A 57,671-nucleotide genomic window follows, 5' to 3' on the forward strand; every position below is an offset into this window, starting at 1 on the left:
TCGGTTCATTGAACGACGAGCCATGCGTCGCGTCGCCGCTGTACAAACAGCACTTCAATTTGGAAACAGGCGTATGTCTTGAAGAGCCTCAACATCAGTTAGCCACATACCCTGTGCGCCTTAACGACAACGAGGTTCAAGTTCAGTTGCCTGAGCCCGTCGCGGCTTAATGACTCAATTAGCATTTCATCAACGGATGCTTTGCATCAGACGATGAGAATAGATAACCAGAATGAGTCGATCTGAAATAATTGGAACTGTGAAACAACAGCAGTTATGAAAAACAGTGGCTCATTCAAAAACTTCGCCTATCAGGATTAATTACTATGGATAGTACAGCCTTTTCGTTATTTTCTTTTAAAGGAAAAATGAAGGTGTTACACCTCAGTTGGATGGCATTTTTTATCACATTTATCGTGTGGTTTAACTTTGCTCCCTTGTTATCAATGGTCAAAGAAACACTTGGTTTGACCAATGAAGAAATCAAAACCCTGCTTATACTCAATGTCGCGTTAACCATTCCTGCGCGAGTATTAATCGGGATGCTTACCGACAAATACGGCCCGAAAATAGTCTACTCAGCCTTGCTCGCGGTCTGCTCTATTCCTTGTTTCATGTTTGCATTTGCCGATTCCTTTATCCAAGCGGCTATTGCTCGTTTCCTAATTGGCTTTATTGGCGCTGGTTTCGTTATCGGTATCCGACTCGTTTCTGAATGGTTTCCTCACGATGAACTAGGAACAGCAGAAGGCATCTACGGTGGCTGGGGCAACTTTGGCTCTGCGGCCGCTGCATTTAGCCTTCCTACTCTAGCACTCGTATTCGGTGGCGATGAAGGGTGGCGTTACGCTGTCGGCATTACTGGGTTAATGAGCTTAGCTTTCTCTTTTATTTTCTACGCCAATGTAGAAGACACACCAAAAGGCGCAACCTATTTCAGGCCTAAGCACTTAACGGCAATGGAAGTCACCAGTAAGGGCGATTTCTATTTCCTGCTTATTATGAAGATTCCAATGTACGCTGCGCTTGCGTTACTTGGATGGAAATTATCGCCTTCAGGTATCGGCATGCTGTCCGACTTTACTATCACTTGTCTCTACCTATCGTTAGTACTTTTATACGCCTACGAAGTCAGCCAAGTGTGGAAAGTAAATAAGAATATCTTCACCAAACCAGTGCCTGAGATTCATCGCTATAAATTCAAGCAGGTTGCTGTGCTCAATATTTTGTATTTTGCTACTTTTGGATCTGAGCTTGCTGTGATCTCAATGCTACCGCTGTTCTTTTCTGAGACGTTTGAATTGACTCCAGTAATGGCCGGTATGGTTGCATCTGCATACGCCTTCATGAACTTGATGTCTCGCCCTGGTGGCGGCTGGATCTCTGATAGGTGTGGTCGTAAGCCAACGCTGCTAATTCTGACCGCGGGTCTCGCCATCGGTTACTTTTTAATGGGGCAAGTAGAGAGTGATTGGCCGCTATGGTTAGCTGTTGCTGCTGCGATGGCATGTTCTTTCTTTGTTCAAGCGGGTGAAGGGGCTGTGTTTGCGACAGTACCATTAATCAAGCGCAGAATGACCGGCCAGATCGCTGGGATGACGGGCGCATATGGTAACGTGGGAGCAGTGGTTTATCTCACGGTCTTATCATTTGTAGACTACAGCACCTTCTTCTTTGTGATTGCCGGTACAGCGGTGGTTGGATTTGCCACATTACTGATGATGGAAGAGCCAAATGGTCAAATTGCAGAGGTCAATGAAGATGGGAGTGTCACTATGATTGATGTGTCTCATTAGCATCAATCAAAGCTAGGCATTATAAAAATCGGGGATATTGGTTCCTCTGAATTATTAGGGCACAGAGTGCTTGCACACCACTTTATGCCCTGTCGTAATAATACTGACTGCCAATATCGTTCAGAAGCTCTGCTCCAGCAGGGCTTTTGTTCAGTTTTAAAATCAAATGGCTTTTGCTAAAGAATAGAGATAAAGAACGGGGATAAATAATGGGCGTAAACAATATTCAAACCGAAGCCTCACTCTCTGTCACTTTTGGTGGTACATCACTGACAGGGCTAAGAGATGAGAATCAAGATGCTTTTTTGGTGAAAAGCCCGGCACAAAAAACTGAACTAGAACATAAAGGCATCGTTGCCTGTATTGCTGATGGTGTTAGTTGTAGCGAACAAGGGCAAAAAGCAAGCCACACCGCAACCATGCAATTCATTACCGATTATTACGCCACTCCGGATACTTGGAGCGTTAAACACTCAGCCAGTAAAATTGTTTCCGCTTTAAACTCTTGGTTATTCTCTCAAGGCCAGAAGCAGAACCTTAATCATAATGGGTTAGTGACAACCCTTAGCTCAGTTATCTTCAAATCCAATACCGCACATATTTTTCATATTGGCGACAGCCGTATCTATCGCTTGAGAGATAACAAGCTTCGTCTGTTAACTCGTGATCACCAAAGAACCAATTTTGGCAAAGGTTCCTACTTGACCAGAGCACTCGGTATCGATAACCAGCTCGAAGTCGATTATCAAACGGTGACCCTGCAAGTCAACGACCGTTTTATCCTCACCACCGACGGCGTGCATGATTTTTTATCTCAATCTGAATTTAGTCAATTGGCGACGCAACAAGAACATTCACACGAAGGAATCAGTAACGGATTTTGTCAATTGGCGCTAACGAACGGCAGCCACGATAACTTAAGCTGTTTAATCATCGATGTTAAGCAACTACCTCAGCAGTCTTTATTCGAACATCAAAAACAACTGATCAAAAAAGCCATTCCGCCCGCTATGGCCGCGAACAATAAAATTGATAACTTTATTGTCGACAAGGTGCTCTATGCGGGTCCTCGCAGCCATGTTTATCTCGTTCACGATAAGAACAACTTTCAGCCCTTTGTGCTCAAAGCGCCATCACTGAATTACATTAACGACCATGATGTACTTTCTCAATTTTCCAATGAATATTGGGTGGGCAGCCAGCTCAATAACAGCCGAATAATGAAAGTCTATCCGACACCTATCGATTCCAAATTTTGCTATCAACTTTGTGAGTATATTAACGGGATAACACTTAGGCAGTGGATGTACGATAATCCTAACCCTTCCTTAGAAAAAGTAAGAACCCTAATGGATGAGATGATTAAAGCCATTAGAGTATTACAGCGTGCTGAAATGGTTCATCGAGACCTCAAGCCCGAAAATATCATGATCCTCGATAACGGAAGCATCAAACTTATCGATTTTGGTTCGGTAAAGGTCAGTAGTTTAGAAGAAGGGGCGACTGAATCGAAAGAAGCAATACCGTTAGGTGATGTCAATTACGCCGCATCTGAGTATCTACAAAATGGCACCAGTTCAATTTCCAGTGATCTATTTTCTATCGCGGTGATTGGTTATGAAATGCTTTGTGGAAAACGTCCGTACCCACCAATTAAGGGGCAAACTGTTCAATCGGCTCGTCACCACAATTGGCAATATCGCTCTCTCGCTTCACAGCGCCGCGATGTACCGACTTGGTTTGACCTCAGTATTCAAAAGGCATGTAACCCTTCGCCAAGTCAGCGCTACCATGTTTTGAGTGAGTTTATCCATGACCTCTACACACCAAACCCTAAACTCATAAAAGCCGCGCAAGTTCAGCCGTTGCTCAAACGAAACCCGGTGCTATTTTGGAAAGGAATGGCCATATTTTTAGCGCTCGTGTCTGCAATTGAGTTTTTCTTACTGCTTGATCGCTAGGGTGTGCTCACACGCACTTATTACTGAATAGTAATACCGTTATTGATTAACGATTAGCAATAAGAGATTTAGCCTGATTAATCGAGCTAATAATCGCGACTCTATCTAAGTCTGTTTGTTGAGAGTCTAACAAACGAACCCACGTATCAATCGCCTGTTGATAACGAAAGCTAACAAAGTGGTCATTGGCAATAAGTGTCAGCACAGTAGTATTGGTCGAATCCAAATCTAACGCTCTTTGTAAAAGCTCTTCGACTTCTGGACTTATTCTTTGGGAGTGAAGGTAATAGAGTGCACTTGCTTTTGCAGCCAGTTGATTAGCCGATATTTGAGATGAGAGTCGAATAGAGTAATCAAAGCTAGTTAATGCCGATTTAAATTCATTTTCGAGCATATAGCCATGCCCTAACTGAAACCACAATTCACCCTGATTAGGGTCTTCACTCAATTTAGCTTGGATATCAGCCATAAAATCAGAGTGCATTTGAGGTTGCTCTTCTTGCACCACTTCTTCCGGCATCGGTTGATACAGCACAAAAAACAGTGAGGCTGTTATTGCTGAAGTGATGGATATGAAACCAATCGCTTTACGTTTAGCATGAGAGGTTGGCTGAGATAAAATCACTACGATGGCCACAATCGCAACTAGTAACAATAATAAGGCACCACTGTGCATGTTGTTCCTCTTCATTTACACTTTCTGACATCCAACTTTGAGTATATCGTGATACCCTATTGATAACCTTGATCAACAAGCACTATATCCAATGAAAAACAAAGTTACCCCTTCAGAAGAGACTCAGCAACAAGCTATGAAAATCGCTAAGTCGAACCAGAAACAAGGCCAAACAAAAGAGCAAACTAAGTTAATTGCTCAAGGAATTGAAAAAGGGATCGCTCAATATAAAAAACAGCAAAAAGAGCGCAACCGACAAGCAGATAAAGCGAAAAAGAAAACTCAAAAATTGAAACAGACGACTGATAATACAACTACTGATTCAACGGAAAATCAGCAACCTGCTGACAGTAATACAAAGCCGTCTGTGCTACCTTGGATGCTGCTTGTTGTCAGTTGGGCTGGTTTTATTACCTATATGACTCAGCAATAGGTCGTGGTTATGTTTGAGGAACGTAGTTTGATTAAAAAAATAGGAACAGTGCTGCTTACGGGTATCATTCTATCCGGTTGTTCAACGCCAACAATGACCGCCAGTGAAGGTATTCATGATATCTCGATAAGAATGGATTATGGCTTTAATGCAGATAACTGTGAGGCGCTAGGAGAAGTGACCGGAAGTGAAGGTCACTGGTATAGCTACCTATTCTTTCCAAATGACGTATTGATACAAGGTGCACTCTTTGACGTTAAGAATCAAGCCCTTGCTTTAGGCGCTGATACTATTTATCTAGTGAACCCTCAGGATTTTGCCACATCATTTACGGTTTTTGGTATGGCTTACCGCTGCCAATCTTCTAGTTAATTTAACTAGCTAGTTCAGCTAAGAAGAAAAGTTTAGTTGGATCGCAAAAATAAAAAAGCCAGCAATGCTGGCTTAAGCTTCAAAACCTAGACTTTCAGCTATGTCGGTCTGTCTTTCCAACACCCACTGACTGTCAAAAGGTCCCCAATCTGAAAGCTGGTAATAGCCATCGTTATGTCGACGACCATCTTGCACAAACATCAATTCAATACCTATGCCGGGCAATGCTTTAAGTACATCTTGAATGGTGCGACGGGGCCAGCCCGTTTTCTCGATAAGTTTCGGTACGTTGGGTCTTTCTATACTCTCAACTAAAAGAGCCAAATACAAACGTCTTGCAAAAACAGGACTCAATTCCATTGATAAAATCTCCTAGTGGTTCCTAACTATTATTCGCTTTTTTTAAAAATAAACACGTGCGTTTGATCAACTTCTTTTTAATCGAAACAATTTGATACCTATTTTTTTTACCCTATAAAATATTAACTCTCTCGTTTTGTGTCCTAGCTCACTTCCTGTTAGGATTTCTACACTGATTAATTTGCTGATATTGAAATCAATATGACCATCACCATGTATGGGATCCCTAATTGCGATACCATTAAAAAAGCGAAAAAGTGGCTTGACGCCAATAACATCGAATTCGTATTTCATGACTACAGAAAGCAAGGTGTAGACAGCGAACTTGTGACTCAATTTTGCACTAGCTTAGACTGGGAAAAAGTAGTGAACAAACGCGGTACGACTTATCGCCAACTCACTCAAGAACAAAAAGACGCATTAGACGTTCAATCAGCCATTGAGCTACTTGTAGAGCAGCCAGCTATGATTAAACGACCAATCTTGGCGATAGATGAAGAGTTACATCTTGGTTTTAAGGCCGAACAATACCAATCAATCTTTAAATAACTAATATTTTAAGTAACTAGAATAGGACACCAAGGATGACAGATAGCTCAACTCTGGCGCTTGCGAAAGACTTAATGAGTCGCGAATCAGTAACACCAGAAGATGCCGGATGCCAACAAGTAATGATCGAACGCCTAGAAGCGTTAGGATTTAAAATCGAAGTGATGGTATTTGAAGATACCACCAACTTTTGGGCTCGTCGTGGCACAGAAGCGCCGCTATTTACGTTCGCTGGACACACTGATGTCGTTCCAGCTGGTAATCTGGAACATTGGCACACGCCTCCTTTTGAACCCACTATTATTGATGGCTACCTACATGGACGCGGCGCAGCGGATATGAAAGGTTCTCTAGCATCAATGGTTGTTGCGGTTGAACAATTTATTGCCAACAACCCAGATCATAAAGGTTCAATTGCTTTCCTTATTACATCCGATGAAGAGGGACCGTTTATCAATGGTACCACTCGTGTTGTTGATACCTTGATCGCTCGTAACGAAATTATCGATATGTGCATTGTGGCGGAACCTTCAAGCACGCATGCTATCGGCGATGTGGTTAAAAATGGCCGTCGTGGTTCAATTACTGGCGATCTCAAAGTAAAAGGGATTCAAGGCCATGTTGCCTACCCTCATCTTGCTAACAACCCAGTACACCAAGCGTTACCAGCGCTAGCTGAACTGGCGGCAACCAAGTGGGATAACGGTAATGAGTTCTTCCCACCAACGAGCTTCCAAATCCCGAACTTGCACTCAGGTACAGGCGCTTCAAATGTCATTCCGGGCGAGTTTAATGTTCAGTTTAACTTCCGCTTCAGTACTGAGTTAACCGATGCGGATATTAAGCAGCGTGTCCACTCAATCATTGATGCTCACGGGCTCGATTATGAACTCAATTGGACTCTAAGTGGCCAGCCTTTCTTAACCGACGAAGGTAAACTTCTAGAAGCGGTTGTCAAAGCGGTTGAAGATGTTAACCATAAGAAACCTGAACTACTCACGACTGGTGGAACATCTGACGCTCGATTCATCGCACCAATGAGTAAAAGAACAGAGGTTGTTGAGTTAGGTCCAGTCAACGCAACTATTCACAAAGTTAACGAGTGTGTCAGCATTTCTGATCTAGAAAAGTTGACGGACATGTTAGAGAAAACTCTTGAGAACCTATTAGGCTAATGATGACTCCCGAACAGCTCACCGGACAAACTGATACTCACCTTACTGATGTTTTGATTGGTAAGAAGCAGTTTCAGGTGCATCACGAGGTAGTTCGGGATCTTCTTGAGCTTAAGAAGGCAGCAACAAACGCTGGCTTTGATCTTTGTATCGCCAGCGGTTTTCGAAGCTTCGAGCGTCAAGCCGCGATTTGGAATAGTAAAATCGCAGGTGAACGCCCAATTTTAGATTCAGACAGTCAGCCTATCGATGCCTCAAATCTAACCGAAGAACAAAAAGTAAGTTCGATTCTTCGATGGTCAGCTCTTCCCGGTGCAAGCCGTCATCATTGGGGTACTGATTTTGATTTGTACGATGCCTCTCCGATACCAAAGCAAACCACACTGAAGCTAGAGCCTTGGGAGTACCTTAGCGGTCATCAACATAACTTCTATCTTTGGTTATCATCAAATATTCATCACTTTGGATTTTATTTTCCTTACAATGAGGAACGTGGTGGTGTCGCTGTCGAGCAATGGCATGTAAGCCACATTAGGCAAAGTGATGTTTGTATCTCAGAGCTTTCTGTTGATCTGTTGAGAAATCAGTTAGAACAGCGCCCCATTCTTGCTATGAATAGCGTGCTTAGTTCACTAGATACTATCTATACTCAATATATAACGAATGTCGCGAATATAACCAATACGACGACTGAGGAGCCATAATGGATCTTCTAACCAACCCTTGGGTAATCTCTTTTCTCGCAATGGGCTTTATGGTCAGTAACATAATGGCTTTAAAATGGGTCTCTAAAATGAAAATTGGGCAGCCGAAGAAAGATCTAACAAAGAAAAAAGATTCTAGCGATGAATTAGAGCCTACCGACCCAAACGCTAACATTGATACTGATACTGATACTGATACTGATACTGATACTGATACTGAAAAAAAATAGACAAAAAAAGGAGCGTATCTACGCTCCTTTTATATTTAATCAATAGCTTATCGAGTAATTACTTCTCAATCATTGCCGCTATAACTGGTACCATATCCGCTAGTAACTGCTCTTCAACTGGCTTACCTGCTGAGTCCGTTACGTTAATGGAAGTACGGTTACCAAGATCACCAAATAGGAAGTTATAAGTACCACCTTTCAGCTCAATCGGTTTAACGCCAATGTCTTCCCAGAAGCTGTCGTCAGGTGACGCATACTTCGCTTTCACTGTACCTTGAGATTGATTTCTTGCCTCAATGGTAAAGCCCATTGACGGTAACAACTCAGGTAGACGCTGCCAGAATACGTTATATGGTGTACGAGCAATAATCACAGGGAAACCACTACGATCAGAACCCAAACTAATAGGAATCTTTTTCACAGCTTCTTGAGCTTTACGAGCGGCTTCTTCACGTAATTCTAAGTCGTATCGAGCCATAACCAAGTTAGTCATAAGAACGTTATAGCGCTCTTTATTGATCGCTGAAACAGGAATTACCTTATTCGCTTCACGCCACTCAACTAATGAAATTTTAAAACCAAAACGATTGTTAGCATTGACTCGGCTAACCTCAGTCCGGGTACCGATTTCAGTATCTTCATCATTAGAGATCCATGTAAACCAATCCGTTTCCATACGTTCATCTGTATGCTCAACAAGTTCAATATTTCTTTCTTCAAACAAAGTCAGCGCTGTATCTCTCACTTTATCAGCATCATCTTCGTTCAATAACCACAGCGTCACTTCGCCATTGTTACGTTCAAATCGAGCGCCAGGAACCAACTCTAGAATCTGTTGAGGTGGGCGAATATCTACATCACGACCGATTTCACCGTTGAACTCCCCTTGAGGAATTTTATAGTCATCATAAATATGCGGTTGAGCATCTGCCGTTGACTGCCACTCTTTGAATTCAGGGGTATCCAAATACTCAAAATCATCTTTAGCCTGTCGGCGTGAAGATGGGTCGCTAGAACATGCACTTAAAACAAAAACAGCTAGTGATGTCATAACTAGCTGGCGAGAAAACTTCATTGAAACTCCTAAAAAGCCAAGATCATCGATCTTGGCTATTCTTTCCGTTAATTAGTAAACACCTGAATCAGTCAACGCTTGACTAACAATAGGTTGTGCCGATTCTGATAGATCGGTCAGTGGTAATCTCAGTGTGGCATCATCAATCAAGCCAAGCTTCTTAGCTGCCCACTTTACAGCGATAGGACTAGATTCAACAAACAAGTCTTTGTGCAGAGGCATTAAGCGCTGATTGATCGCTTCTGCTTCATCCCACTGTTTGTCAGCTGCTAGCTTAAACATTTTCGCCATATCAGCTGCGGCTATATTATTGGTAACAGAGATAACACCGTGACCACCTAACTTAACAAAATCTAGACCTGTACTATCATCACCACTTAGTAAGATAAAATCTTCGCCACAAAGTTCACGATGAATTTGAACTCTTTCTAAATCGCCTGTCGCATCTTTAAGTGCAACAATGTTTTCAATCTTAGAAAGTCGAGCCACTGTTTCCGGTAATAGGTCAACAGCCGTACGGCCTGGTACATTATATAGAATCTGAGGAACGTCGCTAACTTCAGCAATCGCCTTATAATGTTGATACAAACCTTCTTGAGTTGGTTTGTTGTAGTATGGCGTCACGCTCAAACAACCTACAATGCCAGAGTTATTCAGTAATCGGCTAAAAGTAACCGATTCGTGTGTCGCGTTTGCGCCTGTACCTGCAATGATAGGAATACGTCCTGCAGCAAACTCAACGACTTTATTTACCACTTTCACATGTTCTTCAACAGTAAGAGTTGCAGACTCGCCAGTTGTGCCTACCGCTACCAGACCATCTGAACCAGCCTTCACATGGAAATCGACCAATTTTTTCAGGCTTATGTAATCGACCTCACCACTGGAATTAAACGGTGTAATTAATGCAACAATACTTCCTGAAAACATGTCTTTCTCCATAATTTGATACTTTCTGCATGGTACTTTAAGGCCCTTGCTTAATACAAGAGATTAAGCGCTTATAAACCACCTGATATATTGAATATTTACCACATGTTTGACCTCCGGCATAGTTATTCACCTATATTCTTGGGAAATAATGACAGGAGGACAATAAGCGCAACATATCTCGTGTAAAAACCAGCGTGTTGCTGCACACAGTTCTTCGCCAAAATACCAGTGAGTAGACAAGTATCTTTAACCATCTGTGCTAACATACTTGGATATAGCCCTATTTTAACGTGATATTATGACGCAACATCTAGTGATCACTGCAGTCGGCACCGACCGCCCTGGTGTATCGAATCAAGTCGTCCACCTTGTGACTCAATCTGGATGCAACATCATAGACAGCCGAATAGCCCTATTCGGTAATGAATTTACCCTGATAATGCTAATCTCTGGTAACGCTAACAGCATAACTAGAGTAGAGACGACATTGCCACTGCTCGGTCAAGAACACGACCTCATCACCATGATGAAACGAACCTCAACTCATGCTGAAGTTGATCACGCGTACACTCTGGAAGTTTTCATCGAATCGGATGATAGAATGGGACTCACTGAAGAATTTACTCAGTTCTTTGCCGATCGAAATATCGGCCTTGCCTCACTAAGCGCACAAACAATTAATAAATCTAAAGTTGAGCGTGATAGCGATCAATTTCACATCGCACTGACGGCCGCAGTAGATTCCCAATGTAACTTAATGCAGCTTCAAGAAGAATTCACCCTGTTTTGTCAGTCGCACTCTGTGCAAGGCTCGCTCAATTTTATTAAAAACAGTCAATAGAAAGGAATATCAATGAACACTTTGACTGCTGGCACTCCAGCTCCAAACGTCTCTCTTTTAGATCAAGATGGCAATACCGTTTCAATTAGTGATTTTAGTGGGAAGAAAGTGCTTTTCTATTTCTACCCAAAAGCGATGACGCCCGGTTGTACAACACAGGCACAAGGTCTTCGTGACATTAAAGCTGAGCTTGATGCTCATAATGTTGTGGTATTAGGTGCAAGCATCGACCCCGTTAAACGTTTAGGCAAGTTCATTGAGCGCGATAACCTAAACTTCACACTGCTGTCTGATGAAGAGCACATTGCTGCAGATCAGTTCGGTGTGTGGGGAACCAAGAAATTTATGGGTAAGGTATATGACGGTCTTCACCGCATCAGCTTTCTAATTAATGAAGACGGTGTTATTGAGCATGTTTTCAATAAGTTCAAAACCAAGACTCACCATGAAGTGGTACTTGATTACCTAAATGAAAACGCTTCGTAGTTTTCAATAATCATAAAAAATGCCCACTCATAATGAGTGGGCATTTTTGTTTTAGTTAACGCCGTTTAACTAAGGCTGATTAAGGTTAAACAATAAATTTATTCAACAGCGCATCTTGTTGGTGAATATTCTCTTTTTGAGTTTGCATTGCCGTGTTGGTGTTTTCTGCAGAATCGGCCACTTGCGTAGACAGATCTTTAATTTTCACCGTGTTGTTATTGATCTCTTCAGCAACAAGGCTTTGCTCTTCTGCCGCTGAGGCAATTTGTAAATTCATATCCGAGATTTGCTGAATCGCACTGCGGATACTTTCAAGTGAAGCGTTTGCTGCTTGTGCTTTATCCACCGCATCAACAGCGGTTGTTTTACTCTCATTCATTGCTGCTGATACTGAACTAGCACCCGCTTGCAGTTGCTCAATCATGCTACGGATCTCTGTCGTAGACTCCTGAGTTCTTTGTGCAAGAGTACGAACTTCATCCGCAACCACGGCAAAACCACGTCCTGACTCTCCCGCTCGGGCAGCCTCAATCGCAGCATTCAATGCAAGTAAGTTTGTTTGATCGGCAATATCGTTGATTACTTTCAATATTGTTTCGATGTTTGCTGTTGCAGACTCTAACCCTTTCACCTCTTCAACCGCTTGATCGATACGAGCCGACAAATTATCAATCGAAATCGTGGTTTCACTTACTACTTTAGAACCCACTTCTGTCGCATCATCCGCTTGTTGGGCTGCACCTGCTGCCCCTTGTGCGTTGTTTGCAACTTCGGTTGCCGTCACGGCCATCTCATTCATCGCGGTTGCTAGTTGCTCTAGTTCTTGCAACTGGCTACGCATCGCATCAGCAGATTCATGAGCGCCGTGTACAATCATCTCTGTACCACTCATGATCTCGCTACCGATACTCTTCGACTGAATAATTTGGTTTTGCAGTGTTTCCGTAAACTGGTTAAAGCCCTTAGCTAGTTCAGCAAACTCAGCATCTGTGTTTGTGTCTATACGTTTGGTTAAATCACCTTGACCAGAGGCAACATCTTGAATCGCGGCATTTAATGTACCCAGTGGACGCAGTAATGCTCGAATCAATAGCGTTAAACCGATGACACTTAGAATAACCCCAATTAAGGTATAGATAATTGAGTTATTGCGTAACTTATCAATCGCAGCAAATGCGATAGATTCATCAACAATCGCACCTACATACCAGTTTTCTGATGGTACTTGCATAAATTGAATTAGGAACGGAGATCCATTGATCTCAACATTTTGAATCCCTTCTTTAATTTGTGCTTCTGGCATATATGTTGATAGTTTTTCACCGTTGTTTTTCGTTTCTGGGTGAGCAATAGTGGTGCCATCAGCCGTCACGATAAACAAGTAACCCGCATCTAACAGGTTAATGCTGTTTACAAGGTCTGCTAGCCCTGTTAGCTCCATATCGTAAAACATACCAGCAGTGAACTGACCGCTATCTCTAACTGGCGTCCCAATCGAAATAATCACATTCTTTGTCGATACATCGATATAAGGAGCAGTAACGACTAAACGACCTTTTGATTTAGCATCAATAAACCAAGGACGAACACGAGGATCATAATCAGGTCCAACATCCCAACTGTCGTCATTTTCCAATACGAAGCCATTTTCGTTATAGCCAAGACCAACCGCTAAAAAGCTGGACTTAAGCTTAGGTTTCTCTAAAACGGCTTTAATATAGTCATGATCTTGAGGGTTAATCTCAATCACCTCTGTTGCAGCCTGAGCGAGTGCTTTCTTACTCTCCATTTCAGATGAAACCGTGTTCTTCACCCCGACAACCATTTCGTTCAAGCTGCTATAGACTAGGCTCTCTACTTCAGACTTAACTGTAGACAACTGTTGAATTGATAGTAGCGAAACCGTAACTAGCAACAATGCTGAAGATGCTGCCACAATCTTTTGACTAAACTTCATAACTTCCCTCGACTAAATATTCACTTACCACCAACAACAGGACGGCGTACGTTATAATGCAGATATAAATATGTTACAAGCTATATCGCCAGCTTTTACAAAAACTTAATTATATTTTTGTAAATAATTTTATATCTAATTGTGACCCATGAGTGAAAGTATAGATGCTAAACATAAAAAAAAGTCCTATTGATCTCAAATCAATAGGACTTTCATATGCTTTGGGGTTGTTTAGCGTTGAAGGGGCGCCCCTAAAGTTTAGTTAATCGTCACTATGCGTTCGCTTCCAACTCTTCATCGTCATGACTTGGCAGTGCATTAATAACAGCCTTAACCAACGTTGCTAGTGGGATAGCGAAGAACACTCCCCAGAAGCCCCATAATCCACCAAAGACGAGCACTGCGACAATAATTGCCACTGGGTGTAGGTTAACCGCTTCTGAGAATAAGATAGGCACAAGAACGTTACCATCTAACATTTGGATAATGCCGTACGCGAACAAAAGCCAGTAAAACGGTGGTGCAAGTCCCCATTGAAATAGGCCTACAATCGCAACCGGAACTGTCACTGCTGCGGCACCGATATATGGAATCAGTACCGAGAAACCAACCGCGACCGCCAGCAGTACTGAATAGCGTAAATCTAATATTGCGAATGTTATGTAGCTAGTACCACCCACAATGAGAATTTCGAGCACTTTACCGCGAATATAATTGGAAATTTGTTGGTTCATTTCCACCCACACTTTATCGGCTAATCGGCGATTCTTTGGTAAAATTCCACTAGCCATCGACATCATCTCTTGCTTATCTTTTAATAAGAAAAAGACCAATAGCGGCACCAGAATTAAATAGACAGCGAGCGTTGCTAAACTCACTAAAGATGCAAGTGAACCTTTAACGACACTTTCACCCATGGTAATCACTTGGTTCTTCATGTTATCCATGAGTGATTCAACAAGCTGTACATTAACAAGCTCAGGGTACTTTTCAGGCAATACAGAGATAAACTGTTGTAAACCAATGTACATGCTAGGGATGTCGTTGATTAAATTACCGACTTGGTGCCAAATGGTTGGAACTAGCCCAAATACCGCTAATATCATCACACTAGTAAATGAGAGGATCACCAAGATCACCGCTAGTGTTCTGGGCAAACCCATACGGCTCAGTTTAGTCACTGGCCATTCAAGTAGGTAGGCAAGAACAATCGCGACTAGCAATGGGGCAATGAGGTAGCCAAAGAAGTAGATAGTTACAAAGCCGAAAAATAAGATCGCAACCAAACTTACAGCGTGCGGATCAGAAAAACGTCGTTTATACCAACGACTAACCATATCTAACATTAAGCAGCGTTCCCTTTCATTTATACGACGACTTTAAGGCAAAAGTAGTCATTTATTTTTTCGCTCGTCACTAAGTGGCTCTTCATTTGAAGATAGCGTTCGATGTCATGTTGGGAGTTAGGATCAGAGACATAAATTTCTGCTACTTCTCCGTCTATTAGCTTTGCAATGAAGCGTTTCGCTAGTAACAGTGCCATTGGGCAGCGCTCACAACGTAAATCTAGAAGTTGTTCCACTCTCGACTCTATGCATTTGAGTAAGCCAACATTGTATAGGGTTTTGAACAGCAAACAAAATCAAGTTCATGTTTCATTGTGCAGCCCTTGTATTTGCGAGGCTATCAACGTTAAAGTATCCACTTATACCTGACCAAAGTTAAATTTCTTCTCACAATTTCATGCATGGATTGGAATAGTTGAAACCAAATTGGTAAACCAGTGTCAATAACAGCAATGAAAATGGAGTATTGTTGACTAATATGTTTAAACGCACCCGCTCGCTTGTCTGCCTTTGTGTCGCGACTGCTATTGCCAGTCCCTCTGTATCAATGGCCAACAATATAGAACTGCCTGATATAGGTACCGCAGCAGGGGCAACTCTCACCATAGATCAAGAAATCATCTATGGCGACGCGTACATGAGAATTCTGAGAAACAATTCCCCCATTGTTAACGACCCTGTTTTAAATGAATATATTGATTCATTAGGGCATCGCTTAGTTGCTAATGCTAATGATGTAAAAACCCCATTTACGTTTTTCATGATCCGTGACCGAAACATTAATGCCTTTGCATTTTTTGGTGGTTATGTTGCTCTTCATTCAGGGTTGTTTTTACACGCACAATCAGAAAGTGAACTTGCCTCTGTTGTTGCTCACGAAATTGCTCACGTTACTCAGCGCCACTTGGCAAGGCGAATGGAAGACCAAGCAAGACGCTCACCAGCAACAATGGCCGCACTTGCAGCCTCTTTGTTGATCGCGATTGCAGCACCAGAAGCCGGGATTGCTGCGATTACAGCGGCAACAGCGGGTAGCATGCAAAGCCAAATCAACTATACCCGTAGCAACGAAAAAGAAGCCGACCGTTTTGGTATTAATACCCTTGCAAAGGCAGGCTTTGAAGTAAAAGCGATGCCTCGTTTCTTTGGTCGCCTAGCAGACGAGTATCGCTATGCAAGCACGCCACCACCTATGCTACTCACTCACCCACTTCCAGAAGATCGTATTACCGATAGCCGTGAAAGAGCCCGTGGGTATCCGCCAATGCGTATTCAGCCGTCTCTTGATTATCAATTAGCGCGGTCTCGAATTGTTGCTCGTTATGCGAATATAGAGAGTGGTGCATCAATGGACTGGTTAAATCGTGCAGAACGACGTGCCGATGCCGACATTAAACCCGCTTATCGATACGGAAAAGCGCTCGTTCACCTTGACGACAAGCAGCTCGATGAAGCAGAGGCAATACTCAACGACCTCATCAAGCTTGACCCAAATAACAATTTTTATCTGGATGCATTCTCTGATTTATATATAGAAAAAAAGCAGCCTGAAAAAGCTCAAGCAATGCTCGAACGTGCGCTAAAATCAAAACCAAACAACGCCGTTTTAACGATCAACTACGCAAACGTACTTCTTAAACAAGATAAGAATACTGAGGCGATCCGTGTTCTTCAACGTTACACCCATGATAACGGCGATGATGTGAATGGTTGGCACCTACTCTCTGAGGCACATATCGCGCTTGGAAACAGTGCTGAGGACTTAGCAGCACGAGCAGAGCTTCTTGCACTCAAAGCGAACTGGAATAAAGCGATTCAGTTTTATACTCAGGCTGGGCAAATCGCCGAGCTAGGCAGTCTACAACAAGCTCGATACGATGCTCGTATTGACCAATTAATGGTACAGCGAGATCGATTCCTCGCGCTTCAATAATAAAATTTATAAGGAAGATAATCATGTCAGTTACGATTTACCACAATTCTAGATGCTCTAAAAGCCGCCAAACTCTTGCTCTTTTGGAAGAGAATAATGTCTCTCCAGATATCGTTAACTATCTAGAGACCCCACCAACGGTTGAGACACTAAAAGTCCTATACGCACAGCTGGGATTAGACAACGTTAGAGCGATGATGAGAGTCAAAGAAGATATTTATAAGAGTCTTGAACTCGCGAACGCATCTGACGATGAGTTGTTCTCGGCAATGATGAACAATCCAAAGTTAATTGAACGACCAATCGTTGTTTCAAATGGCAAAGCTCGACATGGCCGCCCACCCGAGCAAGTGCTAGAAATTTTATAACGGTTAGTTTATAAAGGGCGTGAACTTTATTGGCGATATTCGATAAAGGTAATGTAGATAGGGATAAACATGACACAAGATATGACAACCAGAACCAAACAGTTTAGATGGCTCGCGCTTTTTAGCAACCTTGCACTTATCTCTTTGGTCGTACTATGGCAATGGTATTTATCCCCACATCCGCATATAAACAATCTAACACTCGCGATAGCGTGGTGCGTTCCTTTGTTACTTCCACTGCCCGGTATACTTGCAGGCAAGCCTTACACTCACGCTTGGGCAAACTTTGTTTTGATGCTCTACTTTCTTCATGCGCTCGTGATCTTAACCATTGGAGAGGGAGAAATCCTACTAGCGTCGATTGAACTTGGTTTAACCACCATGGCATTTACCGGTAATATTCTTTACACCCGTGCCAGAGGTAAAGAGCTAGGAACGAAACTTATTCGCTTGTCTCAAGTCGAGAAACAAGAAAAGGCTCGCTTTAATGGCTCTTAGTCATTTGTAGCCCTTAATTGTTAATATCCGCCCTTTAGTAGTTAACAATTAACCCATAAGCATTAAACCAGACAATCTAAGTCTGGTTTTTTATTCTCCCAAATCAATAACCTCACACTTTAAATGGTTAATATCATCAATACCAGTAGTGAATAATATCGTCATAACGTATAAATCAGATGAACACATTTTATTAACGTGACTGCGATTAAGTTTCGGGCAATTTTAAATCATTGACCAGATTTATAATGATTTGAATCAATAAGCATCGAACCCTATCAATTAGTCTATGCCCACACATTGCTTCTTTTTTAGACGCTTGTATAAGGACATAGCTGCAATGAAAGTGTTTTCCAAAACAATAAAAATAATATTCCAACACTTACTTCTCGTACTCTCGTTATGGATTTGTGCATCTCCGAGCTATGCACTATTTGTAAGCCCTCCCAAAGACCCTATACCGTTAATTCATGACGTGTTCCCACTTCTCACAGACATATCAGTGAAAAAAGGCGAACCACTACTTAGAATCATCAAACAAGACGACACCATACTAGGCTATGCGTTTGAAACTAACGATATAGAAAGAATTCCAGCCTACTCTGGCGAACCCGTTAACATGCTCGTCATTATGGATCCTGACGGTGAATACCTAGCATCCAAAGTCTTAGAGCATCACGAGCCGATTATTTTAGCCGGGATCCCTGAAAGTAAATTGACCGCCTTTAGTGATCAATATGTAAGCTTATCCGTCAAAGATAAAATCAAGGTTGGTGGTAAAGCGAGTCAAGAAGGGTTAACCCCAATTGATGGTCTGTCAGGCGCAACGGTCACGGTAATGGTAATGAATGTCGCCATCACAAAAGCGGCAACCAAAGCAGCTGAATCTTTAGGTATCATCAAACGTTCAAGCAATATCATTCAACCTAAATCAACAATCAAAAAAGATGTCTTCGCAGATAGAACGTGGCTTGAACTCACGGGTGACGGCTCGATTAGAAAACTGTATTTAACCAATGAAACCGTTCAAACCGCTTTTGATGGAACCGATGGAGAAAATATTGATCGCGTAGACTCTAGCGAAAACAAAGAAATGTTTGCTGAAGTTTATTACACGATTGCTGATATTCCGACGATAGGAAAGAACCTATTTGGCAATAGTGAATATGAGTGGTTAGTTAATCAGTTAAAACCCGACGAACATTTAGTCGCTGTCTTTGGTAATGGTTACTCTTATAAAGGCTCTGGCTATGTGAGAGGGGGTATCTTTGACAGGCTTCAAGTACACCAGAATGGCAATGAATTTTCATTCCGTGATTTAGACCATAACCGTATTAGTGATTTGGTCGCGCAAGGAAGCCCTCGATTTCATGAGATGTCAGTGTTTATTGTCCGAGCTCATCATGATTTTGATCCCGGAGCAAGTTGGCAGCTAGAACTATTAATTCGAAGACAAACTGGCCCTATTGATAGTGTCTTTACTAGTTTTAAAGGCAGCTATGACAGTCTAGAACAATATGTAGACACACCAGAGCCGATTATTCTTCCACCTGAACTCACATTAACCCAGCAAGTTTGGCAAGAGAGCCAAGTAAAGGTCATCATCTTAATTGGGCTAATAGTTGTTCTGATACTGATCCTATTTTTCCAAGATATCTTAGTACGCCATCCTACTTTCATGCACCGACTGCGTCATGGGTTCTTAGCGATTACCGTGGTGTTTATCGGTTGGGTTTGGGGCGGTCAACTCTCGGTTGTCAATGTATTCACATTTCTTCAGGCTTTGGTGAAAGATTTCTCTTGGGATCTATTTCTGCTCGACCCAGTCATCTTCATATTATGGAGTGCCGCCGCCGTCACCATGTTACTTTGGGGACGCGCAGTATACTGTGGTTGGTTATGCCCTTTCGGAGCGCTTCAAGAGCTAATTAATCAATTTGCTCGACACATTAAAATCCCACAATTCGAACTGCCTTGGGCGGTACATGAAAGACTCTGGGCGATTAAGTATCTGATCCTGCTTGGTCTATTTGGCTTATCTCTGGACTCACTGGCCGTTGCTGAGCAATTTGCTGAAATAGAACCTTTCAAAACAACTTTCTTGCTTAAGTTTGATCGTGAATGGCCATTTGTTCTTTGGGCTGTGTTTCTTCTATCTCTTAATCTATTTAACCGTAAAACATTTTGTCGCTACTTATGTCCACTTGGTGCTGCTTTATCAGTATCGAATAGCGTTCGTTTATTCGACTGGCTCAAGCGACGTCCGGAATGTGGATCACCTTGTAAGATTTGCGCAAAAGAGTGCGAAATCCAAGCAATCCACCCAGATGGCGTTATCAACATGCGTGAGTGCCACTACTGCTTAGATTGCCAAATTACCTATTCCAATGATGGAAAGTGCCCACCATTAAAAAAAATGGCGCGTAAAAAAATGAAACAACGTGAATCCGAGATTCCTGTAACACAACTATAAACGCAAAACGGCCTTCCATTGAATCTAGGTCGTTAGTTGCAGAATAAGTCAAAAACTATAAAGAAAATGGAGATTTACCAATGAGTGATGACAAAAGCAAACTCGACAATGAGAATACCCCCGTCAATACGGATCGACGTAAGTTCTTTGGTCAAAGTGCAGCGATCGGGTTAGGTGTTGCTGCTGCCCCAATGACTGCCGCCATGTTTGCGTCAATGGCTAAAGCACAAGCACAAGAAATTCAAAATAGCCCATTTGTCCACCCTGGTGAACTTGATGAATACTATGGATTTTGGAGTGGTGGTCACTCTGGTGAAGTTCGTATTCTAGGTATTCCATCCATGCGTGAGCTGATGCGAATTCCGGTATTTAACACGTGTAGTGCGACAGGTTGGGGCTTTACAGACGAAAGTAAGCGCATTAAAGGCGATAGCGCACACATCATGTCTGGTGACTCGCATCACCCTCACATGAGTATGACTGACGGCCGTTATAACGGTAAGTACATTTTTATCAACGATAAAGCAAACTCTCGTGTTGCTCGTATCCGCTGTGATGTAATGAAAGTGGATAAGATGATTACCATTCCGAATGTGCAAGCTATTCACGGCTTACGGGTACAAAAAGCACCTCAAACGAAATACGTCATCTGTAATAGTGAATTCGAAATCCCAATGAACAACGACGGTAAATCGTCATTGGAAGACGTCAGTACTTATCGCTCTCTGTTCAACGTGATTGATGCAGATAAAATGGAAGTAGCTTTCCAAGTCATGGTCGATGGTAACCTCGACAATACCGATGCTGATTACGATGGTAAGTACTTCGCATCCACCAGCTATAACTCTGAAATGGGTATGAATTTAGGCGAAATGATTACAGCAGAGCGTGACCATGTCGTTGTTTTCAGCCTAGCTCGTTGTGAAGCCGCATTGAAAGCAGGTAAATTCAAGACCTACAATGACAATTCAATTCCTGTATTAGACGGGCGTAAGGGCTCAGACCTTACTCGTTACATCCCTGTACCTAAGTCTCCACACGGAATGAACACCTCACCAGATGGCAAGTACTTCATGGCCAATGGTAAGTTATCCCCTACCGTATCGATCATTGAAATCGCTAAATTAGACTCGCTATTTGATGATAAGATTAAACCTCGTGACGCTATTGTGGCAGAGCCGGAGCTTGGTCTCGGTCCACTGCATACAGCATTTGATAACAAGGGTTTTGCATACACCACACTCTTCCTTGATAGCCAAATTGCAAAATGGAACATTGAAGAAGCAATACGCGCCCATAATGGTGAAAAGGTTAACTATATTCGCCAAAAAATCGATGTTCACTATCAGCCTGGTCATAACAGTACTTCAAGTGGTGAAACACGTGATGCCGATGGTAAATGGCTTGTTTCTTTATGTAAGTTCTCGAAAGATAGATTCCTACCCGTTGGTCCACTGAAAGCAGAAAATGATCAATTGATCGATATTTCTGGTGATGAGATGAAGCTAGTCCACGATGGACCAACTTTCGCAGAACCGCATGACGGCACAATTATCCACCGAAGCAAAGTTAAACCAGCTAAGATTTGGGACAGAAACGACCCGATTTTTGCAGAAACAATTGAAATGGCGAAGAAAGACGGCGTTAACGTAATGACCGACAACAAAGTCATCCGCGATGGCAATAAAGTTCGTGTTTACATGACGTCTGTTGCTCCAACGTTTGGTATGAACGAGTTTAAAGTCAAACTCGGTAACGAAGTCACTGTTGTCATTACTAACTTAGACATGGTTGAAGATGTGAGCCACGGTTTCTGTATGACAAACCACGGTGCACAAATGGAAATCAGTCCACAACAGACATCGTCTATTACTTTCACAGCGAACAAGCCAGGGGTTCAGTGGTACTACTGTAACTGGTTCTGTCACGCTCTACACATGGAAATGCGTGGCCGCATGCTGGTCGAAGCGTAAAACTTAACGCCCCCCATATAGGCTAGTCATAATGGGGGGCTTTTTTAATTCGCCCATCTCAAATACGTTTAATTCAGGAGGCTTATTTGAAATTGAACGCCTATTTGCTTGTCCCTATTTTTTCTTTGACTCATTTTGGATTACTTGCTTCTGAAGTAGCCCTAACAGCAAATGATGATCTTCAGTCTGTGCTGAATAGCAGTGCAAAAGGTGATGTGATTCTATTGTCTGATGGGCACTATGTAGGAAATTTTTCTATTCCAACAGGCATTACGCTAAAAGGAAGTGGCAACACGACTATCGACGCGAATGGCTCAGGAAATGCCCTGACTCTACTTTCCTCAAATATCACTATCGAAGACCTCAATATTATCAACTGGGGGGATGATCTCACCGAGCAAAATGCAGGCATTTATAACGATCAGTCACTAACTCACCTTACGATTAAAAATAATCAACTCCAAGGTGACGGGTTCGGTATATGGACCCAAAAAGCCGAGCATATCAACATTGAAGGCAACACGATTGTCGGCAATCCTGAGCTACGATCCGCTGATCGCGGCAATGGCATTCAGCTATCGGGTGTTAAGCATGCTGTCGTTAAAAATAATACCATCAGCTTAACCAGAGACGGTTTATACGTAATATCCAGTCAAGAGAGCCTCTTAAAAAACAATACTATGCATGATCTTCGCTACGGTATTCACTATATGTACTCTCACAATAACCAAGTCATTAGTAACCTCACCTACAATACCCGTGCAGGCTATGCACTCATGAGTTCAAAGGATCTCACGGTACATAAAAATAGAAGTATCGATAGCCAAGACTACGGTATTTTAATGAACTTCATTTCCTCGTCAGACATAAGCCACAACCAGATTAAAAATGTATGGACCTACCCTGAAAACAAAGTGATTGGTCGAGAAGGTAAAGGGCTATTTGTCTACAACTCAAATTTTAACACTATCAGTTATAACACCGTAGATACTGCTGAAATTGGCATTCACCTAACCGCGGGTTCTGAAGGCGGCAAGATTTTTGGTAACAGCTTTATAAACAATCCCATTCAAGTGAAATACGTTTCAACTCGTGAGCAAGAGTGGAGCGAAGATGGCATTGGTAATTATTGGAGTAACTACCTTGGTTGGGACCTCAACAACGACAACATAGGCGACACACCTTTTGAACCCAACGATGGTATCGACAAAATTGTCTGGAAATACCCTGAGTCAAAGGTTCTACTTGATAGCCCGTCAGTATTAATGCTGAGATGGATACAAAAGCAATTCCCTATTCTTAAGCCTCCCGGCGTCAAAGACTCATTTCCTTTAATGACTCCCGCACAAAAAGATGAACCTATGCTCTCTCACGATGAGATTGAGCCACAAGAGATAGGACAAACCTCATGACGGATTCCATCGTTTCGTTACAACAAGTAACTAAGCAGTACAAACAGCTCCGCGCACTCAACTCAGTTGACCTTCAATTAGAAAGTGGCGAAGTACTCGGCCTATTTGGTCACAACGGCGCGGGCAAAACTACCATGATGAAGCTTATCTTGGGGGTTATTGCAGCCAGTGAAGGGAGTGTCTCAGTCTTTGGGTCAAACCCATGCAGTAAACAAGCGTGGCACGGGCGTAAATCTATCGGTTACCTACCAGAAAACGTCAGCTTTTATGACCAATTAACCGGCCTAGAAATACTCACCTATTTTGGTCGCCTGAAATCTGTACCAAAAAGTCATATTCAAGCGCTGCTTGAGAAGGTTGGTCTTCTTGATGCCAAACACCGACAAGTAAAACACTACTCAAAAGGGATGCGTCAGCGGTTAGGTCTAGCACAAGCATTCCTAGGTGAACCTAAGCTTTTGTTGCTAGATGAGCCAACCGTTGGTCTTGACCCTATTGCAACTCAAGACTTCTACCAGAGTGTTGACCAATTGAAAGACCAAGGTGCGAGCGTTGTACTTTGCTCCCACGTTTTACCTGGCGTTGAAAAACACATCGACCGCGCAATGATTCTGTCAAAGGGCAGCACAGTCGCATCAGGAACTCTTGCGCAGCTACGACAACAAGCCCAACTTCCTGTCGTCATTAAAACTCATGGTATCAATGGCGCCTTAGCCACAAATGAGCGTCTATCAGGCTTTATGGTTGAAACCGATAAACTTCATATTCCTGAGTCAGAAAAGATCAACGTGTTAAAAGAACTCATCAACTACGAATCGTTGCATGATATTCATGTGACACCTGCAAACCTCGAGCAAATCTACCAACACTTTTTATCTACTTCTGCGAACCCAATAAAAACCCTATCAATGGATAACGAGGTGAAGCAATGAATCCAATTTTAGCCGTCGGTATTAAAGAGTTTCAAGATGGGTTGCGTAACCGTTGGTTAGTCTCCATTACCTGTATTTTCGCGTTATTGTCTATCGGGCTTAGCTACTATGGAAGTGCTGCGTCGGGAACATTGAGCGCTCCTTCAATTTCCACCACCATTGCGAGTTTATCGAGTTTATCGGTCTTTATTATCCCCCTTATTGCGCTACTTCTTTGTTACGACAGCTTTGTGGGTGAACAGGAATCTGGGACGCTACTGCTACTGATGACCTACCCCATTAGCCATGGGCAACTTCTCCTAGGCAAGTTTATCGGTCAGGCTAGCATTATTGCGCTGGCCACGATTATTGGCTTTGGTAGCGCAGGGCTCATGCTCAGTGTCACCAGTGATTTCGCTTCGGTATGGGAAGCATTTGGGCTGTTTATACTCACCTCTATTTTGCTTGGTTTGAGCTTTATCAGTATTGCTTATGTAATTAGCCTTGTGGTCAGCGAAAAGTCTAAAGCTGCAGGTGTCGCTTTAATGACATGGTTGTTCTTCGTATTGGTGTTTGATTTGGCTCTATTAGCCCTACTTGTGGGTGCCAGTGATGGTCTAAGTCAGCATGACTTGGTTCAACTTATGATGCTAAATCCTGCGGACCTTTTTCGTCTAATCAATCTTTCAGCGCTCAATACTAGTGATATCAGCGGTGTATTGGCAGTTGCAATCAATAATAGTTATTCGACCACCAGCTTACTCTTCACCATGCTCGCATGGGTCGTTGTGCCACTATGTATCGCTTTGGCTATTTTCCGTAAGAAAACACTTTAACGTCATAGAAAACGCTTTAATAAGGACTAACAATGAATTTATTCTTCACAAAAAAAACGTACTTACTTGCTCTTTTCAGTATGGTGTTATTGGGTTGCAGCGAGGAGCCTCAAGAGAAAATGCTTCGTCAAGCTGTTGCCATTGAAAGCGCAGACGAATGTCATTTATGCGGAATGATCATCAGCAACTTCCCTGGCCCAAAAGGTGAGTCTTATCAATCAACTGGCGATCACGTGAATAAATTTTGTTCGACCCGTGACCTATTCGCCTTTCTACTTCAACCAGAAAATGTAACTCAAGCACGCGAAGTGTTTGTCCACGACATGAGCAAAACACCTTGGCATAAACCTGATGATCAGTACTTTATCGATGGGCGTACCGCTTGGTATGTTGTGGGATCAAGCCAGAAGGGTGCGATGGGAATGACACTCGCAAGCTTTAGTAAGCAAGACGATGCAACTGCATTTAGTAAGAAGTTTGGCGGTAAGGTTTACTCGTTTGATGAGATTACTATCGAGATCATCATGAATTAGCTCAAAATCCATCCCTTGTAAAAAAACCGCAGAAATTATTCTGCGGTTTATTTTTATTTACCTTATCAAAGTTAAATGGGTACTTTGATTATTGACCTTGCCATTCAAATCTAAGTATCGGGTTCAACTCGATAACTGGTTCTTCATCCGTTTGTGGTAACGTCATGTCGGTTGATGACTCCATTTGTGATGATTGAACCTGTAAAGACGTCGCAGGTAATGTTCTTTTTTCAACTTCAACTGATTCTGCAACTGTTGAGTCCATAAGAATAGGCTCTGCAATAATTGGATCTACGCCATCGATTGACTCATTTACATAGTTAACAGAATCCGTTTCAACATTGATCAGATGTTCAGTTTCACTGCTTGTTTCGTTAGGTAAGATGAGTTCAGGCATCTTGGTCACTTGTCCCATACGCAAGACTTCTTGCTCAAAGTCTTGCTGAGATGCTAATAGGTGAACATTAAAGGTCACCGTAGTACCTTGGATCTTTAAGATATCCAACGACGCAACTGAAGATAATGACTTGAGCTTGTTTTCCAGTTGAAAGAAGTCGAGTGCGCTATCAATCAAAGTAAATTGTGCCATTACAGCTTCTGACGACTCACTAGCAACGACTACTGCGTCTTTGTTAGCGTAGTAATCACTCAATGCATTAATCATGTCTGCCGCTGACTGAGAGCCTGATTCTCTACCAGTCATAGGCGTTTGAGATCGAGACATCATACTGTCTGGTTTTTGATCATAGAGTGTCCAGCGCAGGTTGTTACCTTGGGCACGAACAACCAATACCGCATCACTTGGATAACGTTGACTCGCTGCACTGATCGGTTCGACAAAACCACCCCACACATCAGAAATAGCGATACCGGTAATATCATCAAAATCACCGACAGGAACGGTAAGTGGTAAGCCACGTACTTGCGCTTCATGTTTAATGCGATTGAGCGTTCGAGTCGATGAATGTTCCCAAGAAATATTGCGTTCGAAATTTGAATCTTCAACTAACCACACCAACAGGTTTGAGCGAGACTGAGGCCAAAATGGCAATTGAGCCTGACTTAATAAGCTGCGGATATGAGGAGCACTGAAATTCATACGTATCGAGGATTGGTCATTCATTTGACCATAACTGATCTGAGATAAATATTGAGAGTGCTGGCGAAGTGCTTTTTTAACCACTTCGTTATTAACAGCATCACGATCACCAGAGGCACGAATAATCACCTCTTTCATGCCTTCAACTCGAGCAGCGGCATCACCGTTCTGCTTCTCTTGATCGATTGTGATTTCAGAGCGATACAAATCAACAGTAGTAAGAGCATGAACAGGAAGGGCCAATAAACCCACGACCAATAAAGCTAAATGACGCATACGTTTCCTAGATAATTGCTTGCGAACGTAGATGATAAGCAACTATCAACCTGTGAGCAAGAAATGGACTTCAAGATAGTGTGAGAATTTGACCAAGATGTTTCAATTCGCAAACAGAATTCATAATTTAAATGAATTAATTTGATCTCATCCACCGCAAACGTTTTCGTTAGTGATAAAATCCCATCGCTTTTTTAACATCTCTTTTTCACTCATGACATTTTGTAAACAGGAACTTACCATGATGAATGCAATTCAAGGTGCACAAATGCTTTTTGTCGCCTTTGGTGCACTAGTACTTGTCCCACTACTTACTGGGCTTGATCCTAACGTTGCTTTGTTTGGCGCAGGCGTCGGTACCCTAATATTTCAGGTGATCACACGTCGCTCAGTACCAATTTTCTTAGCGTCATCTTTTGCATTCATCGCACCGATTATGTTTGGTGTTCAAACGTGGGGCATTGGTGCAACGATGGGTGGTCTAATGGCCGCTGGTGTTGTTTATGTTCTGATGGGCGTAGTCATTAAGGTTCGAGGCGTCGAGATTATTCATAAGCTTCTTCCACCTGTTGTCGTTGGCCCTGTGATAATTGTTATCGGCTTAGGCTTGGCTCCAGTTGCCGTTAATATGGCGCTAGGCAAAACAGGGGATGGCAGCATTCAATTAATTGATGGCACAGCTTCTCTCTGGATATCAAGTGTTGCTCTTATCGTTACCATTGCAATCAGTGTTTTTGCTAAAGGATTCCTAAAGTTACTGCCAATATGTGGCGGTATTATGGCTGGATACGCACTTAGCCTCTACTTTGGTGTTGTTGATTTCACGCCTGTAGCACAAGCTGCTTGGCTTGCGATGCCAAACTTTACTACGCCAGAATTCAACATCAACGCAATTCTATTTATGATTCCTGTCGCCATTGCACCTGCGGTTGAACACGTTGGTGATATGTTAGCTATTTCAAATGTAACCAAAAAAGATTACCTAAAGAAACCCGGTCTTCACCGCACTATCGCGGGTGACGGGGTGGCAACCATTGCCGCTTCAATGATGGGTGCTCCACCAAATACAACCTACAGTGAAGTGACTGGCGCCGTTATGCTGACTAAAGCATTTAACCCAGTCATCATGACATGGGCTGCCGTTACTGCAATTGTTCTTGCTCTGGTTGGTAAACTTGGTGCACTACTTCAAACAATTCCAGTACCCGTTATGGGCGGAATTATGATTCTACTGTTCGGCTCAATCGCAACAGTAGGCCTGAATACTCTTATTAAGAATAACGTTGATCTGCACAAGTCACGTAACCTAGTGATTGTTGCTGTCACCCTTGTTTTTGGTATCGGTGGCATGGCGTTTGGTATTGGTGAGTTCAGCCTTCAAGGCGTCAGCCTATGTGGTATCGTTGCTATCGTGCTTAACCTTATCCTGCCGCACGATTTGGGTGAGAATCACGTTGTTGATAATGCTCAGATGGAAGAAGACTCCAAATAGAATAAATTGAGTTCATTGACAAGTAATTAAAAAGCGGCAAGAACCTAATTAGTTCTTGCCGCTCTCGTATTCATCTCTATTAATTACCAAAGTACGAAACCTAATCACACAAACAAGCAAAGTCTGCATTGGTTAATTTAGCCAAATCCTCAGCAGACAATTCGATCTCTAGGCCTCTCTTCCCTGCACTAACGCAGATTGTGCCTAACTCAATTGCGCTTTGATGAATAAAAGTGGGAAGCCGTTTTTTTTGCCCAAGAGGGCTAATTCCACCCACAACATAACCTGTTACTTTTTGAGCAACAATTGCATCGGCCATATTCGCTTTCTTGGCTTTCGCAGCTTTGGCGGCCAACTTAAGGCTCAATTGATGAGCGACAGGAATAATCGCAACTGCCAGATTTTTAGGCTCACCGTTCAAACAAAACAGTAGTGTTTTAAATACCTTATTGGGGTCTTGGCCTAATACCTCAGCCGCTTCCATACCAAAACTAGTGGCTCGGGGATCATGGTCATACTGATGAATCGTGTGGGGTATCTTATTTTTCTTCGCACAGTCAATCGCTGGGGTCACGTCTCTTTCCTTAGCCATCATTCAAAACCAATATCAATTAACTTAATAAAACATAGATTCCCTAAAAACAAAAGCGGCGCACAATGTGCACCGCTCTCTTATTGAATTCAAACTGATAATTTAACGTTCAGCCTGTTTCACTTTAAATAAACTTATTTATAAACCATCTCACCTGAAGGTGCGTATAGGTTTACGTCAAGTGGGCTATTCGCTTCAATGTAGTCTTTCAGTACTTCAGCATCCACAAAGCCTGTGTTTACGTAGCCAGGGTGTGCACTCAGTTTAGGGTAACCATCACCACCAGCGGCATTGTAGCTTGGCACTGTGAAGCGGTAAGTTTCATCTAAACGTAGCTGCTTGCCACCGATAAAGACATTTGATACTTCACCACCAGAAACCGTCATTGAAATACCAGCAAACTGAGCGTATGCGCCAGAATCAACCGGTTTTGTTGCAACAACGTTCAAGTAGTCAATAACTTCAGCACCAGACATGTCTGTGTAAGTTAGGATATTAGCAAATGGTTGAACAATCAGAACGTCTTTATAAGTTACGTCACCGTATTCAATTGAATCACGAACGCCACCAGAGTTCATCACAGCGAAATCTGCTTGTGCGCGTTCCATGTGTGCTGTAGCAATTAAGCGGCCCATGTTAGTTTGTTGGAATCGAACAACGTTACGATCACCTTCAAGCTTACCGTTGATCTCACCGATTTTTTCCATTAACTGAGCTTGACCTTGCTCTTGATAAGGGCGTAGGAATTCGAGCAGTTCTTGGTCTTGTGCAATTTCGTCTTCGATAAGAACACGAGTCTTCTTACCATCAACTTTGACTTTCTTCTTCAAGTTAACTGGAATTAGGTCGTAGCTCACCATCTCAAGTTCACCATTGCGGAACTCATAATCAGCACGGCCTACGTACTTACCCCACTCATGAGCTTGAACAATGTAAGTACCGTTTTGTACATCTGGCTTACACTCGTCACTTGGTTTGAATTTCTTAGTGACGACGTTTGGCGCTTCCATACAAACAGGCTCTTGAGAGTGACCACCAACGATCATATCAAGTGAACCTTCATCTAGGTAACGAGCTAGCGCAACATCACCCGGTGCGTTAATGCCACGCTTTCCATCTTCGTAGTGACCCATGTGTGTCACTGCAAAGATTAAATCAGGTTTTTCAGTTTCTTCCAGTTCAGCAATTAGCTTCTTCGCTTCTTCTTTAGGGTCGCGGAAGTCGATGCCAGCAATAAACTCAGGGTTACCAATCTTCGCTGTATCTTCTGTAGTAAGGCCTATAACGGCAATCTTAATGCCCTGCTTTTTGAACATTTCATAAGCTTGGAATTTACGTTCACCCGTCGCTTTATCGTAAATGTTGGCAGAAAGCATTGGGAAGTTGGCCCAATCAATTTGCTTAGCTAGTACATCTAGAGAGTTATCAAATTCATGATTACCTAACGCCATTGCGTCGTAACCGATTTTGTTCATGCCCTTAAAGTCAGGTTCTGCATCTTGCAGATCAGACTCAGGTACACCAGTGTTGATATCACCACCAGAAAGAAGCATGACACTGCCGCCTTCAGCACGGATTTCTTCACGTAACTCATCAATAAGTGTTTTACGAGCAGCCATACCATACTCGCCGTATTTATTTTGCCAAAAACGACCATGGTGGTCATTTGTATGCAAAACAGTCAGTTTATATGTCGTATCTTCATCCCATTCATGGGCAGGTTGAGTTGCACAACCCGCTAGAGTGGCAAGAATCGCTGCGGTTAGCGTCGTTTTTAGAATTAGGCCTTGCTTCATTGTCATACCTTTGAACTGTTGGGGGATCCACTGCGTTAAATATTGACCTATAGAGAATAGACATCACCGGAGTTTAAGTGCCTATAGCTCAATAAAACTTGAACTAGTTTAAGTTAACACAGCAAACCTAACACGTTGATTTCATATTTATGTCTACTGGATCACTTATTTTTCGTGAATAAACTGTAACGACGAGAGATGTTTTCATATCAAATTTCAATGGATCACAAGCAAACGTTTTACTGTGAAGTCGAACATTAATATGGAAAAGCAGGGGGAATAAGATAGGGAAAAAGACATAAAAAAGACCAGCAAAATGCTGGTCTTAGTATTAGCTATGAAGTAAATAGCTATTTGATATCAATAGCATCAAAGCCTTTGATTACATCATCAAGTACTTTCATTTGAGCTAAGAAAGGTTCTAGCTTATCAAGCGGCAGTGCAGATGGACCGTCACACATCGCTTTATCTGGATTTGGGTGCGCTTCAATAAATAGACCTGCAATGCCCGTTGCCAATCCTGCTTTAGCTAATTCCACTGTTTGCTCACGACGGCCACCAGATGCAGCACCAGAAGGATCACGCATTTGAAGTGAGTGCGTCACATCAAAAATGATTGGGCTGCCGTTCGATGACTTCTTCATCACGCCAAATCCAAGCATATCGACAACAAGGTTGTCATAACCCATGCATGAGCCGCGCTCACATAAGATGATGTTCTCATTACCGCACTCCGCAAACTTATCTACGATGTTACCTACTTGATTAGGGCTCATAAATTGCGGTTTCTTAACGTTAATCACAGCGCCTGTTTTCGCCATCGCTTCAACAAGGTCTGTTTGACGTGCAAGAAATGCAGGGAGTTGAATGACGTCAACAACATCAGCCACGACTTGAGCTTGAGCTTCGGTATGAATATCAGTAATGATTTTCACACCGAACGTGTCTTTTAGCTCTTGAAAGATCTTCATCCCTTCATCAAGGCCTGGCCCACGGTAAGAGTGTACTGAGCTGCGGTTCGCTTTATCAAAAGACGCTTTAAATACGTATGGGATACCAAGTTTTTCAGTGACTTTTACATAGTGCTCACAGATCTGCATCGCTAGATCACGAGACTCTAAAACATTCATTCCAGCAAACAAAGTAAATGGCTTGTCGTTAGCTACTGGGATATCACCAATATTAACTATTTTTTGTTCCATTTTAATCTCTCTATATCGTTATGGCCCGAGGCTCTATATTTTTAGATTAGTTAATTCTTTACAGCTTGATGCATCTGTTTTTATACATCAATGTACGACAACCGTCGTTTCATTCATGGCACTGATTTGGTTTTTGAGCAATTCCGACGCAGGATCATCAGGGCATTGATCCACAAAATACTGAAAATCCGTTGAAGCAATTTGATGACAGTCGAGCTGTTGATAGATAAAGCCACGATCTCGAATCTCATACGGATCATCAGGAACAAACGTTAAGGCCAAATTGGAACACTGCAATGCCAAAGTATAGCGCTCCTCTCTCAAAAGAGAGCTTTTTAGTAGCGCAAGCCAACGACCAATAACCGTTGGGTTATCCGCAACATCTAAATCCTTTGATTTAAGTGTCGCCAAAGGGCCTTCTTGGCCAATTAGCCAAGATGTTAGCGTATGCAAAGAGACGTACTCGCCATTAAATGGGTTAACATACAGTGGCTTTTCACCCTCCCATGTCAGCTTAATAATAAACTGAGTTGGAAAAGTAACCCCCTCAACAGGAAATCCGAGTTTTCGACCCAAATATAAAACTAACGCGCCTAAGCTGACGGGAATGCCTTTACGACGCTCCAGTACTTTATCCATAAAAGCATTATTTGAATTAAAGTAAGCGTCTTTATCGCCTTGAAAGCCCCACTCTTGATAGAACAATCGTAAAAAGGATTCAAACTTCTGCTTTTCATCGACTTCATGGCAAAGAGTCTGTTCAGCTTCTGCGAATAAGCGTTCAAGCTCATTCTCCGCCCACTTTTTCTCTGTTTCTGGATCCACGGCTTTATTGAGCATTAATGCTCCTTCCGCTAATTCCATTGAATCAAAATCTTCGTCAAACAGTTCCAACATCAACTATTGCCTTTACCTATCTTGTCGTTATGTCGATAAAATAAATTCATCAACTAGGCTACCCATAACGATTTAAATCTATACTTCGTACTCTCTTCAAAAGTATTTAGATCATGGGTGTCTTTTTACTTGGTGAGCTTTTAGATCATCGGAAACCCAAAGCTCATACACCTATTTATTACATAAAAATTGGCGTTTTAGTCATTGCTACTTTAGCTGCCATAATCAACCAACCTAGCGCGCCGAAGAATGAAAATGTTCTTAGTAATTTATTACGGCCTAGTTTTAGCGCAAAAAAGCCCAAAGCGATGTAAGCCAAAATACAGGTGATTTTTTCCGTCAACCAAGCACCTTCAGGGGTAAATGGCATAAAACCGGTGACGTATATGAGTCCGAAGCCGGATAGTAGCAACAACGTATCATTAATATGTGGGAACACTTTTAACACTTTGTTATTAACTAACTTTGAATCGGCCATCATCAAGCCATAACGAACCGACAATAAAGTTGCGCTTAACGCGATTGTCAGCATGTGAAAATGTTTAATTCCTTCGTACATTTACTACTCTCTTATTTGTTTATCTTCCATTGACCGAGAGTAACTCGATCGTTATTTCCGTAATCTTTTTCTGTAACGACATGCTGGTAACCCAGTACCGTTAAAATTTCTCTAACATCAGCACCTTGTTCAAAACCGTGCTCGAACATAAGCCAGCCATCGTGTTCTAGAAATTGAATCGCATGCTCTGATATGTAACGTATATCTGCAAAACCATTTTCTTTGGCAACCAACGCACTCATTGGTTCAAAACGAACATCCCCTTGGGAAAGGTGAGGGTCGGTTTCGTCAATGTAAGGAGGATTGGAAACAATCAAAGCAAACTTTGTTCCATCTTCAAGCGGCGCAAACCAACTTCCAGATAGAAATTGAGCATTTGTGATACCTAGAGATTTTGCATTGTCTGTTGCAAGCGCTTGAGCATCTTGCATAAGGTCGATACCGACCACACGTCTGGTTGGCATTTCAGACGCTAGAGCCAAGGCAATGGCGCCCGTGCCGGTTCCAAGATCTAAAATTGCACCCGATTGCTCCGCTGATTTATCCAATGCAAGCTCAACAAGGCGCTCAGTATCAGGGCGAGGAATTAGAGTGGTGGGTGAAACTTTTAGTGGCAAGGACCAAAACTCTCGTTCACCTACGATATAGGCAATAGGCTCACCGGATAAACGACGTTCCATTAACAGATGAAAGTTACTTAAATCTTGTTTACTCAGCACTTTATCAGGCCAAGTAAACAAGAATGAACGGGGTTTATTTAATGAATGGCACAATAAAACGGCGGCATCTAGAGACGGCGATTCACTGCCGCTCTGGACAAGAGCGCTTGTAGCGCTCTTTATAGTTTGTTCAACAGTCGACACTATCTGATACTAACCTATCTGCTACGAACTAGTTATTGTCAGCAAGTGCGGCTAATTGATCCGCCTGGTGCTCTTGAATCACCGGCTCAACAAGGCTTTGTAAATCACCTTCAAGCACTTCTGCTAGGCGGTACAACGTTAAGTTAATACGGTGATCAGATACACGGCCTTGTGGGTAGTTGTAAGTACGAATACGGTCACTACGGTCACCCGAACCTAGAAGGTTACGACGGGTATCAGACACTTCAGCCGCACGGCGTGCTTCTTCAGCTTGAACAATACGAGCCGCAAGAACAGTCATCGCTTTTGCTTTGTTCTTATGCTGTGAACGCTCATCTTGACACTCAACAACTGTTCCCGTTGGTAAGTGAGTAATACGGATTGCGGAGTCAGTGGTGTTGACGTGCTGACCACCTGCACCAGAGGCACGGAAAGTATCAATTTTTAGGTCCGCGGCTTTAATCTCAGGAAGATCCGCTTCTGGAACTTCAGCCATAACAGCAACCGTACACGCAGAGGTATGAACACGACCTTGAGATTCCGTTTCAGGTACGCGCTGTACACGGTGACCACCCGATTCGAATTTCATTGTACCGTAAACGGCTTCGCCACTGACCTTAGCGATCATCTCTTTGTAGCCGCCTTGCTCAGACTGGTTGCAGCTCATGACTTCAACGCGCCAGCCTTTCTTCTCGGCAAATTTTGAGTACATACGGAATAGGTTACCAGCAAAAATACCCGCTTCATCACCACCAGCACCGGCACGAATTTCTAAGAAGCAGTTACGCTCGTCGTTTGGATCTTTTGGTAGAAGTAGAATCTGCAGTTCATCCGTTAAACGTTCGATCGTCTCTTTGGCTTCTTTTATCTCTTCTTGCGCCATTTCACGCATTTCAGCATCGTCTTCTTTGGCCATCTCTTCAGCTGCTTCTAGATCTTCTTGAGCTTGCTGATAAGCTTGGAAACACAGAGTGACTTCTTCAAGCTGCGAGTACTCACGAGAAAGAGCACGGAATTTATTTTGGTCACCAATAACGTCAGGATCACCAAGTAGGTGTTGAACTTCTTCATAGCGTTCAACAAGAGTTTCAAGCTTTACTAAAATCGATGCTTTCATAATTCTTTTCTTAGGTTACAAAGGTCACTAATTGAGTGACCTTCTATATAAAAATGATGTATTCGTTCTTTTCTATTTGAGCGATGATTATTTAAGTTCATCAAGCCCTAAACTTTGCCTTATAACCGCCAGTTTTGCCGGTTCACCTTGCTCTGCTGCACTTTGCAATGCGCGAGTGGGGGCATGGATTAATCTATTTGTTAGCTTATTACTTAGCTCAAGTATCACCTTTTCAGGCTCACCACCAGCGAGGAGCGATTGAAGGCTTTTCGCTAGCAACTCCTCTCGTATTTCATTAGAGGATTTACGATATTCTCTTATACTATCAACAGCCTGCAATGAACGAAGCCAAGTCATAAATGAAGCGCTTTCTTCGCTAACAATCGCTTCAGCTTGTATCGCTTCCACTTTTCGTTGCTCAATATTGCTATCAACAATCGACTGTAGATCGTCGACAGTATATAGATAAGCGTCATTAAGATCGCCTACTTGAGACTCAATATCTCTCGGAACGGCAATATCGACGAGCAATATAGGCTGATTCTTACGGGCTTTTAACGCAGTTTCTACCATCCCTTTGCCGATAATGGGTAGCGGGCTAGCGGTTGAACTAATCACGATATCGGCTTTTGCTAAGTGATTTGGAATCTCTTCTAAACTGATGACATGAGCACCAAATTGCTGTGCAAGACCAAGCGCTCTTTCTCGAGTTCGGTTAGCCACAATAATTTTCGTGCACCCATTGCTTGCTAAGTGTTTAGCCACCAACTCAATCGTCTCACCGGCACCTACTAATAATACAGTAGAGTCCGCTATCGATTCGAAAATATGTTTTGCCAACGTACACGCAGCGTATGCCACAGAGACGGCACTACCACCAATCTCAGTTTCTGTTCGGACACGCTTGGCTACTGAGAACGTTTTCTGAAAAAGCTTTTCTGCAGCCGCGTTGACGGATTTAGCGTCTCGTGCATCTGAGTAAGCTTGCTTAACCTGACCGAGTATTTGCGGTTCGCCAAGAACGAGAGAGTCCAATCCGCAAGAAACACGCATTAAATGGCGTATTGCGGCTTGCTCTTCATAAACGTAAATACTGGGTTTAAGCTCTTCTGGGCTAACACTGTGAAATTGTGTTAACCAATCGATAACTTTGCTTTTGGCAGCGGTTTTTGTATCACAATAGATCTCAGTACGATTGCAGGTAGATAGGATAACACTACCATTTACGTTTGAATTTGCTTCTAGTTGCTTTAAAGCTTCAGATAGTTTATCTGGACCAAAAGCTACTTTTTCTCGCAATTCAACTGACGCCGTATTGTGATTGATACCAATAACAAGCAAAGACATGTATAGAAAGTTCTCAGAATGATGGAAATACAAATAAGGTCGGAATTTTACTTGATGCCTTTCGTTATTAAAAGAGTCACGTCCATTTGTTTTACTGACTTCGTGATATCAATGATATAGTTATCGCTATTAACCACTGATAATTGTACAAAGCGCAGCCAGTTATGATTAACTTTCGTCAACTTCTCTCTTTTGTTATCCCAATTTTATTTCTTGCTGGTTGTTCAACGCTCCCTGAAAGTCAAACCAGTGTCGAGTGGCAAGCTCATCAAGTTAAGCTTGATTCCATTACCCAATATCAAGCAGCTGGAAAACTCGGCTATATTTCGCCAGAACAGCGACAATCTCTAAATTTCCAGTGGAAGCACAGCCCAGAACATGGGCAATTACGTATGACAACCTTTATTGGGCAGACAGTATTAAACCTAACAATGACCCCAACCGGTGCAATTGTTAATACTTACGACAATCAAACGTTAGCCAACCCTAGTGCCGATGTACTGATAGAACAACTTACAGGGTTGACCATTCCCGTTGAACAGCTTCAAGACTGGTTATTGGGTAATCCAACATCGGCAGACGAATTCCAACTTAGCGAAAATAATACCCTCAGTTATTTAACCAAACGCGTTGGAAATCAGCAGTGGCAACTTCAGTATCTCTCCTACCAAGATGTTGAATATCTGGGCGATACTCTTCCATTACCAAATAAAATTAAGCTTATACACCAAGACACAAGCATCAATTTAGTCATTACAAAGTGGACGTTAACCCCATGATTTCGACCGAAACCCATTGGCCTTCCCCTGCCAAATTAAATCTTTTTCTCTATATCACTGGCCGAAAAGAGAATGGTTATCACGAACTACAAACGTTGTTTCAATTTCTAGAGCATGGGGATGAACTCACTATCACGGCCAATCGTTCTGGTGAAGTTACACTACTCAATCCCATTGAAGGTGTTGCTACGACTGACAACCTAATTTGGAAAGCCGCAGATGCGCTTAAGCAATATTGCGAAGGTAAATCAAATGAAGCCAATGAATTGGGTGCAAAGATTGCCATTAACAAAATTCTTCCTATGGGTGGTGGCATTGGTGGTGGCTCTTCTAATGCGGCAACGGTACTGGTTGCACTTAACCACCTATGGCAACTTAGCCTATCGGATGATGAATTAGCTGAAATCGGGCTTAAACTGGGCGCGGACGTACCGGTTTTCGTTCGCGGATTTTCTGCTTTTGCAGAAGGTGTTGGCGAGAAACTGACGAAAGCCGATCCAGAAGAGAAATGGTATTTGGTGGTTAAACCGGAAGCGAGCATTGCAACCGTAGACATATTCACTCATGAAAATTTAACTCGTGACACGAAAAAACAGCGACTAGAAATGCTGCTAAAGGGTGATTACGGAAACGATTGCGAAAAAATTGTACGAATGCTGTACCCAGAGGTTGATCAAAAACTTTCATGGCTGCTACAATACGCGCCGTCGAGATTGACTGGAACAGGTTCGTGTATTTTTGCTGAATTTAGTAGCCAAAAAGAAGCTATGCTTGTACTAGAACAACTCTCTGACACCGTCTCTGCTTTTGTGACGAAAGGACGGAATGTTTCGCCTTTAAAAGAGACTTTGGCTGATTACCAAACAGCCCACACCGAATTTATTTGAAAACTGGACGCAACCCTGAGGTTTCCACCGTGCCTGATATGAAGCTATTTGCTGGTAACGCAACACCTGAACTAGCCCAACGTATTGCTGATCGTTTATACATTTCACTTGGCGATGCTACTGTAGATCGTTTTTCTGACGGCGAAGTCGCTGTTCAAATTAACGAAAATGTTCGTGGTAGTGATGTATTCCTGATTCAATCTACTTGTGCACCAACCAATGACAACTTAATGGAATTGGTGGTAATGATTGACGCAATGCGCCGTGCTTCAGCGGGCCGTATTACTGCTGTAATCCCATACTTTGGTTACGCTCGTCAAGATCGTCGTGTACGTTCTGCTCGTGTACCAATCACTGCAAAAGTTGTTGCAGACTTCCTGTCAAATGTTGGTGTTGACCGCGTTTTGACTATTGACCTACACGCTGAGCAAATTCAAGGCTTCTTCGATGTACCTGTAGATAACATCTTCGGTACTCCAGTGCTTCTTGAAGATATGGCTAACCGTGGTCTAGACAACCCTGTTGTTGTTTCTCCAGACCTTGGTGGTGTAGTTCGCGCTCGTGCAACAGCTAAAGCACTAGGTGACGTAGACATCGCTATCGTAGATAAGCGCCGTCCACGTGCTAACGTTTCTGAAGTAATGAACCTAATTGGCGATGTTGAAGGTCGTGATTGTGTTATCGTTGATGACATGATCGATACCGGTGGCACACTATGTAAAGCAGCTGAAGCTCTAAAAGAGCGCGGTGCTAAGCGAGTATTTGCTTACGCTACTCACGCTGTTTTCTCTGGTACTGCTGCGGAAAACATTAAGAACTCTGTTCTTGACCAAGTTATCGTTACCGACTCTATCTCTCTTTCTCCAGAGATGTTAGCAACTGGTAAAGTAACAGAGCTAAGCCTATCTCGCATGCTTGCTGAAGCGATTCGTCGCATCAGCAACGAAGAGTCAATCTCTGCGATGTTTAGCTAATAGATTATTTAAATTAATTAACAGCTCAGTCTGGTAATTGGCTTAAAAATTGATTTAAGCACTTCATAATTTGAAGTGCTTTTTTTATATCTGGCCCAAGCTAGAGCCAAAGTAGTTGGAGTTGCAGTGAGGCGACAAGTGAATGAGGCCCCAATTACATAGCTAGCCTATGTAATTGAGGCGAATAAGCGTCGTTAACAAAGCTGCACCTTCAAGTACGAAGGGTATAGAGCCTAGGCTCTTTTCTGTGCTATCATACCGCGCTTTTTGATCATCCAGAGAGATCCAAACTTTGAGTCAGCAAATTAAATTACTTGTTGGTCTAGCAAATCCCGGCCCAGAATATACTCGCACACGTCATAATGCAGGTGCTTGGGTTGTAGAAGAACTAGCTCGCGTTCACAACGTTACCCTAAAAAATGAATCTAAATTTTATGGGTTAACCGGGCGCATTATTGTCAACGGTGAAGATCTCCGCCTACTTATTCCAACGACCTTTATGAACCTTTCAGGTAAAGCCGTTGGCGCATTGGCTAAGTTTTATCAAATTAAGCCAGAAGAGATCATGATCGCTCATGATGAACTTGATATGCCTCCGGGAGTAGCAAAGTTCAAAAAAGGTGGCGGTCACGGTGGGCATAATGGTCTACGAGACACCATTAACAAATTGGCTAATAATAAAGATTTCTATCGTTTACGGGTTGGTATTGGCCATCCGGGACATAAAGACAAAGTTTCAGGTTATGTGCTTGGTAAAGCCCCTGTAAAAGAGCAGGAGTGCTTAGATGCAGCAGTCGACGAATCCGTACGCTGCTTAGATATCTTATTAAAAGATGGCCTCACCAAAGCACAAAACCGCTTACATACGTTCAAAGCAGAATAAGGTTACTATCATGGGTTTTAAATGTGGCATTGTTGGATTGCCAAATGTCGGTAAATCAACGCTATTTAATGCACTTACTAAAGCAGGTATCGAAGCTGCTAACTTCCCTTTCTGTACTATCGAGCCAAACACCGGCATCGTACCGGTACCGGATCTTCGACTTGATGCGCTTGCTAAAATAGTAAACCCTCAAAAAGTGCTACCAACAACCATGGAATTTGTTGATATCGCAGGTCTGGTTGCTGGTGCATCAAAAGGTGAAGGCCTAGGTAACAAGTTCCTAGCTAACATCCGTGAAACTGACGCTATCGGTCACGTTGTTCGTTGTTTTGAGAACGAGAACATCATTCACGTATCAGGCAAAGTGTCACCGATTGAAGATATTGAAGTGATCAACCTTGAGTTGGCTCTTGCTGATTTAGACTCTTGTGAACGTGCTATTCAGCGCAACGCTAAGAAAGCTAAAGGTGGCGACAAAGATGCTAAGTTTGAAATTACAGTATTAGAAAAGCTTCTACCTGTATTTACTGAAGGTGGCATGGCTCGTACGGTTGACCTAGCTAAAGAAGAAGTCGCTGCTATTGGTTACTTGAATTTTCTAACGCTGAAACCAACGATGTACATCGCAAACGTAGCTGAAGATGGTTTCGAAAATAACCCATATTTAGACGCTGTTCGTGAGTACGCAGAAAAAGAGAACAACGTTGTTGTTGCTGTTTGTGCTGCTATTGAGTCAGAACTTTCTGAACTTGATGATGAAGATCGTGAAGAGTTCCTTGCAGATATGGGGATTGAAGAACCTGGTCTTAACCGCGTGATCCGCTCAGGTTACGACTTACTTGCACTACAAACTTACTTCACCGCTGGCGTAAAAGAAGTTCGTGCATGGACAATCCCTATTGGCGCGACTGCTCCGCAATCGGCAGGAAAGATCCACACTGATTTTGAAAAAGGCTTCATTCGAGCTGAAGTTGTTGGTTATGATGACTTCATTCAATATACGGGTGAAAGCGGCGCAAAAGAAGCAGGTAAATGGCGCTTAGAAGGCAAAGATTACATCGTAAAAGATGGTGATGTAGTTCACTTCCGCTTCAACGTATAATTCAGTAAGTTAACCATACTTATTAACTGTAATTAAAGAGCCAGTATTCATACTGGCTCTTTTGTTTTTAACAGTTATTAACGCTTTGTACATCAAATATTAACCTTCGTGTTTATGCTGATTTGCAACCACTTTTCGATGACAAACACAGCGCTTTGTTCAAAAAGAAACCGAACGATAGATTTATCTGGATTTATTACAAAAAACTATTGACGGTTTTCGCTCAACTACGCATAATGCGCCCCGTTCCCAACGAGAGTCACATCGAGATGGGAAAGACAATTTGGAAATGGCTACTTAGCTCAGCTGGTTAGAGCACATCACTCATAATGATGGGGTCGCAGGTTCAAATCCCGCAGTAGCCACCATTTCCTAAACGCTTATTTATGTTTAACTAGCATTATGAGTTTTTAGGAAATATTGCGGTCGTGGCGGAATTGGTAGACGCACCAGATTTAGGTTCTGGCGCCGAGAGGTGTGAGAGTTCAAGTCTCTCCGACCGCACCATGTTTAGATTGCTTGTTAGTTTGCTTTGCAAACATAGAGAACAAGAATCATTGTTGGGCTATCGCCAAGCGGTAAGGCACTGGCTTTTGATGCCAGCATTCCCTGGTTCGAATCCAGGTAGCCCAGCCACACTTTAAAGTGGCATTTTTCTTGAAAAAGAGAGTGACACTCGCAGTGAGATTGATTATATTGTCTCGCTCGAAAAGATGGCTACTTAGCTCAGCTGGTTAGAGCACATCACTCATAATGATGGGGTCGCAGGTTCAAATCCCGCAGTAGCCACCACACAACGTCTCGTTGATTTCCAATTATCGACGAAGACTACAAACTCTTGCTTAGAGAATTCTTAATTGAATTAAACAGCAACGCGGTCGTGGCGGAATTGGTAGACGCACCAGATTTAGGTTCTGGCGCCGAGAGGTGTGAGAGTTCAAGTCTCTCCGACCGCACCATATTTAAAGATGGTGTTTATACACTATTTTGGCTACTTAGCTCAGCTGGTTAGAGCACATCACTCATAATGATGGGGTCGCAGGTTCAAATCCCGCAGTAGCCACCATACAACGTTATAAAGATTCTCCAATGTCTTTATAACTATACTCTTCGCTAGAACTTACGTTTTAACAAGAGAAAGCTTTGCTGCGGTCGTGGCGGAATTGGTAGACGCACCAGATTTAGGTTCTGGCGCCGAGAGGTGTGAGAGTTCAAGTCTCTCCGACCGCACCATTATTTCTTATTCCCTAACTCAGTTAGTTGATAAGAACGTGTGATTGACACTGAAACAATCTTTGTTGGGCTATCGCCAAGCGGTAAGGCACTGGCTTTTGATGCCAGCATTCCCTGGTTCGAATCCAGGTAGCCCAGCCACTACAACGTTATACAGATTCTCCAATGTCTTTATAACTACACTCTTTGCTAGAGTAAAAGCTTTGCTGCGGTCGTGGCGGAATTGGTAGACGCACCAGATTTAGGTTCTGGCGCCGAGAGGTGTGAGAGTTCAAGTCTCTCCGACCGCACCATTATTTCTATCGTAAATCCACGTGATTTTCATAGGTATAAATACAAGAAACCAGCTTTTGCTGGTTTTTTTGTGCCTGAAACTTTTTATCATCTATTCCCTACCTCTCCTTCCGTCCAATCGAATTAAAATACAAGTGTATCATCCCTCTCATCGGCTCTATATGACGATTGCTTGCTGATTCAAAGCAGAGTTCAATTCTCCGTTCTATCGTGCTTAAATAAGCTTACAGGCTCATCAACAGTATCAGTACCAATCCACTCTTAGATTCGAATTAGTTCAGCATAAGTAAATCTATAGATTGAAGAGTTAAACATTTTACTTGCCGATTCAAAACAAAAAAATCCAGCCTAAGCTGGATTTTTAGTTCAAGTTTTAAAAACTTGTTAGCTATTGCTTAAGAGAAATTTATCCCAATAAACCTAACGCTGAATTTGGCGCTTGTTTCGCTTGAGCTAGAACTGAACTCGAAGCTTGAGATAGAATTTGTGTCTTAGTCAGTGCAGTTGTTTCTTTCGCAAAGTCTGTATCTTTGATTCGGCTCTTAGACGCATTAACGTTTTCGTTAATGTTATCTAAGTTATTAATCGCATGATCAAATCGGTTTTGGAAAGCACCAAGCTGAGCACGATGACTATCAACAAATTTCAGTGCTGAATCGACAATAGCAACAGACTCTTGAGCACCACCTACAGAAGTAACATCAATCGTATCAACCGTTACAGCCGTTGGGCCACCGATAGCAAGTTCACCTGCAATAGCACCACCGAAAGTAACTGCGCCTTCAACTTTGTTGTTGTCTGCGTACATTTGAAGCTTGCCGTCTTCATCAACTGATGCTTTGATCATATCTTGCTGACCGTTGATGTACGTTGCGAGCTGCTCGATATCATCACCAACTTTCGCATCAATAGCGATGTTTTGTGCGTTACCAAACTTGTCCGTCAACGCGATCGTAAGATCGTTACCACCAGCTTGCACTGACCAGTTTTTATCCTGACCATTTGCTGCTTTATAACTATCACCACCCATCAGCGTATTATCACTACGCATGTTGTTTAGCGTTAGCATAACTGCTTCACCGTTGTCCGCACCAATCTGGAACGATTTGGTATCGAACGTGCCGTTTAGTAGTTTGTTACCACCAAACGAAGTAGTTTCAGCAATTCGGTTTAGCTCGTTGTTAAGAGCGCTCACTTCTTCCTGAATAGCCACACGCTCAGATTTTGAGTTAGAGCCATTTGCAGATTGAAGTGATAGATCACGCATACGCTGTAAAATGTTAGTTGTTTCGTTCATTGCACCTTCTGCTGTTTGTGCAATCGAAATACCGTCATTTGCGTTACGAACCGCAACATCAAGGCCTCGGCTCTGAACGTTCAAGCGGTTAGAGATCTGAAGACCTGCCGCGTCGTCCTTAGCGCTATTAATTTTAAAGCCTGATGATAGACGTTCCATTGATGTTTGCTGGGCGCTATTTGCACTATTCAAATAACGCTGAGCTGTCATCGCAGATACGTTTGTATTTACATTAACCGCCATAGTGGTCTCTCCTATTGATTTTCCGACGAGCGGAAATTTTTCTATCCGAACGGTTTCCGACGTCTCGAAAAACCAATTAGTTCTCTCAAAGTAAACTCTTAGCGACCTTAAAAAGAATTCCTTTAGAAAAAAGAAGAGATTAATATTTTTATTTTACTAAACACACTAGAAACAAGATGTTATAGACAGAATGGAAATTTAAAGCTAAAGAAAGTGGCCGATCGGCCGAGGGGGCATAAGTTATTGATTCACTTATTTTAGGTGTAAAAAGGCTTCAGGCAAGAAAAAGCCCCTTTTCCTTTGAGAGAACCGGGGCTAGTTTGGTTAGCCGGCGCCATGCGGAGATCAAGAGAAATGATCACATTACCGACTGACCGGGGCGCATGTTTATCGTAAGAATAGCTAAGCAGGGTAAATCTGAGAGAGCTTAACATCCAATAATAATCACACTTTGCCTTGGGTTTTACCTATTACTCACGTCTGCGTAACTAGGGTAAAAGTCCAATTACTACTGCAACAACGTTATTGCAGAGTTTGGCAACTGTTTAGCTTGAGCAAGTATTGAAGTACCTGCTTGTTGCAATATTTGAGTTTTCGTCAATTGTGTTGTCTCTTTGGCGAAATCTGTATCTTTAATACGGCTATTCGATGCTTCAACGTTTTCTTGGATGTTTGCCAAGTTGTTGATGCTGTGACTTAATCGGTTCTGCTTCGCACCCAAATCCGCACGTTGTGAATCAACATACTTCAATGCTGCATCAACAATACCTACCGCGTTCTGCGAGCCTGTGACTGTTGTTACATCAATGTCTTTAACCGTGGTATAAACACCAGGCCCACCATTTAGGCCAAGCTCAGTAGCTAGCCCGCCAGAGATCGCTAGATCACCTTCAATATCAGGTTGAGCGACGAAGACTTGAAGCTTACCTTCATCACCAACAGAGGCTTGCACAGCGTCCGTTTGACCATTGATATAAGTGGCAAGTTCTTCGACGTCATCGCCGATCTTACCCATAATATCAACGGTAACTAGCTCACCGTTTTTGTCAGTAAATTCGAATTTCAGATCATTGGCACCGGCCGCGACATCCCAATTTGCATCTTTACCATTCTCAGCAAAGTAAGATTGACCACCCATTCGGAAATCATCTGCACGAATACTGGTCAAGCCCATGATGATCGCCTCACCTGAACTAGCACCAATTTGGAATGAAGCTTCACCAAATGAGCCGTTAAGTAGTCGACGTCCACCGAAAGAGGTAGTCTCCGCAATACGGTTCAATTCATTCTGCAGCGCAACGACTTCTTCGTTTAGAGCTTGGCGCTCAGACGTCGAGTTTGTGCCGTTAGCTGATTGCAATGATAGGTCACGAATACGTTGTAGAATACTCGTTGACTCATTCATCGCACCTTCTGCTGTCTGCGCAATTGAAATACCATCGTTCGCATTTCGCATTGCCACATCTAGACCGCGAGACTGAGCTGTTAGTCGGTTCGATATTTGTAAGCCTGCCGCATCATCTTTTGCACTGTTGATTCGGTTACCAGAAGACAAACGTTCCATTGACGTATTGAGTTCACCGGTGGCCTTATTTAAATAACGCTGAGCGGTTAACGCTGCTACGTTTGTGTTTACTGTAATGGTCATATTTGCTCTCCTAGTGAGTTCGCAAGTGCTTGCGAAGCGGCCAGCTTAATCTCATTTGGAAGCACTGACCGTAATTGCCTTGCTAAACCTGTATAACTACAAGTCTATTAATCTTATGTTCACTGTTAATAAGTTAATACAAGTAATGTGCCAACTTTTTAACCAGTTACCAAATCAAGACCAAGTTGATAAAAATCAATAGCTTGCATTTTTTTACTCACCATTCTCATCTAATTAAACAGAATTAATGGTTGTTTTTCATACGGCATTTGCCGCTAAATTGCCGCCTTCAATAATCAATTTTCAGTGGCGATAAATCACAACTAATGGCACTTACGGCATAGCACGTAAGGCATCAATTAATTAGATGTAATTAAATAGAGTTAAATCTTTTGTTTTTCCGAACGCTTGCTGGGATGCTTGGAGCGCTCTTGAGTTTTCATTAAACTCAATAACGGCTTCTGCATAATCAAGGTCTTCAAAGTTACTCTTTGATTTTGCAAGCGTTAGTTTGAAGTCTTCATGTTGTTGCTCTTGTATGTCGAGGGTGCCAAGCCGCGCGCCAACATCTGTGCGAGCCTTATTTAAGTGAATAAATGCCGCATGAAACTCTTCAGTAATTTGATGTAACTTTGCGGTGCTATCTGCATCAGAAACAGAGTTCTCTGACAGATCCATCGCTTTTTGAAAACTTTCGAATATAGAATATGTTTTTCTAGGCTCAAGGGTAATGACGTCACTCTTACTAATTTGACCTTTTACCTGAATGGTTAACCCCTCATGACGAATACCTGTTGACGGGTTAAACTCGTCAGCTTTAATAACACTGCCATCTTTTTCAAGTTGATAACCAAATTTTCCATTGTTCATATCCACAAAGGTAACTTTGTAGTTTGAAGTGTCATCTGGGTCGATATTGGTTGCTCGTTCTAGCAATAATTCAGACGCATCATTAAGTTGGTATTCAGGCTCGTAATCACCAAAAGGATTATCAATGTCCATGAACAATTTATTACCAGGATCATTGATTGCCATATCCAAGGTGTTCGATACCTTCATTTTCCGCTGATAGTCATCACCGGCGTACGTTACCGTGCCGTCGTTATCACGAAAGAATGGTTGGCTTTTCGGCTTAGTCCCCGAGAAAATATAATTACCAGATTCATCTTGAACATTAACAATATTTAGAAAATTATTAGCAAGCTCTTGTATCTCACGCTTTTTAGCAAAGCGGTCTTCTGACGACAAAGAACCATTGATCATTTCCATCACGGTACGTTTGGCTTCATCAGCGAAGCTTTCGGTATTAGCGATAATGACTTCATGATGCTCCAATCGGTTTCTTACCAATACGATGGCATCTACATATTGCCTTAGCTGCTCCGATTGCTGGCCGACATTTTGAATATAGTGAGTAGCAAGTGGGTTATCACTTGCCTTCATTAGCTTCTTACCAGAAGCAAGCTGAGCTTGGTTGTGATGGATCTTATTCTCTTGGCGACGCAAATCATTTTGCACCGACTGATAGTTATGGAAGCTTGAAATTCGATTTAACATTTAATGGCCTCCCTATCGTAGTGCCAAAATGGTATTGAAGGTATCGTTTGCAGTCTGCATGATTCGTGATGACGCCATATAAGCGTGTTGAAACTTCATCATGTTTGCCGCTTCTTCATCCAAGTTCACCCCGGAAATAGAGGCAATCCGCTCTTGCGCTGCTTGTTTCTCTAGTTGAGACACATCAGCAAGACGGGAGGCTGTCGACATTTTCAAACCAACATCCGTGTTGAGGTTGTGATAGATATCCAACACGGTCGATTCATTATCATTGAGCTTTTTATCTGTTTGAATATTTTGCATTTTTAGCAAGTTGCCGTTGTCACCTTCAGAGGGGACAAGGTTTGCCGTGAACTTATCATTGGCAATTGCACCAGGGCTCAATGTGAAAGCAGTGCCCTTAACAACAACAGGACCTTTGGGCGGGTATTCCTGAGGATCTAATAAGATATTGCCTTTAGTATCAGTTACAGCAAATTGATCACCTTTCGGTGAGACAACAACTTCAAACTCTTTAATATCACCCACTTGTAAGATTTTGAACTTTGCACTGCCTTGTGCGAATGATGTTGATGCTTTGAAGCTTTGAGCAGCTATCGCAGTAGGGTCATTGGTGGCCATTTGCATTTCAGCTGCTGAGTTTCTTGTTGGGCGAATAAGGATTCGCTCACCTGCATCTAAATTCTGACGAACTTCAATTCTGACGCCATCAATTTGCAGTGAGTTACCCGTCATTGGCACAGTCACCCTTTCGCCTGAGGGTCTGGTAATAAAATAGTCACTGCCATTATATTGAAGGGAGTACTCACCACCTTTTAATTGGCTGGTGTCTTCAATAAATACCGCAAGGTCAGCATTGGAGTCAGGTGTTTGAACGACACGTGACTTAGTAAAACGCTCTTCATTAACATCAGAGAATATCAAACCGCCAATGTTGCCTCGCAAATCAAGTCCTTGCGATTGAAGCTTATTCACTTCAAATGAGAATGATGCTGACATGCGGCCTAGCTCATCCATTAAATAGGGAATGTGCTTATCACGCATCTCGAGTAGCGCACCGAGCTTGCCATCGATATCTTTCGTGGTGATCGGTTTAATGGCTTTGCCTTCTACAATAGCTAAGCGGCGTTGGTGTACATCGGGATAGCCATCCATCATTTTTAATTGGCTTGCTTCAGTCCCAGATACCAGCGTATGCCCGTTACCTATGTGAATATTGAAACCTTCGCCACTTTTACGCGAAGTCACCGTCACTTTGGTGAATTCCGATAATTCAGAAACAAGTCTCTCGTGCTGATCCATCAAGTCATTATGTGGCGCGGGCGTTCTCATCATCAGCCGTTGGGTATCTCTTAGCTCTAATGCTAATTGGTTGATTCGCTCGATACCCAAATCAAGCTTTTTATTGGTAACGTCTGACTGCAAACGAATGCTCTCGTGGAAGTCATTAAGGTTATTACTGATCAGGCTGGCCTTTTCGAGCACCACTTTCCGGGTGCCCACATCATTTGGGCTATCAGCTAGCGTTTTAACAGAATCAAACCATTCGTTTAGGTTCTCTGGAATCTTCTTAGATGCGACAGAAGAGAGCATGCTTGAAAGCATGTCTAGATTCTCTTCTGTATCCGTTTTAAAAGCATGACTGGTTGTCGACACATTAAGTTCATTAACGGCAAACTGATCCCAAGAGCGGCGAACTTTTTCCACATGGACACCCATGCCATAGGTTTCACCACCATATTGCCGAGGCGCATTGGTGCCTTGGATAATAGACTGTCGGCTATAACCATCTGTATTGGCATTGGAAATGTTATGCCCGGTGGTATTGAGTTGTCTCTGAGCTGTAAGAACACTTTGTGTCCCTAAATTCAGAAGATCCGACGCCATACTACACTCCAGAAGTTGATGAAAACTCAGTAAATACTGAAACCTACTTCTCTTATTGCAATATATATGCCAGTAGAAAAGAAATGAATGCCATCAGATACAAAAAAGGCTTACACCTTGTAAGCCTCTGTTTTAATTATCAACACTCATATCTACATTTGATCAATGCGTTGTTTAACTCTTAGGATTTTATTCGCGTACTCTGGGTCTGTTGCATAACCCGCTTTGTGGATGCCATGGATAAATTCTTCAGAGCTACCCGTTTTCTGCAACGCAGTGCTATAACGTGGGTTCTGATTCAAGAAGCGAACATAATCATTGAAGCTATCTTGATAAGTCTCATACGAACGGAAAGCCGCACTCTCTTTCACAGGAACACCTTGATGATATTCTAAGGTTTGAGTAGCAACCTTATCACCCTTCCAGCTTCTGTCTGCTTTAATATTAAACAGGTTGTTGCTGCTGCCACTAGAGTTCTGAGTCACTTTTTGACCCCAACCCGTCTCAAGAGCGGCTTGAGCAAGAAGTAACGAAGAATCGACACCAAGCGCTTTAGCTGCTTGTGTCGCATACGGTTTCATTGACGTAATAAAGCTTTCTGGTGAATCAAAAGACGTTGGTTGAGCTTTCGAAACAGATGCAGCAGTAGTTGCTATTGGAGCAGTTTCTCGTAATTCTCGGTTACGCTGAACGTTATTCATTATTTCTTCAAAATTTTCATCTTTGGCAGCAGCAGATGAATTCTCGATCGAGCCAGTACTTAACTGCGCAACGATCATATCTGCTAAACCTAAAGACCCAGAAGCACTAAGCTCACTCGACATTTGATCATCAAGCATTTGACGATAGAACTGCTGGTTTTGACTATCCATAATGCCAGATTCAAAGCCAGCATTCGCTTCTCGCATTGATTTGAACAGCATCGACGTAAAAATCGCTTCAAATTGCTTCGCTGCGGCGGATAACGCTGCTTGATCATCGCCTTCATCGCCGCTTACCGCTTTTTGACGAAGCTTATCTAAGCCTGCAATATCATGAATAAATCCGATGTCGTTGCCGTTGTTAATCATGGTCAATCCTTAAATAATGATCAGTTGACCTTCAATCGCACCAGCTTGTTTAAGTGCCTGAAGAATAGCCATTAAATCAGAAGGAGCTGCGCCCACTTGGTTAACAGCTCTAACCAAATCATCCAAGGTCAAGCCCGGTTCAAACTTAAACATTTTCCCCTGCTGTTCTGTTACCTCGATATCTGTATCTGGAACAACAACCGTTTCTCCACCAAATGGGTTTCCTTGGCTAACATTTAAGTTTTCTTTAATTGCTACGGTCATACCACCATGCGTAACAGCGGCAGGTTTTAAACGAACATGTTTACCAACAACGATGGTCCCTGTACGCGAATTGACAATGATTTTTGCTGAACCATCCGCAGGGTTAAATTCAATATTCTCAACCGCAGATAGAAAAGCAACACGCTGGCTAACATCTCTTGGTGCTCGCACTCTCACAGAGGTTGCATCAATCGCCGATGCCATTTGTGGTCCAAGAAAGTTATTTACAGCATCCGCCATTCGTTGCGCTGTAGTAAAGTCAGATTCAAGAAGATTAAACGTGATGTAGTCACCACGACTGAAAGGAGTTGGGATCTCTCGCTCAACGATAGCGCCGCTAGAAATCATGCCTGCTGTAGGGTTGTTACCAACAATCTTTGAACCATCAGCACCGCTGGCACTAAACCCACTAACGACCAAGTTACCTTGAGCAACGGCGTAAACTTGACCATCTAGACCTTTCATAAAGGTCTGCATCAAGGTTCCGCCTCGAAGACTTTTTGCCGAACCAATCGATGACACGGTGACATCTACTGTTTGGCCCTGCTTAGTAAATGCTGGCATTTCTGCTGTCACGATGACAGCGGCAACATTTTTCGTTTTCGGTTTTGTGCCTGGTGGCAATTGAATGCCAAAGTTTTGCAACATGGCATTGAAGCTTTGGTCAGTAAAAGGGGTTGATTCGCCAGTACCCGGAAGGCCAGTTACCAAACCGTAGCCCACTAATTGGTTACTACGAACACCCGCTATTTGCGAAACATCTTTAATTCGTGCAGCTTGAGCGCTGGTCACGATTAGCATCATGCTGATGAGTAATAGAGAGTACTTCTTCATTTGGTAACCCTTAAACTTTGTAAACGCTGTATCGATTATTAGACTAATTGTATTAATCAGTATTTAGCCAAAAAAACGACTTTCTAATAAAGTTACAAAGATACATTAAAGAATCGTGCCAAGAATCCAGGTTCTTGCATATCTTGATTCGTTCCGGTTCCTGAATACTGAATTCGAGCATTTGAAATTCGGTTTGAAGCAATAGTGTTATCAAAGTCAATATCGTCTGGGCGAATGGTACCACTTAAGCGAATGTACTCATCGCCAGTATTTAAGGTTAACCATTTCTCACCACGAATAATAAGGTTACCGTTAGCGAGTACCTCGATAACTTCAACGGTAATCGAGCCAGATAAGCTGTTACTCTGATTTGCCGCAGCACTGCCACTGAAATTATTATCGTTACTTAAATTGTATGAGAAGTCATAGTCACCAATATTAAGAGGTCGCCCACCAACTTCTAATGGGTCCATACTAGCATCGTTGTTCTTAGACAGATCGGCATCCGAACTTTTTGCTGCTTTGGTCTTTTCATCCAGTGTAACGGTAATAATATCGCCAATGCCGCGAGGTTTAGAATCATCATATAAACTGCTAACCGTATTTAGGTTAAACAGTGAGCCCGTTTCCGCTGCATAGTGCTCTGGTGCATGTTTAGGATGAATCGGCGCCCAAGCGGGATCTCCTGCAAGCGGATCATTTCTGCCACGCAAGGAATCAACCAAGCCTGAGCTTTCTTCTGAAGACTTATCCCCTTCTACTGCATCAACAGTTGTTGTTCCTTGAACAACATCCGGTGTTTCAATGGGTGGATCCATCATCACGCAGCCACTCATTAGTAGAATTGGTAAAACGCTAAGTATGCGAATCATGCTGATAACCTCGTTCTAGGCTAAAGGTAAATTGCTTAAGGTAAATGGCTTAGAGCTGTTGGTTAACAAAGCTCATCATTTTGTCCACTGCTGAGATAACTTTCGAGTTCATCTCATACACACGTTGAGCTTCAATCATATTCACAAGCTCTTCGGTTACGTTAACGTTCGAAGTTTCGAGCATTGACTGCCTTACCGAACCAAACCCATCAAGTCCAGGAACGCCTTCTTGAGGGTCGCCACTTGCGCCAGTTGGTAAGTAAAGGTTTTGACCAATTGGCTCAAGACCACCAGGGTTGATAAAGTCGACTGTGGTGATTTGACCGAGTACTTGGTTATCTTGCTGACCACGGACATTTACTGATACTTCACCATCGGTTCCGACAGTAATACTAATCGCATCGTCTGGAATGATGATTTCAGGCTCTAGCGTATATCCAGCTCCGGAAGTAACAATTGCGCCTTCATCATTGACGGTAAACTGACCATTTCGCGTATAACCGATGTTTCCATCAGGCATTAGGATTTGGAAAAAACCATCACCTTCAACCATCATGTCTAAGCTGTTGGTCGTCGTTTGAGTATTACCTTGGGTGTGGACCTTTTGGGTTGCCACAACCTTTGAACCCGCACCAAGCATTAATCCACTTGGAAGCTCAGTATTTTGAGACGACTGGCCACCGGGTTGATTGATATTCTGATAAAACAGATCTTCAAAAACCGCACGGCTTTTTTTGTAACCTACCGTTGATGCGTTTGCTAGGTTATTTGAAATTGTCGAGATATTGGTTTGTTGAGCGTCCAATCCCGTTTTACTTACCCATAATGCCGGATGCATAACAGTCTCCTTAAATTCTTATTAGCTCATACGAAGCAGAGAGTCGGACGATTTATCCATCTCTTCCGCTGTGCTCATCATTTTGACTTGCATTTCAAACTGTCTTTGCAAGTCAATCAGGCTTGTCATTTCGCCGACAGCGTTGACGTTACTGCCTTCTATAGCGCCTGTGAGCAGCTTTACATTGGCATCCGCTTCGTATGCCGCATTAGGCTCTTTCGAACGAAAAAGACCGTTAATATCTTTGAACAGAGATCGGTTATTGGTTTGAGTTAATTTAATGCGATCGACAATTTCCATGGCATCAGCTGGTGCCCCTTGAGGCACGACAGAAATGGTTCCGTCATTACCTATCTCGACTTTGCTAATTGGAATAGGAAGTGTAATTGGCGCGCCGGTTTCCCCAAGAACAAGATGCCCTGATGCGTTCGTTAATAATCCATTTTGATCGATTTTAAGATTGCCGTTACGGGTTAAACCTTCTTTGCCGGTTTTATCCATTACAGAGATCCAGCCATCACCTTGAACCGTCACATCTAGGTCTCGGCCAGTGGTAATCACACTACCTTGGGCAAAGTTTTGCCCTGGTCGTTCAGTCATACTGAATACACGAGTTGGAAGACCTTCACCGTAAGCCTGCATTGAGCGAGCTTGCGCTAAATCAGCACGAAAACCAGTAGTACTGACGTTTGCCAAGTTGTTTGCTCGTAGCTGTAGCGCTTGCATGTTCTGCTTTGCGCCACTCATAGCGAGGTAAAGAGTGCGGTCCATAATGTGCTCCAATAACCAATGTTCAATTAGTTAAAAGCAATAGACGTGCCAAGTTTTTATGAATGTAAAATCAACGAGTTAGATGGTGACACGAGTTAGAATGGAAGGACTTGCCGTTTGTTGCCGCAGGGGGATGGCAACAATACCAAACCAACATTGCCGTTGGTTTGGTATTTCTGATGATTGCGTAAACGAAATCGTTAACGAATTTGCAGGATATTTTGCTGTAGTTGACTATGAACTTCTAGCGCACGTGAGTTCGCTTGGAAATTACGCTGAGCCGAAATTAGGTCAACTAGTTCTTGGGTCATATCAATGTTAGATTGCTCTAGTGCGCCATTATTGATTGAACCAAATGATCCTTTACCTGATTCACCCCAGATCTTCTCACCTGAGAACTGTGTTGAATCCCACTGAGTTCCGCCTTTCTTATCAAGACCTTGCTCATTGGCAACACGAACCATCCCAACTCGACCTAGAGTGACATTTTGACCGTTAGAATAGGTACCTAATACGCTACCGTATTCGTCAAAATCTATCTTAGTTAGGAAGCCTGTTGTTGCGCCATCTTGGTGTGTCTTAGTAATTTCAAATGGAGCGGCAAATTGAGTCGCACCATCTAAATCAAAACCTAATACCTGAGTACCATCCGCACCATTTAGGTTAATACCTGCGGTTTCGAAAGTGTCAGTCAAAATGTTATTACCACCATTCAGAGCAGCTAAAGTACCATCGTTATTGAACTTCATGGTATGTCCAATATGACCAGTTGGAGATGCAGCATCACCACCAGCAATATTAAGCGGCTTTTCACCTTCCGAATCGGTCACACTGTAGTACTTATTCCACGTGTTAGGTTGAGTCATGTCTTTCAAGTAGTAAGTAGATAACTTGTAAGATTGGCCCATCGAATCATAGATAGTGGTTGAAGTTGAGCGGTTATAAGTGTCCGGGTCACTAATATCAAACAACGCTGGATCTTTAAGGTCGCCGTTAGCTGGTAAGTTAGCCCCGACCTCAATCGCACTGGTTTGCTTAGGTTTACCAAACTCGGCAGGGATATCAAGTGGTTCAGGCTCATACGAAAGAACTTCACCAGTATCTTTATTTACTTGATACCCAAGAAGGTACTGATCATTGGCATTAACAATGTAATTGTCTTTATTTAAATGGAATGCACCGTTTCGTGTCATTTCATTTTGTTGCGGTGCCATTCTATCTTTTGTCACGGCGAAAAAGCCCGTTCCCGACACTCGCAAATCCAGTGGGTTATTAGTATAAATACTCGACCCTTCATGGAACTGCTGAGCAACCTTGTTTGCCTGAACACCTTTACCTGGAGTGGTTTTAGCGTTAGTAAAGATTGAGGTTGAATAAACATCGCCGAACTCTGCACGAGATTCTTTAAAACCAAACGTGTTGGCGTTGGCAATGTTATTACTGGTTGTATTCAAATCTAATTGAGAAGCGGATAAACCACTTAATGATACATATGACATTCCAATATCTCCTATCTAGCTAGCATCGTTATGCTTTGCCAACTTCCAGTACTTCAGCAAGTCGAACTGGCGATTCAAAACCAGCTAGATTGAGCAGTACGTTACCATCACCTTTACCGAGAAGTACGCTATTCACGTTCGCATAAGTTGATACTTCAAACTCGCGATTTTCTCCATCTAGCAATCCAGAGGCTCTCACCTTGTATTTGCCACCCGGCAATGGGTTACCGTTATCGTCGTTACCGTCCCATTCAACTTTGCTGTCGCCAGTAGGTTTAGCCCCTACTTCGAATGTACGCAGCAATTGTCCTGCTTCATTTTCAATACGAACAAATAAGTTCTCTACTGATTGAGGAAGCTTAACCATTGCCGACATTGCAGCGCCGTCGTCTTTCACCCCAGCAGCTCCTGGTACCAATACATCTCGGCCAACCAAAGAGGATGCTTGTAGAGCTTGGTTTGATGTCATCGAAGAATTCAAACTCTCAAATTGAGTGTTCATTTTTCCGATACCATCAACGGTTGCAAATGAAGCCATTTGCGCAATCATTTGATCATTACTGACCGGCTTAAAAGGGTCTTGTTGAGCCAGTTGCTTGGTGAGTAGTGATAAGAAGTCCTCTTGATTCAGATCTTGCTTACCACCTGTTTCCTCAGGCTTCTTCTGGTCTTGAAGTGATTTAAGCTGATCAACATAGGACAAGCCGCTTTGACCAACGTTATTTATTCCAGCCATTCGCTACCTCCTTATCCTTATTGACCCATCTGCAGCGTTCGCAGCAGCATTTGTTTACTTGCATCCGCTACTTGCACATTCGTTTGGTATGAACGAGAAGCAGAAATCATGTTTGCCATTTCTTCCATTACGTTGACGTTTGGCTTATAGATATAGCCTTCGTCGTTTGCTAATGGATGATCAGGGTTATATTCAGCATCCAGCGGTTTATCACTTTCAACAATACCCATTACTTTCACCGGCACAGTATGATCGCGGTTATAACGTGCCTTACTTAACTCTGCACCAAACACTGCGTGACGTGCTTTATACGTATCTTTTGCTGAGCTAGAGATACTGTCCGCATTGGCAAGGTTACTAGAAGTTGTATTTAGGCGAACGGATTCAGCGCTCATCGCAGAACCTGTCACATTGAATACATTGAATAAACTCATCTAGTTACTCCCCTTGATTGCTTTTGTTAAGTTCTTGAATTTACTTCCTAAGAAGTCGAGTGACGCTTGGTGTCTGATTTGATTTTGCATAAACAAATTACGCTCTAAATCTACATCTACCGTATTACCATCACCGGTATCAGGTTGTGTTGGAATGCGATATAAGCTTTCCCCTGTCACCTTTGTTGAGGCAGAGATATGCCGACTATCTGTACGACTAAGACCAATACTTGCCCCCGACGTTGCCGCCTGCAGTGCTTTATTGAAATCCATTCCTTTTGATTTAAACCCAGGTGTGTTCGCTTGTGCGATATTGGTAGAAATCACCTCAGCATTGCGCTCACGGACGCCAACGGTGTGTTGGTGAATACCTAAAGCATTGTCAAAAGAAATAGCCATAATTGCCTCAACTCAAAGAACTGACTGTTACTACTAAGATTAAAAGCAATTTGTATACCAACTTTAAAGGTGCTTCTACAATTTACTTAAATCCTAACT

General features: G+C 42.7%; 55 protein-coding genes and 9 tRNA genes (1 of these 64 only partly in view). 35 read left to right on the forward strand and 29 right to left on the reverse strand.

Translation table 11 applies throughout. The annotated features are described in order from the left end of the window. The 3 genes from nirD to L4D20_RS06735 form a co-directional block, all read left to right on the forward strand. Positions 1–170, forward strand: the final stretch of a protein-coding gene (gene nirD, locus L4D20_RS06725) for a nitrite reductase small subunit NirD (RefSeq protein WP_428800825.1). Its footprint begins 175 nt before the window's first position; only the last 170 of its 345 coding nucleotides appear in the window; the start codon falls outside the window, past its left edge; it ends in the stop codon at positions 168–170. 156 nt (positions 171–326) lie between these two features. Then, complete coding sequence (locus L4D20_RS06730) at positions 327–1,796, forward strand: NarK family nitrate/nitrite MFS transporter (RefSeq protein WP_428800826.1); 1,470 nt, start codon at positions 327–329, stop codon at positions 1,794–1,796. A gap of 209 nt (positions 1,797–2,005) precedes the next feature. After that, complete coding sequence (locus L4D20_RS06735) at positions 2,006–3,757, forward strand: bifunctional protein-serine/threonine kinase/phosphatase (protein ID WP_428800827.1); 1,752 nt, start codon at positions 2,006–2,008, stop codon at positions 3,755–3,757. A 46-nt stretch (positions 3,758–3,803) separates the two neighbouring features. Here the strand turns inward: L4D20_RS06735 and L4D20_RS06740 are convergent, their stop codons facing one another. Next, the gene (locus L4D20_RS06740) at positions 3,804–4,448 is read right to left on the reverse strand and encodes a TPR domain-containing protein (protein ID WP_428800828.1); all 645 of its coding nucleotides are present in this window, start codon (positions 4,446–4,448) and stop codon (positions 3,804–3,806) included. 76 nt (positions 4,449–4,524) lie between these two features. On the opposite strand from L4D20_RS06740, the gene L4D20_RS06745 reads away from it, so the two are divergent. Next, the gene (locus L4D20_RS06745) at positions 4,525–4,866 is read left to right on the forward strand and encodes a DUF2956 domain-containing protein (RefSeq protein WP_428800829.1); all 342 of its coding nucleotides are present in this window, start codon (positions 4,525–4,527) and stop codon (positions 4,864–4,866) included. 9 nt (positions 4,867–4,875) lie between these two features. After that, on the forward strand, positions 4,876–5,238 hold the full coding sequence (locus tag L4D20_RS06750; RefSeq protein ID WP_428800830.1) for a DUF4156 domain-containing protein: 363 nt from the start codon (positions 4,876–4,878) through the stop codon (positions 5,236–5,238). 72 nt (positions 5,239–5,310) lie between these two features. On the opposite strand, the gene L4D20_RS06755 is transcribed toward L4D20_RS06750, so the two are convergent. Further along, positions 5,311–5,598: a winged helix-turn-helix domain-containing protein gene (locus L4D20_RS06755; RefSeq protein WP_428800831.1), complete on the reverse strand. Its 288-nt coding sequence runs from the start codon at positions 5,596–5,598 to the stop codon at positions 5,311–5,313. Between the two features lie 201 nt (positions 5,599–5,799). Here L4D20_RS06755 and L4D20_RS06760 point away from each other — a divergent pair, with 201 nt between their 5' ends. From L4D20_RS06760 to L4D20_RS06775, 4 genes are read left to right on the forward strand one after another with little or no spacing between them, the layout of a single operon-like run. Then, entirely contained in the window at positions 5,800–6,147 is a 348-nt protein-coding gene (locus L4D20_RS06760) for an ArsC family reductase (protein ID WP_428800832.1), read from the forward strand. A 35-nt stretch (positions 6,148–6,182) separates the two neighbouring features. Beyond that, positions 6,183–7,322 carry a succinyl-diaminopimelate desuccinylase gene (gene dapE / locus L4D20_RS06765; protein ID WP_428800833.1) on the forward strand — a complete coding sequence of 380 codons (1,140 nt, stop codon included), beginning with the start codon at positions 6,183–6,185 and terminating at the stop codon, positions 7,320–7,322. Positions 7,323–7,324: 2 nt separating this feature from the next. Further along, positions 7,325–8,026: a M15 family metallopeptidase gene (locus L4D20_RS06770; protein ID WP_428801269.1), complete on the forward strand. Its 702-nt coding sequence runs from the start codon at positions 7,325–7,327 to the stop codon at positions 8,024–8,026. Further along, positions 8,026–8,256: a DUF2897 family protein gene (locus L4D20_RS06775; protein WP_428800834.1), complete on the forward strand. Its 231-nt coding sequence runs from the start codon at positions 8,026–8,028 to the stop codon at positions 8,254–8,256. Before L4D20_RS06770 ends, L4D20_RS06775 begins: the two co-directional genes overlap by 1 nt. A 58-nt stretch (positions 8,257–8,314) precedes the next feature. Here the strand turns inward: L4D20_RS06775 and bamC are convergent, their stop codons facing one another. Both bamC and dapA read right to left on the reverse strand, forming a co-directional pair. Further along, positions 8,315–9,331: an outer membrane protein assembly factor BamC gene (bamC, locus tag L4D20_RS06780; protein WP_428800835.1), complete on the reverse strand. Its 1,017-nt coding sequence runs from the start codon at positions 9,329–9,331 to the stop codon at positions 8,315–8,317. Positions 9,332–9,382: 51 nt separating this feature from the next. Then, entirely contained in the window at positions 9,383–10,261 is an 879-nt protein-coding gene (gene dapA, locus L4D20_RS06785; protein ID WP_428800836.1) for a 4-hydroxy-tetrahydrodipicolinate synthase, read from the reverse strand. Positions 10,262–10,562: 301 nt separating this feature from the next. On the opposite strand from dapA, the gene L4D20_RS06790 reads away from it, so the two are divergent. Then, complete coding sequence (locus L4D20_RS06790; RefSeq protein WP_428800837.1) at positions 10,563–11,105, forward strand: glycine cleavage system transcriptional repressor; 543 nt, start codon at positions 10,563–10,565, stop codon at positions 11,103–11,105. Positions 11,106–11,117: 12 nt separating this feature from the next. Further along, positions 11,118–11,591 carry a thioredoxin-dependent thiol peroxidase gene (bcp, locus tag L4D20_RS06795; RefSeq protein WP_428800838.1) on the forward strand — a complete coding sequence of 158 codons (474 nt, stop codon included), beginning with the start codon at positions 11,118–11,120 and terminating at the stop codon, positions 11,589–11,591. 85 nt (positions 11,592–11,676) lie between these two features. On the opposite strand, the gene L4D20_RS06800 is transcribed toward bcp, so the two are convergent. The 3 genes from L4D20_RS06800 to L4D20_RS06810 all read right to left on the reverse strand — a co-directional run bounded on the left by L4D20_RS06800 (position 11,677) and on the right by L4D20_RS06810 (position 15,130). Further along, positions 11,677–13,548 carry a methyl-accepting chemotaxis protein gene (locus L4D20_RS06800; protein WP_428800839.1) on the reverse strand — a complete coding sequence of 624 codons (1,872 nt, stop codon included), beginning with the start codon at positions 13,546–13,548 and terminating at the stop codon, positions 11,677–11,679. Positions 13,549–13,820: 272 nt separating this feature from the next. Further along, on the reverse strand, positions 13,821–14,894 hold the full coding sequence (locus tag L4D20_RS06805) for an AI-2E family transporter (RefSeq protein ID WP_428800840.1): 1,074 nt from the start codon (positions 14,892–14,894) through the stop codon (positions 13,821–13,823). Between the two features lie 20 nt (positions 14,895–14,914). Continuing rightward, the gene (locus L4D20_RS06810; RefSeq protein ID WP_428800841.1) at positions 14,915–15,130 is read right to left on the reverse strand and encodes a sulfurtransferase TusA family protein; all 216 of its coding nucleotides are present in this window, start codon (positions 15,128–15,130) and stop codon (positions 14,915–14,917) included. A gap of 242 nt (positions 15,131–15,372) precedes the next feature. Here L4D20_RS06810 and bepA point away from each other — a divergent pair, with 242 nt between their 5' ends. The 9 genes from bepA (at position 15,373) to L4D20_RS06855 (ending at position 25,831) form a co-directional block, all read left to right on the forward strand. Continuing rightward, on the forward strand, positions 15,373–16,827 hold the full coding sequence (gene bepA, locus L4D20_RS06815) for a beta-barrel assembly-enhancing protease (protein ID WP_428801270.1): 1,455 nt from the start codon (positions 15,373–15,375) through the stop codon (positions 16,825–16,827). 23 nt (positions 16,828–16,850) lie between these two features. Continuing rightward, positions 16,851–17,195, forward strand: a complete 345-nt coding sequence (gene arsC / locus L4D20_RS06820) for an arsenate reductase (glutaredoxin) (RefSeq protein WP_428800842.1) — start codon at positions 16,851–16,853, stop codon at positions 17,193–17,195. Between the two features lie 69 nt (positions 17,196–17,264). After that, positions 17,265–17,693, forward strand: coding sequence for a DUF2069 domain-containing protein (locus L4D20_RS06825; protein ID WP_428800843.1), 429 nt, complete (start codon positions 17,265–17,267; stop codon positions 17,691–17,693). Positions 17,694–18,033: 340 nt separating this feature from the next. Then, entirely contained in the window at positions 18,034–20,166 is a 2,133-nt protein-coding gene (gene nosR, locus L4D20_RS06830; RefSeq protein ID WP_428800844.1) for a transcriptional regulator NosR, read from the forward strand. An 80-nt stretch (positions 20,167–20,246) separates the two neighbouring features. Beyond that, a complete protein-coding gene (nosZ, locus tag L4D20_RS06835; protein ID WP_428800845.1) occupies positions 20,247–22,139 on the forward strand; it encodes a TAT-dependent nitrous-oxide reductase in 1,893 nt (630 codons plus the stop codon). 86 nt (positions 22,140–22,225) lie between these two features. Continuing rightward, complete coding sequence (locus L4D20_RS06840) at positions 22,226–23,551, forward strand: nitrous oxide reductase family maturation protein NosD (protein WP_428800846.1); 1,326 nt, start codon at positions 22,226–22,228, stop codon at positions 23,549–23,551. Next, entirely contained in the window at positions 23,548–24,483 is a 936-nt protein-coding gene (locus tag L4D20_RS06845; RefSeq protein ID WP_428800847.1) for an ABC transporter ATP-binding protein, read from the forward strand. Before L4D20_RS06840 ends, L4D20_RS06845 begins: the two co-directional genes overlap by 4 nt. Next, positions 24,480–25,298 carry an ABC transporter permease gene (locus L4D20_RS06850; protein ID WP_428800848.1) on the forward strand — a complete coding sequence of 273 codons (819 nt, stop codon included), beginning with the start codon at positions 24,480–24,482 and terminating at the stop codon, positions 25,296–25,298. The genes L4D20_RS06845 and L4D20_RS06850 overlap by 4 nt, the downstream gene beginning before the upstream one ends. A 32-nt stretch (positions 25,299–25,330) precedes the next feature. Continuing rightward, positions 25,331–25,831 (forward strand): nitrous oxide reductase accessory protein NosL, encoded by a 501-nt coding sequence (locus tag L4D20_RS06855; RefSeq protein ID WP_428800849.1) that lies wholly within the window; start codon positions 25,331–25,333, stop codon positions 25,829–25,831. Positions 25,832–25,919: 88 nt separating this feature from the next. On the opposite strand, the gene L4D20_RS06860 is transcribed toward L4D20_RS06855, so the two are convergent. Further along, positions 25,920–27,206: a DUF2066 domain-containing protein gene (locus tag L4D20_RS06860; protein ID WP_428800850.1), complete on the reverse strand. Its 1,287-nt coding sequence runs from the start codon at positions 27,204–27,206 to the stop codon at positions 25,920–25,922. A 241-nt stretch (positions 27,207–27,447) separates the two neighbouring features. On the opposite strand from L4D20_RS06860, the gene L4D20_RS06865 reads away from it, so the two are divergent. Further along, positions 27,448–28,698 (forward strand): uracil-xanthine permease family protein, encoded by a 1,251-nt coding sequence (locus L4D20_RS06865; RefSeq protein WP_428800851.1) that lies wholly within the window; start codon positions 27,448–27,450, stop codon positions 28,696–28,698. 100 nt (positions 28,699–28,798) lie between these two features. On the opposite strand, the gene ybaK is transcribed toward L4D20_RS06865, so the two are convergent. From ybaK to hemA, 8 genes are all read right to left on the reverse strand, one after another. Beyond that, entirely contained in the window at positions 28,799–29,272 is a 474-nt protein-coding gene (gene ybaK / locus L4D20_RS06870; RefSeq protein ID WP_428800852.1) for a Cys-tRNA(Pro) deacylase, read from the reverse strand. A 152-nt stretch (positions 29,273–29,424) separates the two neighbouring features. Continuing rightward, positions 29,425–31,086: a bifunctional UDP-sugar hydrolase/5'-nucleotidase UshA gene (ushA, locus tag L4D20_RS06875; RefSeq protein WP_428800853.1), complete on the reverse strand. Its 1,662-nt coding sequence runs from the start codon at positions 31,084–31,086 to the stop codon at positions 29,425–29,427. A 350-nt stretch (positions 31,087–31,436) separates the two neighbouring features. After that, entirely contained in the window at positions 31,437–32,288 is an 852-nt protein-coding gene (gene kdsA, locus L4D20_RS06880) for a 3-deoxy-8-phosphooctulonate synthase (protein WP_428800854.1), read from the reverse strand. Between the two features lie 87 nt (positions 32,289–32,375). After that, entirely contained in the window at positions 32,376–33,185 is an 810-nt protein-coding gene (locus tag L4D20_RS06885; protein ID WP_428800855.1) for a SirB1 family protein, read from the reverse strand. Between the two features lie 178 nt (positions 33,186–33,363). After that, positions 33,364–33,744: a SirB2 family protein gene (locus tag L4D20_RS06890; protein ID WP_428800856.1), complete on the reverse strand. Its 381-nt coding sequence runs from the start codon at positions 33,742–33,744 to the stop codon at positions 33,364–33,366. An 11-nt stretch (positions 33,745–33,755) separates the two neighbouring features. Then, on the reverse strand, positions 33,756–34,607 hold the full coding sequence (gene prmC, locus L4D20_RS06895) for a peptide chain release factor N(5)-glutamine methyltransferase (protein WP_428800857.1): 852 nt from the start codon (positions 34,605–34,607) through the stop codon (positions 33,756–33,758). A gap of 28 nt (positions 34,608–34,635) precedes the next feature. Further along, positions 34,636–35,724: a peptide chain release factor 1 gene (gene prfA / locus L4D20_RS06900; RefSeq protein WP_428800858.1), complete on the reverse strand. Its 1,089-nt coding sequence runs from the start codon at positions 35,722–35,724 to the stop codon at positions 34,636–34,638. Positions 35,725–35,811: 87 nt separating this feature from the next. Next, positions 35,812–37,071 carry a glutamyl-tRNA reductase gene (gene hemA, locus L4D20_RS06905; RefSeq protein WP_428800859.1) on the reverse strand — a complete coding sequence of 420 codons (1,260 nt, stop codon included), beginning with the start codon at positions 37,069–37,071 and terminating at the stop codon, positions 35,812–35,814. A gap of 164 nt (positions 37,072–37,235) precedes the next feature. Here hemA and lolB point away from each other — a divergent pair, with 164 nt between their 5' ends. The 14 genes from lolB to L4D20_RS06975 all read left to right on the forward strand — a co-directional run bounded on the left by lolB (position 37,236) and on the right by L4D20_RS06975 (position 43,222). Continuing rightward, positions 37,236–37,850, forward strand: coding sequence for a lipoprotein insertase outer membrane protein LolB (gene lolB / locus L4D20_RS06910; protein WP_428800860.1), 615 nt, complete (start codon positions 37,236–37,238; stop codon positions 37,848–37,850). Then, on the forward strand, positions 37,847–38,737 hold the full coding sequence (ispE, locus tag L4D20_RS06915) for a 4-(cytidine 5'-diphospho)-2-C-methyl-D-erythritol kinase (protein ID WP_428800861.1): 891 nt from the start codon (positions 37,847–37,849) through the stop codon (positions 38,735–38,737). The genes lolB and ispE overlap by 4 nt, the downstream gene beginning before the upstream one ends. 29 nt (positions 38,738–38,766) lie before the next feature. Further along, a complete protein-coding gene (locus tag L4D20_RS06920; protein ID WP_428800862.1) occupies positions 38,767–39,711 on the forward strand; it encodes a ribose-phosphate pyrophosphokinase in 945 nt (314 codons plus the stop codon). 292 nt (positions 39,712–40,003) lie between these two features. Continuing rightward, positions 40,004–40,594, forward strand: a complete 591-nt coding sequence (pth, locus tag L4D20_RS06925) for an aminoacyl-tRNA hydrolase (protein ID WP_428800863.1) — start codon at positions 40,004–40,006, stop codon at positions 40,592–40,594. Between the two features lie 10 nt (positions 40,595–40,604). Continuing rightward, positions 40,605–41,696, forward strand: coding sequence for a redox-regulated ATPase YchF (ychF, locus tag L4D20_RS06930; protein WP_428800864.1), 1,092 nt, complete (start codon positions 40,605–40,607; stop codon positions 41,694–41,696). A 291-nt stretch (positions 41,697–41,987) separates the two neighbouring features. After that, a tRNA-Met gene (locus L4D20_RS06935) sits at positions 41,988–42,064 on the forward strand. Positions 42,065–42,118: 54 nt separating this feature from the next. Further along, a tRNA-Leu gene (locus L4D20_RS06940) sits at positions 42,119–42,203 on the forward strand. Positions 42,204–42,257: 54 nt separating this feature from the next. After that, positions 42,258–42,332 (forward strand) — tRNA-Gln (locus tag L4D20_RS06945). Between the two features lie 79 nt (positions 42,333–42,411). Then, positions 42,412–42,488, forward strand: a tRNA-Met gene (locus tag L4D20_RS06950). Between the two features lie 82 nt (positions 42,489–42,570). Beyond that, positions 42,571–42,655, forward strand: a tRNA-Leu gene (locus L4D20_RS06955). 30 nt (positions 42,656–42,685) lie between these two features. Further along, a tRNA-Met gene (locus L4D20_RS06960) sits at positions 42,686–42,762 on the forward strand. An 82-nt stretch (positions 42,763–42,844) separates the two neighbouring features. After that, positions 42,845–42,929, forward strand: a tRNA-Leu gene (locus tag L4D20_RS06965). 66 nt (positions 42,930–42,995) lie between these two features. Next, positions 42,996–43,070 (forward strand) — tRNA-Gln (locus tag L4D20_RS06970). Between the two features lie 67 nt (positions 43,071–43,137). Further along, positions 43,138–43,222 (forward strand) — tRNA-Leu (locus L4D20_RS06975). Between the two features lie 407 nt (positions 43,223–43,629). On the opposite strand, the gene L4D20_RS06980 is transcribed toward L4D20_RS06975, so the two are convergent. The 13 genes from L4D20_RS06980 to flgB form a co-directional block, all read right to left on the reverse strand. Continuing rightward, entirely contained in the window at positions 43,630–44,763 is a 1,134-nt protein-coding gene (locus L4D20_RS06980) for a flagellin (RefSeq protein ID WP_428800865.1), read from the reverse strand. Between the two features lie 508 nt (positions 44,764–45,271). Continuing rightward, positions 45,272–46,411, reverse strand: a complete 1,140-nt coding sequence (locus L4D20_RS06985) for a flagellin (protein ID WP_428800866.1) — start codon at positions 46,409–46,411, stop codon at positions 45,272–45,274. A 363-nt stretch (positions 46,412–46,774) separates the two neighbouring features. Next, positions 46,775–47,968 carry a flagellar hook-associated protein FlgL gene (flgL, locus tag L4D20_RS06990; protein ID WP_428800867.1) on the reverse strand — a complete coding sequence of 398 codons (1,194 nt, stop codon included), beginning with the start codon at positions 47,966–47,968 and terminating at the stop codon, positions 46,775–46,777. Between the two features lie 12 nt (positions 47,969–47,980). Beyond that, positions 47,981–49,855 (reverse strand): flagellar hook-associated protein FlgK, encoded by a 1,875-nt coding sequence (gene flgK / locus L4D20_RS06995; protein WP_428800868.1) that lies wholly within the window; start codon positions 49,853–49,855, stop codon positions 47,981–47,983. A gap of 152 nt (positions 49,856–50,007) precedes the next feature. Continuing rightward, complete coding sequence (flgJ, locus tag L4D20_RS07000) at positions 50,008–50,925, reverse strand: flagellar assembly peptidoglycan hydrolase FlgJ (protein ID WP_428800869.1); 918 nt, start codon at positions 50,923–50,925, stop codon at positions 50,008–50,010. Between the two features lie 9 nt (positions 50,926–50,934). Beyond that, positions 50,935–52,023, reverse strand: coding sequence for a flagellar basal body P-ring protein FlgI (locus L4D20_RS07005; protein ID WP_428800870.1), 1,089 nt, complete (start codon positions 52,021–52,023; stop codon positions 50,935–50,937). Positions 52,024–52,115: 92 nt separating this feature from the next. Further along, entirely contained in the window at positions 52,116–52,895 is a 780-nt protein-coding gene (gene flgH / locus L4D20_RS07010; protein ID WP_428800871.1) for a flagellar basal body L-ring protein FlgH, read from the reverse strand. Positions 52,896–52,944: 49 nt separating this feature from the next. Beyond that, positions 52,945–53,733, reverse strand: coding sequence for a flagellar basal-body rod protein FlgG (gene flgG, locus L4D20_RS07015; protein ID WP_428800872.1), 789 nt, complete (start codon positions 53,731–53,733; stop codon positions 52,945–52,947). 21 nt (positions 53,734–53,754) lie between these two features. Further along, positions 53,755–54,504: a flagellar basal body rod protein FlgF gene (locus tag L4D20_RS07020; protein WP_428800873.1), complete on the reverse strand. Its 750-nt coding sequence runs from the start codon at positions 54,502–54,504 to the stop codon at positions 53,755–53,757. Between the two features lie 200 nt (positions 54,505–54,704). Next, a complete protein-coding gene (flgE, locus tag L4D20_RS07025; RefSeq protein WP_428800874.1) occupies positions 54,705–56,003 on the reverse strand; it encodes a flagellar hook protein FlgE in 1,299 nt (432 codons plus the stop codon). A 28-nt stretch (positions 56,004–56,031) separates the two neighbouring features. After that, on the reverse strand, positions 56,032–56,739 hold the full coding sequence (gene flgD, locus L4D20_RS07030) for a flagellar hook assembly protein FlgD (protein WP_428800875.1): 708 nt from the start codon (positions 56,737–56,739) through the stop codon (positions 56,032–56,034). Between the two features lie 17 nt (positions 56,740–56,756). Further along, on the reverse strand, positions 56,757–57,173 hold the full coding sequence (flgC, locus tag L4D20_RS07035; protein ID WP_102403233.1) for a flagellar basal body rod protein FlgC: 417 nt from the start codon (positions 57,171–57,173) through the stop codon (positions 56,757–56,759). After that, entirely contained in the window at positions 57,174–57,572 is a 399-nt protein-coding gene (gene flgB, locus L4D20_RS07040) for a flagellar basal body rod protein FlgB (protein ID WP_102403234.1), read from the reverse strand. Between the last annotated feature and the right edge of the window lie 99 nt (positions 57,573–57,671).

The organism is Vibrio kyushuensis, assembly GCF_050337325.1.
Lineage (GTDB): Bacteria > Pseudomonadota > Gammaproteobacteria > Enterobacterales > Vibrionaceae > Vibrio > Vibrio kyushuensis.

What these genes read in the sequence shown, in the direction of transcription:
- L4D20_RS06730 (WP_428800826.1), top strand. Translation starts at nt 327, where the DNA reads ATGGATAGTACAGCCTTTTCGTTATTTTCTTTTAAAGGAAAAATGAAG.
- L4D20_RS06735 (WP_428800827.1), top strand. Translation starts at nt 2,006, where the DNA reads ATGGGCGTAAACAATATTCAAACCGAAGCCTCACTCTCTGTCACTTTT.
- L4D20_RS06740 (WP_428800828.1), bottom strand. Translation starts at nt 4,448, where the DNA reads ATGAAGAGGAACAACATGCACAGTGGTGCCTTATTATTGTTACTAGTT.
- L4D20_RS06745 (WP_428800829.1), top strand. Translation starts at nt 4,525, where the DNA reads ATGAAAAACAAAGTTACCCCTTCAGAAGAGACTCAGCAACAAGCTATG.
- L4D20_RS06750 (WP_428800830.1), top strand. Translation starts at nt 4,876, where the DNA reads ATGTTTGAGGAACGTAGTTTGATTAAAAAAATAGGAACAGTGCTGCTT.
- L4D20_RS06755 (WP_428800831.1), bottom strand. Translation starts at nt 5,598, where the DNA reads ATGGAATTGAGTCCTGTTTTTGCAAGACGTTTGTATTTGGCTCTTTTA.
- L4D20_RS06760 (WP_428800832.1), top strand. Translation starts at nt 5,800, where the DNA reads ATGACCATCACCATGTATGGGATCCCTAATTGCGATACCATTAAAAAA.
- dapE (WP_428800833.1), top strand. Translation starts at nt 6,183, where the DNA reads ATGACAGATAGCTCAACTCTGGCGCTTGCGAAAGACTTAATGAGTCGC.
- L4D20_RS06770 (WP_428801269.1), top strand. Translation starts at nt 7,325, where the DNA reads ATGACTCCCGAACAGCTCACCGGACAAACTGATACTCACCTTACTGAT.
- L4D20_RS06775 (WP_428800834.1), top strand. Translation starts at nt 8,026, where the DNA reads ATGGATCTTCTAACCAACCCTTGGGTAATCTCTTTTCTCGCAATGGGC.
- bamC (WP_428800835.1), bottom strand. Translation starts at nt 9,331, where the DNA reads ATGAAGTTTTCTCGCCAGCTAGTTATGACATCACTAGCTGTTTTTGTT.
- dapA (WP_428800836.1), bottom strand. Translation starts at nt 10,261, where the DNA reads ATGTTTTCAGGAAGTATTGTTGCATTAATTACACCGTTTAATTCCAGT.
- L4D20_RS06790 (WP_428800837.1), top strand. Translation starts at nt 10,563, where the DNA reads ATGACGCAACATCTAGTGATCACTGCAGTCGGCACCGACCGCCCTGGT.
- bcp (WP_428800838.1), top strand. Translation starts at nt 11,118, where the DNA reads ATGAACACTTTGACTGCTGGCACTCCAGCTCCAAACGTCTCTCTTTTA.
- L4D20_RS06800 (WP_428800839.1), bottom strand. Translation starts at nt 13,548, where the DNA reads ATGAAGTTTAGTCAAAAGATTGTGGCAGCATCTTCAGCATTGTTGCTA.
- L4D20_RS06805 (WP_428800840.1), bottom strand. Translation starts at nt 14,894, where the DNA reads ATGTTAGATATGGTTAGTCGTTGGTATAAACGACGTTTTTCTGATCCG.
- bepA (WP_428801270.1), top strand. Translation starts at nt 15,373, where the DNA reads ATGTTTAAACGCACCCGCTCGCTTGTCTGCCTTTGTGTCGCGACTGCT.
- arsC (WP_428800842.1), top strand. Translation starts at nt 16,851, where the DNA reads ATGTCAGTTACGATTTACCACAATTCTAGATGCTCTAAAAGCCGCCAA.
- L4D20_RS06825 (WP_428800843.1), top strand. Translation starts at nt 17,265, where the DNA reads ATGACACAAGATATGACAACCAGAACCAAACAGTTTAGATGGCTCGCG.
- nosR (WP_428800844.1), top strand. Translation starts at nt 18,034, where the DNA reads ATGAAAGTGTTTTCCAAAACAATAAAAATAATATTCCAACACTTACTT.
- nosZ (WP_428800845.1), top strand. Translation starts at nt 20,247, where the DNA reads ATGAGTGATGACAAAAGCAAACTCGACAATGAGAATACCCCCGTCAAT.
- L4D20_RS06845 (WP_428800847.1), top strand. Translation starts at nt 23,548, where the DNA reads ATGACGGATTCCATCGTTTCGTTACAACAAGTAACTAAGCAGTACAAA.
- L4D20_RS06850 (WP_428800848.1), top strand. Translation starts at nt 24,480, where the DNA reads ATGAATCCAATTTTAGCCGTCGGTATTAAAGAGTTTCAAGATGGGTTG.
- L4D20_RS06855 (WP_428800849.1), top strand. Translation starts at nt 25,331, where the DNA reads ATGAATTTATTCTTCACAAAAAAAACGTACTTACTTGCTCTTTTCAGT.
- L4D20_RS06860 (WP_428800850.1), bottom strand. Translation starts at nt 27,206, where the DNA reads ATGCGTCATTTAGCTTTATTGGTCGTGGGTTTATTGGCCCTTCCTGTT.
- L4D20_RS06865 (WP_428800851.1), top strand. Translation starts at nt 27,448, where the DNA reads ATGATGAATGCAATTCAAGGTGCACAAATGCTTTTTGTCGCCTTTGGT.
- ushA (WP_428800853.1), bottom strand. Translation starts at nt 31,086, where the DNA reads ATGAAGCAAGGCCTAATTCTAAAAACGACGCTAACCGCAGCGATTCTT.
- kdsA (WP_428800854.1), bottom strand. Translation starts at nt 32,288, where the DNA reads ATGGAACAAAAAATAGTTAATATTGGTGATATCCCAGTAGCTAACGAC.
- L4D20_RS06885 (WP_428800855.1), bottom strand. Translation starts at nt 33,185, where the DNA reads ATGTTGGAACTGTTTGACGAAGATTTTGATTCAATGGAATTAGCGGAA.
- L4D20_RS06890 (WP_428800856.1), bottom strand. Translation starts at nt 33,744, where the DNA reads ATGTACGAAGGAATTAAACATTTTCACATGCTGACAATCGCGTTAAGC.
- prfA (WP_428800858.1), bottom strand. Translation starts at nt 35,724, where the DNA reads ATGAAAGCATCGATTTTAGTAAAGCTTGAAACTCTTGTTGAACGCTAT.
- hemA (WP_428800859.1), bottom strand. Translation starts at nt 37,071, where the DNA reads ATGTCTTTGCTTGTTATTGGTATCAATCACAATACGGCGTCAGTTGAA.
- lolB (WP_428800860.1), top strand. Translation starts at nt 37,236, where the DNA reads ATGATTAACTTTCGTCAACTTCTCTCTTTTGTTATCCCAATTTTATTT.
- ispE (WP_428800861.1), top strand. Translation starts at nt 37,847, where the DNA reads ATGATTTCGACCGAAACCCATTGGCCTTCCCCTGCCAAATTAAATCTT.
- ychF (WP_428800864.1), top strand. Translation starts at nt 40,605, where the DNA reads ATGGGTTTTAAATGTGGCATTGTTGGATTGCCAAATGTCGGTAAATCA.
- L4D20_RS06980 (WP_428800865.1), bottom strand. Translation starts at nt 44,763, where the DNA reads ATGGCGGTTAATGTAAATACAAACGTATCTGCGATGACAGCTCAGCGT.
- L4D20_RS06985 (WP_428800866.1), bottom strand. Translation starts at nt 46,411, where the DNA reads ATGACCATTACAGTAAACACAAACGTAGCAGCGTTAACCGCTCAGCGT.
- flgL (WP_428800867.1), bottom strand. Translation starts at nt 47,968, where the DNA reads ATGTTAAATCGAATTTCAAGCTTCCATAACTATCAGTCGGTGCAAAAT.
- flgK (WP_428800868.1), bottom strand. Translation starts at nt 49,855, where the DNA reads ATGGCGTCGGATCTTCTGAATTTAGGGACACAAAGTGTTCTTACAGCT.
- flgJ (WP_428800869.1), bottom strand. Translation starts at nt 50,925, where the DNA reads ATGATTAACAACGGCAACGACATCGGATTTATTCATGATATTGCAGGC.
- L4D20_RS07005 (WP_428800870.1), bottom strand. Translation starts at nt 52,023, where the DNA reads ATGAAGAAGTACTCTCTATTACTCATCAGCATGATGCTAATCGTGACC.
- flgH (WP_428800871.1), bottom strand. Translation starts at nt 52,895, where the DNA reads ATGATTCGCATACTTAGCGTTTTACCAATTCTACTAATGAGTGGCTGC.
- flgG (WP_428800872.1), bottom strand. Translation starts at nt 53,733, where the DNA reads ATGCATCCGGCATTATGGGTAAGTAAAACGGGATTGGACGCTCAACAA.
- L4D20_RS07020 (WP_428800873.1), bottom strand. Translation starts at nt 54,504, where the DNA reads ATGGACCGCACTCTTTACCTCGCTATGAGTGGCGCAAAGCAGAACATG.
- flgE (WP_428800874.1), bottom strand. Translation starts at nt 56,003, where the DNA reads ATGTCATATGTATCATTAAGTGGTTTATCCGCTTCTCAATTAGATTTG.
- flgD (WP_428800875.1), bottom strand. Translation starts at nt 56,739, where the DNA reads ATGGCTGGAATAAATAACGTTGGTCAAAGCGGCTTGTCCTATGTTGAT.
- flgC (WP_102403233.1), bottom strand. Translation starts at nt 57,173, where the DNA reads ATGAGTTTATTCAATGTATTCAATGTGACAGGTTCTGCGATGAGCGCT.
- flgB (WP_102403234.1), bottom strand. Translation starts at nt 57,572, where the DNA reads ATGGCTATTTCTTTTGACAATGCTTTAGGTATTCACCAACACACCGTT.